General features: G+C 72.9%; 39 protein-coding genes, 6 tRNA genes and 1 riboswitch (1 of these 46 running past the window's edge). Of the genes, 17 read left to right on the forward strand and 28 right to left on the reverse strand.

Features of this window, described 5'->3' with window-relative positions; genetic code table 11:
* Positions 1–627 precede the first annotated feature (627 nt).
* Entirely contained in the window at positions 628–1,194 is a 567-nt protein-coding gene (locus tag AC067A_RS11385; protein ID WP_478617831.1) for a MarR family winged helix-turn-helix transcriptional regulator, read from the reverse strand.
* A 151-nt stretch (positions 1,195–1,345) separates the two neighbouring features.
* On the opposite strand from AC067A_RS11385, the gene AC067A_RS11390 reads away from it, so the two are divergent.
* Positions 1,346–2,632, forward strand: a complete 1,287-nt coding sequence (locus AC067A_RS11390) for an MFS transporter (RefSeq protein WP_478618754.1) — start codon at positions 1,346–1,348, stop codon at positions 2,630–2,632.
* Here the strand turns inward: AC067A_RS11390 and AC067A_RS11395 are convergent.
* Together AC067A_RS11395 and AC067A_RS11400 are read right to left on the reverse strand one after the other, a co-directional pair.
* Positions 2,629–4,302: an ATP-binding SpoIIE family protein phosphatase gene (locus AC067A_RS11395; protein ID WP_478617834.1), complete on the reverse strand. Its 1,674-nt coding sequence runs from the start codon at positions 4,300–4,302 to the stop codon at positions 2,629–2,631. The two genes, AC067A_RS11390 and AC067A_RS11395, sit on opposite strands and share 4 nt — an antisense overlap.
* 106 nt (positions 4,303–4,408) lie before the next feature.
* Complete coding sequence (locus AC067A_RS11400) at positions 4,409–5,773, reverse strand: NAD(P)/FAD-dependent oxidoreductase (protein ID WP_478617837.1); 1,365 nt, start codon at positions 5,771–5,773, stop codon at positions 4,409–4,411.
* Positions 5,774–6,127: 354 nt separating this feature from the next.
* On the opposite strand from AC067A_RS11400, the gene AC067A_RS11405 reads away from it, so the two are divergent.
* Both AC067A_RS11405 and AC067A_RS11410 read left to right on the forward strand, forming a co-directional pair.
* Positions 6,128–6,919, forward strand: coding sequence for a TetR/AcrR family transcriptional regulator (locus tag AC067A_RS11405; RefSeq protein ID WP_478617841.1), 792 nt, complete (start codon positions 6,128–6,130; stop codon positions 6,917–6,919).
* A 490-nt stretch (positions 6,920–7,409) separates the two neighbouring features.
* Complete coding sequence (locus AC067A_RS11410) at positions 7,410–9,659, forward strand: sigma-70 family RNA polymerase sigma factor (protein WP_478617844.1); 2,250 nt, start codon at positions 7,410–7,412, stop codon at positions 9,657–9,659.
* On the opposite strand, the gene AC067A_RS11415 is transcribed toward AC067A_RS11410, so the two are convergent.
* Together AC067A_RS11415 and AC067A_RS11420 are read right to left on the reverse strand one after the other, a co-directional pair.
* Positions 9,646–13,188, reverse strand: a complete 3,543-nt coding sequence (locus tag AC067A_RS11415; protein ID WP_478617847.1) for an AfsR/SARP family transcriptional regulator — start codon at positions 13,186–13,188, stop codon at positions 9,646–9,648. The genes AC067A_RS11410 and AC067A_RS11415 overlap by 14 nt on opposite strands.
* Before the next feature lie 450 nt (positions 13,189–13,638).
* Positions 13,639–15,810 (reverse strand): asparagine synthase-related protein, encoded by a 2,172-nt coding sequence (locus AC067A_RS11420; RefSeq protein WP_478618756.1) that lies wholly within the window; start codon positions 15,808–15,810, stop codon positions 13,639–13,641.
* A 571-nt stretch (positions 15,811–16,381) separates the two neighbouring features.
* Between AC067A_RS11420 and AC067A_RS11425 the strand changes: the two genes are divergently transcribed.
* The 4 genes from AC067A_RS11425 (at position 16,382) to AC067A_RS11440 (ending at position 22,230) form a co-directional block, all read left to right on the forward strand.
* The gene (locus AC067A_RS11425; RefSeq protein WP_478617849.1) at positions 16,382–17,824 is read left to right on the forward strand and encodes an MFS transporter; all 1,443 of its coding nucleotides are present in this window, start codon (positions 16,382–16,384) and stop codon (positions 17,822–17,824) included.
* A gap of 112 nt (positions 17,825–17,936) precedes the next feature.
* On the forward strand, positions 17,937–19,121 hold the full coding sequence (gene lhgO, locus AC067A_RS11430; RefSeq protein WP_478617851.1) for an L-2-hydroxyglutarate oxidase: 1,185 nt from the start codon (positions 17,937–17,939) through the stop codon (positions 19,119–19,121).
* Positions 19,122–20,034: 913 nt separating this feature from the next.
* Positions 20,035–20,763: a tRNA (guanosine(46)-N7)-methyltransferase TrmB gene (gene trmB, locus AC067A_RS11435; RefSeq protein WP_478618759.1), complete on the forward strand. Its 729-nt coding sequence runs from the start codon at positions 20,035–20,037 to the stop codon at positions 20,761–20,763.
* 42 nt (positions 20,764–20,805) lie between these two features.
* On the forward strand, positions 20,806–22,230 hold the full coding sequence (locus AC067A_RS11440) for a PrsW family intramembrane metalloprotease (RefSeq protein WP_478617854.1): 1,425 nt from the start codon (positions 20,806–20,808) through the stop codon (positions 22,228–22,230).
* A 146-nt stretch (positions 22,231–22,376) separates the two neighbouring features.
* Here AC067A_RS11440 and AC067A_RS11445 read toward each other — a convergent pair whose 3' ends face one another.
* The 7 genes from AC067A_RS11445 to AC067A_RS11475 form a co-directional block, all read right to left on the reverse strand.
* Complete coding sequence (locus AC067A_RS11445; protein ID WP_478617857.1) at positions 22,377–23,324, reverse strand: aldo/keto reductase; 948 nt, start codon at positions 23,322–23,324, stop codon at positions 22,377–22,379.
* Positions 23,325–23,487: 163 nt separating this feature from the next.
* On the reverse strand, positions 23,488–24,588 hold the full coding sequence (locus tag AC067A_RS11450; protein WP_478617860.1) for a M23 family metallopeptidase: 1,101 nt from the start codon (positions 24,586–24,588) through the stop codon (positions 23,488–23,490).
* A gap of 11 nt (positions 24,589–24,599) precedes the next feature.
* Positions 24,600–24,746: riboswitch (cyclic di-AMP (ydaO/yuaA leader) on the reverse strand.
* A 201-nt stretch (positions 24,747–24,947) separates the two neighbouring features.
* Positions 24,948–26,180, reverse strand: a complete 1,233-nt coding sequence (locus AC067A_RS11455) for a PP2C family protein-serine/threonine phosphatase (protein WP_478617862.1) — start codon at positions 26,178–26,180, stop codon at positions 24,948–24,950.
* Positions 26,181–26,528: 348 nt separating this feature from the next.
* The gene (locus AC067A_RS11460) at positions 26,529–26,708 is read right to left on the reverse strand and encodes a hypothetical protein (RefSeq protein WP_478617865.1); all 180 of its coding nucleotides are present in this window, start codon (positions 26,706–26,708) and stop codon (positions 26,529–26,531) included.
* A 104-nt stretch (positions 26,709–26,812) separates the two neighbouring features.
* Positions 26,813–27,553: a MerR family transcriptional regulator gene (locus tag AC067A_RS11465; RefSeq protein WP_478617868.1), complete on the reverse strand. Its 741-nt coding sequence runs from the start codon at positions 27,551–27,553 to the stop codon at positions 26,813–26,815.
* Between the two features lie 107 nt (positions 27,554–27,660).
* Positions 27,661–27,734: transfer RNA gene (locus AC067A_RS11470), tRNA-Met, on the reverse strand.
* Positions 27,735–27,787: 53 nt separating this feature from the next.
* The gene (locus AC067A_RS11475; RefSeq protein ID WP_478617871.1) at positions 27,788–28,282 is read right to left on the reverse strand and encodes a rhodanese-like domain-containing protein; all 495 of its coding nucleotides are present in this window, start codon (positions 28,280–28,282) and stop codon (positions 27,788–27,790) included.
* 185 nt (positions 28,283–28,467) lie between these two features.
* On the opposite strand from AC067A_RS11475, the gene sigJ reads away from it, so the two are divergent.
* Positions 28,468–29,439: an RNA polymerase sigma factor SigJ gene (gene sigJ / locus AC067A_RS11480; RefSeq protein ID WP_478617874.1), complete on the forward strand. Its 972-nt coding sequence runs from the start codon at positions 28,468–28,470 to the stop codon at positions 29,437–29,439.
* A 36-nt stretch (positions 29,440–29,475) separates the two neighbouring features.
* Here the strand turns inward: sigJ and AC067A_RS11485 are convergent, their stop codons facing one another.
* Entirely contained in the window at positions 29,476–30,060 is a 585-nt protein-coding gene (locus AC067A_RS11485; RefSeq protein ID WP_478617877.1) for a phosphatase PAP2 family protein, read from the reverse strand.
* Between the two features lie 11 nt (positions 30,061–30,071).
* Positions 30,072–31,595: a diacylglycerol/lipid kinase family protein gene (locus AC067A_RS11490; protein WP_478618762.1), complete on the reverse strand. Its 1,524-nt coding sequence runs from the start codon at positions 31,593–31,595 to the stop codon at positions 30,072–30,074.
* Between the two features lie 226 nt (positions 31,596–31,821).
* Between AC067A_RS11490 and AC067A_RS11495 the strand changes: the two genes are divergently transcribed.
* On the forward strand, positions 31,822–32,412 hold the full coding sequence (locus AC067A_RS11495) for a dihydrofolate reductase family protein (RefSeq protein WP_478617880.1): 591 nt from the start codon (positions 31,822–31,824) through the stop codon (positions 32,410–32,412).
* Positions 32,413–32,634: 222 nt separating this feature from the next.
* Here AC067A_RS11495 and AC067A_RS11500 read toward each other — a convergent pair.
* The 5 genes from AC067A_RS11500 to AC067A_RS11520 all read right to left on the reverse strand — a co-directional run bounded on the left by AC067A_RS11500 (position 32,635) and on the right by AC067A_RS11520 (position 39,813).
* Positions 32,635–32,707: transfer RNA gene (locus AC067A_RS11500), tRNA-Lys, on the reverse strand.
* A 162-nt stretch (positions 32,708–32,869) separates the two neighbouring features.
* Positions 32,870–35,971 carry an FG-GAP-like repeat-containing protein gene (locus tag AC067A_RS11505; protein WP_478617883.1) on the reverse strand — a complete coding sequence of 1,034 codons (3,102 nt, stop codon included), beginning with the start codon at positions 35,969–35,971 and terminating at the stop codon, positions 32,870–32,872.
* A 191-nt stretch (positions 35,972–36,162) separates the two neighbouring features.
* Positions 36,163–38,496 carry a DEAD/DEAH box helicase gene (locus AC067A_RS11510; protein WP_478617886.1) on the reverse strand — a complete coding sequence of 778 codons (2,334 nt, stop codon included), beginning with the start codon at positions 38,494–38,496 and terminating at the stop codon, positions 36,163–36,165.
* A gap of 198 nt (positions 38,497–38,694) precedes the next feature.
* On the reverse strand, positions 38,695–39,363 hold the full coding sequence (locus AC067A_RS11515) for a hypothetical protein (protein ID WP_478617889.1): 669 nt from the start codon (positions 39,361–39,363) through the stop codon (positions 38,695–38,697).
* Positions 39,364–39,462: 99 nt separating this feature from the next.
* Positions 39,463–39,813: a metallopeptidase family protein gene (locus AC067A_RS11520; protein WP_478617892.1), complete on the reverse strand. Its 351-nt coding sequence runs from the start codon at positions 39,811–39,813 to the stop codon at positions 39,463–39,465.
* A gap of 104 nt (positions 39,814–39,917) precedes the next feature.
* On the opposite strand from AC067A_RS11520, the gene AC067A_RS11525 reads away from it, so the two are divergent.
* From AC067A_RS11525 to AC067A_RS11535, 3 genes are all read left to right on the forward strand, one after another.
* A tRNA-Glu gene (locus AC067A_RS11525) sits at positions 39,918–39,990 on the forward strand.
* A gap of 39 nt (positions 39,991–40,029) precedes the next feature.
* Positions 40,030–40,103: transfer RNA gene (locus AC067A_RS11530), tRNA-Asp, on the forward strand.
* A 22-nt stretch (positions 40,104–40,125) separates the two neighbouring features.
* A tRNA-Phe gene (locus tag AC067A_RS11535) sits at positions 40,126–40,199 on the forward strand.
* 129 nt (positions 40,200–40,328) lie between these two features.
* On the opposite strand, the gene AC067A_RS11540 is transcribed toward AC067A_RS11535, so the two are convergent.
* Together AC067A_RS11540 and AC067A_RS11545 are read right to left on the reverse strand one after the other, a co-directional pair.
* The gene (locus AC067A_RS11540; RefSeq protein ID WP_478617895.1) at positions 40,329–41,171 is read right to left on the reverse strand and encodes a cytochrome c biogenesis CcdA family protein; all 843 of its coding nucleotides are present in this window, start codon (positions 41,169–41,171) and stop codon (positions 40,329–40,331) included.
* Positions 41,168–41,932: a DsbA family protein gene (locus AC067A_RS11545; RefSeq protein ID WP_478617898.1), complete on the reverse strand. Its 765-nt coding sequence runs from the start codon at positions 41,930–41,932 to the stop codon at positions 41,168–41,170. Before AC067A_RS11545 ends, AC067A_RS11540 begins: the two co-directional genes overlap by 4 nt.
* A gap of 232 nt (positions 41,933–42,164) precedes the next feature.
* Here AC067A_RS11545 and hrpA point away from each other — a divergent pair, with 232 nt between their 5' ends.
* Entirely contained in the window at positions 42,165–46,139 is a 3,975-nt protein-coding gene (gene hrpA, locus AC067A_RS11550) for an ATP-dependent RNA helicase HrpA (protein WP_478617901.1), read from the forward strand.
* A gap of 111 nt (positions 46,140–46,250) precedes the next feature.
* A tRNA-Asp gene (locus AC067A_RS11555) sits at positions 46,251–46,324 on the forward strand.
* Between the two features lie 543 nt (positions 46,325–46,867).
* Here the strand turns inward: AC067A_RS11555 and bldC are convergent.
* A complete protein-coding gene (bldC, locus tag AC067A_RS11560) occupies positions 46,868–47,074 on the reverse strand; it encodes a developmental transcriptional regulator BldC (protein ID WP_003949541.1) in 207 nt (68 codons plus the stop codon).
* 582 nt (positions 47,075–47,656) lie between these two features.
* A complete protein-coding gene (locus AC067A_RS11565; protein ID WP_478617903.1) occupies positions 47,657–48,508 on the reverse strand; it encodes a DUF8083 family protein in 852 nt (283 codons plus the stop codon).
* 155 nt (positions 48,509–48,663) lie between these two features.
* Here AC067A_RS11565 and AC067A_RS11570 point away from each other — a divergent pair, with 155 nt between their 5' ends.
* Complete coding sequence (locus AC067A_RS11570; RefSeq protein WP_478617906.1) at positions 48,664–49,755, forward strand: Leu/Phe/Val dehydrogenase; 1,092 nt, start codon at positions 48,664–48,666, stop codon at positions 49,753–49,755.
* Positions 49,756–50,057: 302 nt separating this feature from the next.
* Positions 50,058–50,312 carry a DUF3073 domain-containing protein gene (locus AC067A_RS11575; RefSeq protein WP_019887615.1) on the forward strand — a complete coding sequence of 85 codons (255 nt, stop codon included), beginning with the start codon at positions 50,058–50,060 and terminating at the stop codon, positions 50,310–50,312.
* 210 nt (positions 50,313–50,522) lie between these two features.
* Here AC067A_RS11575 and purM read toward each other — a convergent pair whose 3' ends face one another.
* The 4 genes from purM to AC067A_RS11595 all read right to left on the reverse strand — a co-directional run bounded on the left by purM (position 50,523) and on the right by AC067A_RS11595 (position 55,123).
* The gene (gene purM, locus AC067A_RS11580) at positions 50,523–51,590 is read right to left on the reverse strand and encodes a phosphoribosylformylglycinamidine cyclo-ligase (protein ID WP_376485870.1); all 1,068 of its coding nucleotides are present in this window, start codon (positions 51,588–51,590) and stop codon (positions 50,523–50,525) included.
* A gap of 73 nt (positions 51,591–51,663) precedes the next feature.
* Positions 51,664–53,190, reverse strand: a complete 1,527-nt coding sequence (purF, locus tag AC067A_RS11585) for an amidophosphoribosyltransferase (RefSeq protein ID WP_376485868.1) — start codon at positions 53,188–53,190, stop codon at positions 51,664–51,666.
* A 216-nt stretch (positions 53,191–53,406) separates the two neighbouring features.
* Entirely contained in the window at positions 53,407–54,072 is a 666-nt protein-coding gene (locus tag AC067A_RS11590) for an META domain-containing protein (protein WP_478617912.1), read from the reverse strand.
* Positions 54,073–54,334: 262 nt separating this feature from the next.
* Positions 54,335–55,123, reverse strand: coding sequence for a maleylpyruvate isomerase family mycothiol-dependent enzyme (locus AC067A_RS11595; protein ID WP_478617914.1), 789 nt, complete (start codon positions 55,121–55,123; stop codon positions 54,335–54,337).
* A 66-nt stretch (positions 55,124–55,189) separates the two neighbouring features.
* On the opposite strand from AC067A_RS11595, the gene AC067A_RS11600 reads away from it, so the two are divergent.
* On the forward strand, positions 55,190–55,600 hold the full coding sequence (locus AC067A_RS11600; RefSeq protein WP_478617917.1) for a nuclear transport factor 2 family protein: 411 nt from the start codon (positions 55,190–55,192) through the stop codon (positions 55,598–55,600).
* Between the two features lie 55 nt (positions 55,601–55,655).
* On the opposite strand, the gene purL is transcribed toward AC067A_RS11600, so the two are convergent.
* Positions 55,656–57,671: the 3' portion of a phosphoribosylformylglycinamidine synthase subunit PurL gene (purL, locus tag AC067A_RS11605; RefSeq protein ID WP_478617919.1), read on the reverse strand. The gene runs 234 nt beyond the window's last position; only the last 2,016 of its 2,250 coding nucleotides appear in the window; the start codon falls outside the window, past its right edge — the gene reads right to left on this strand; its stop codon occupies positions 55,656–55,658.

A 57,671-nucleotide genomic window follows, 5' to 3' on the forward strand; every position in this document is an offset into this window, starting at 1 on the left:
GGTGTGACACTCGCGTTGAGCGGGACAGTCAGGCCGGAATAGGGCCGACTGTCCACAGCGTCCTCGCTGTGTATGTTGCCCACCAGCCACGAGGGCCGGCGGGACTTTCAAAGGAACCTCGCCATCCGAAGATGGACGGGGTATCAACTAATCTGGCGTTGATTTTTGGCACGCTGTTGAGTTCTCAAGGAACGGACGCTTCCTTCGTACTCACCCTCGCGGGTTTTCCTCCGGGCGCTTCCTTCGTTTCCGACTCTATCAGATCTTTCCGATCCGATTTCCTCGGTGCTTTCCGGTCCCCGTTTCCGCTTTCGCGCCGGGGGCCTTTCGGCGGTTCCGACTCTACCAGATCCTTTCGGTGTCTGATTCCCAGTCAGCGGGTTTTGTCTTTGCGGCTGTTGGGCCGTTCCGACGTCTCAAACTCTAGCGGATTTCCCGGACGGCTCATAATCGAGTCTTTCGAAATGAATTTCGGCATGCCGAAATTCATCCCGGTGGGGAGATCGTGCGGAGTAAGAGGTGCCGCATCAGCGGCGGGAGTGGTTGCCGAAGAACCGTTCCGGCTCGGCGACAACTCGGAGAACACTACGCATCCAGTGGGGGCGTGTCAACCTCCGGTCTGGAGGGTCAGTCGAGGTCCTTCAGGCGGCCGCCGGCGTCGGGCTGGGTGAGCTCCACGCGGCGGAGGAGGCGGATGAGGGCCTCGCCGAGGGCGCCGCGTTCCTCGGTGCCGAGGTCCTGGAGGAGGTCCTCCTCGAAGGCGGTGGCCATGCGCATGGCCTCCAGCCACTTGGAGCGGCCCTCGTCGGTGAGCTCGACGATCACGCGGACGCGGTTGTTCTCGTCGCGGTCGCGGGTGACCAGGCCTTCTCCCGCCATGCGGTCGATGCGGTGGGTCATCGCGGCCGGGGTGAGGCCGAGGCGCTTGGCCAGTTCGCCGGGACCGAGCCGGTAGGGCTCGCCGGCGAGGACGAGGGTCTTGAGGACCTCCCACTCGGCGTTGCTGATGCCGAGGTCCGCCAGCTGGCGGCCGTACGCCACGTTCATGCGGCGGTTCAGTCGGCCGAGGGCCGATACGACCTTCTCGACCTGGGGGTCGAGGTCGCGGAACTCGCGCTGATAGGCGGCGATCTGCTCGTCGAGGCTCGGCTCCTGCGGGGCCTGCTGGCCGGACCGCTCCGTGGTGTCGGACATGCGGCGAGTATCCCACGGGCCTCGTTGGCGTTGAAGTCCTTCGGTGTGTACTGTTAAGCCGTTAACTTTAGTATTGAAGTCTTCAAGGTTCAGGGCTACACCTCTGAACCTGTGACCGAAGTGGGTGAGTGTGACCGAGGCGAGGGGCGCGATGCGCCGGATTCAGGCAGGCAGCGCGCTGAGCGCGTTCGGACTCGGCTTCACGGTGCCGTACCTCTATGTGTACGTCGCCCAGGTGCGGGATCTGGGCGCGGCGACGGCGGGCATCGTCCTGGCGGTCTTCGCCATGGCCGCACTGGTGGTCCTCCCCTTCAGCGGGCGGGCCATCGACCGGCGCGGGCCGGTGCCCGTGCTGATGGTGGCTTCGGTGGTGGCCGCCGTGGGTGCGGTGGGGATGGGCTTCGCGTCGAGCGTGCCGGCGGCCGTGGGTGCCGCGGCGCTGCTGGGCGCCGGTACGGCGGTGCTCCAGCCGGCGCTGGCGACGATGATCGTCTGGTGCTCGACGCCCGTGGGCCGGACCCGGGCCTTCGCCATGCAGTTCTTCCTGCAGAACCTGGGGCTCGGTGTCGGTGGTCTGATCGGCGGCCTGCTGGTCGACACGACCCGTCCGGGCAGCTTCATCCTGCTGTTCTCGATCGAGGCGGCGATGTTCCTCGTCCTGGCGGCGGTCGTCGGGACCGTGCGGATGCCCGGTTCGCCGGCGTTCCAGGGTGCGCGTCCCTCCGAGGGCGGCAAGGGCGGCGGTGTGCGGGCGCTGCTCGGGCACAAGGCGATGGTGCAGCTGTGCGTCCTCGGCTTCGTCCTCTTCTTCGCCTGCTACGGACAGTTCGAGTCGGGTCTCGCCGCGTACGGCACCGAGGCCGCCGGCATCCAGCCGTCGACGCTCGGCATCGCGCTGGCCGCGAACACGGCGGTGATCGTGGCCGCGCAGTTCCTGGTGCTGAAGTTCGTCGAGCGCCGCAGGCGGACCCGGGTGATCGCGGCCGTGGGCCTGATCTGGACCGTGGCATGGCTCATCGCCGGGTACGCGGGGCTCGGGCACGGCAGCCAGGCGATGGCGACGGCGGCGTTCGTCTCCACGTACGCACTGTTCGGGCTCGGTGAGGCGATGCTGTCGCCGACCGTGGCGCCGCTGGTGGCCGATCTGGCGCCGGAGTCGATGGTCGGGCAGTACAACTCGGCCTTCGCGCTGGTCAAGCAGCTGGCGCTGGCCGTCGGTCCGGCCGTGGGCGGGCCCATGGGGGCGGCGCTGCACGGTCCGTACATCGTGACGTTCGTGCTGTTCTCGCTCGGCATCACGTTCCTGGCCGTCCGGCTGGGCAGGCAGCTGACCCCCGAGCAGAACCAGCCCTCGCTCGCCGGCAGGCCCTCGAAGGTCGTGGCCCGGCACCAGCCGGACCCGAAGGCCGAGGCGGCCGTCCGGAGCTCGGCCGTCTAGAGCTCGGCCGCCCGCGTCACCCGGTCGGGCAGGGCGAACTCGCACCAGACCGCTTTGCCGCCGCCCGGTGTGCGGCGGCTTCCCCAGGACGAGGCGATCGTCGCGATGATGGAGATCCCGCGACCCGCCTCGTCCTCCGTTTCCGCCCTGCGGCGGCGCGGGAGGTGGTCGTCCCCGTCGGTGACCTCGATGATCAGCCGGCGGTCGGTGCGGCGCAGCCGCAGCCGCATGGGCGGGGTGCCGTGCTGGAGGGAGTTCGCGACGAGCTCGCTGGTGGCGAGGACGCCGAGGTCCCGCAGTTCGACGGGGAAGCGCCAGCTCGACAGGACGCCGGAGGCGAAGGCACGCGCGCGGGGGGCGGCTTCCACGCCGCCGAGGAGTTCCAGGGCGGCGTTGTGGAAGAGCTCGGCGTCGGATCCGGCGCGGGAGGGGTGCTGGACGACGAGGACGGCCACGTCGTCGTCGTGCTCAGCGGTGACGCCCAGGGAACGCAGGAGCCGGTCGCAGACGACCTGCGGGGTGCCGCTGGCACCGGAGAGGGCGCGGGCCAGGGCGGCGACGCCTTCGTCGATGTCCTCCCGGCGGCGCTCGACCAGGCCGTCGGTGTAGAGGACGGCGGTGGAGCCGGGCGGCAGGGCGATGGACCCCGAGGCGTGCAGCCAGCCTCCGGTGCCGAGCGGCGGGCCCGTCGGGCCCTCGGCGCAGCGGACGGTGCCGTCCTCGTCTCGTACGAGGATCGGGAGGTGGCCTGCGGAGGCGTAGACGAGCTTGCCCTCGCTCGGGTCGTGGATCGCGTAGACACAGGTGGCGATCTGGCTGGCGTCGATCTCGGCGGCGAGGCCGTCGAGGAGCTGGAGCACCTCGTGCGGGGGCAGGTCCAGGCGGGCGTAGGCCCGGACGGCGGTGCGGAGCTGGCCCATGACGGCGGCGGCGCGCACGCCCCGGCCCATCACGTCGCCGATGACGAGGGCGGTGCGGCCGGCGCCGAGGGTGATCACGTCGTACCAGTCGCCGCCGACGGCCGCGTCCGCGACGCCGGGCTGGTAGGTGGCGGCGATCCGGAGGTCGTCGGGCTGCTCGAGCTCCTGCGGGAGCAGGGAGCGCTGGAGGGTGACGGCGGTCTCCCGGTGGCGGCGCTCGCTGGCCCGCAGCCGCTCGGCGGCCTCGGCGTGGTCGGTGACGTCGGCGGCGTGGACGAGGACGCCGCCGCCGTCGAGCCGGGGGCTGTCCACGGGCAGGCAGGTGACCGTGTACGACCCGCCGTCCTGGGTGCGGCGGGCCTTCACCGTGCGGGGCTTGCCGCTGCGCAGGACCTGGTCCATGAGCGGGAGCAGGCCGAGGTCCTCGGCCTCCGGGCAGGTGGCGGCGACGGTCGCTCCGGCGGGGCGGGGGCCGAACGCGGCCGCGTAGGCGTCGTTCACGTACGCGATGCGGTGCTCCGGGCCGTACACGAGCGCGACCAGGCCGGGGAGGCGGCCGAGGAGCTCCCGTACGGAGAAGTCCTCCAGGGCGGGGACGTCGACGGGCTCCGCGGCGTCGGCGGCGGCGTCGGTGAGTTGCTCCAGCTGCTGCCCGTACTCACCGCGGGCTGCGGGCACGGAGCCTTCGGTCCCCCGCGCCGCGCGGCGCTGCGTGCCGGGGAGCCGGGCGCTCCAACGGGTGAAGTTCACGGATTCGTATGCCTCGTGGTGTCGGTGCCGTGCAGAGTCACGCTGTGCAGGTGTGAGCCCACCTATGGTCACACGTCCAGTGTGGACGAGTGCACTGACAGTGATGTCAGGACGACGGCTTGTCGCCGGGGTCGGGTGGTGGGGTGGCGGCGAGTTCGAATTCGGCGCGGGGGTGTTCCAGCGAGCCGAGGGAGACGATCTCCCGTTTGAACAGGCCGGACAGGGTCCATTCGGCGAGGACCCGCGCCTTGCGGTTGAAGGTGGGGACCCTGCTGAGGTGGTAGGCGCGGTGCATGAACCAGGCCGGATATCCCTTGAGCTTGCGGCCGTACACGTGGGCGACGCCTTTGTGGAGGCCGAGGGAGGCGACGGAGCCGGCGTACGCGTGCGCGTACTCCTTGAGCGGTTGTCCCCGCAGGGAGGCGGCGATGTTCTCGGCGAGGACCTTGGCCTGGCGGACGGCGTGCTGGGCGTTCGGCGCGCACTCCCTGCCGGGCTCCTGTGAGGTGACGTCCGGTACGGCGGCGGCGTCGCCGGCGGCCCAGGCGTTCTCGACGCCGTCGACCGTGAGGCGGGCGGTGCAGCGGAGCCGGCCGCGTTCGTTCAGCGGCAGGTCAGTGGCGGCGAGGACGGGGGCGGGTTTGACGCCGGCCGTCCAGACGACGGTGCGGGTGGGCAGGCGGGTGCCGTCGCTGAGGACGGCGACCCGGTCCTCGCAGGAGTCGAGGCGGGTCTCCAGGCGTACGTCGATGTTGCGGCCGCGCAGCTCGCGGACGGCGTACCGGCCCATCTCCGCGCCGACCTCGGGGAGGATCCGGTCCGAGGCCTCGACGAGGACCCAGCGCAGGTCCTCGGGCTTGATGTTGTGGTAGTACCGCGCGGTGTAGCGGGCCATGTCCTCGAGCTCGGCGAGGGCCTCCACGCCCGCGTAGCCGCCGCCGACGAAGACGAAGGTGAGGGCGGCGTCGCGGATCGCGGGGTCGCGGGTGGAGGAGGCAATGTCCATCTGCTCGATGACGTGGTTGCGCAGGCCGATGGCCTCCTCCACGGTCTTGAAGCCGATGCCGTGGTCGGCGAGGCCGGGGACCGGGAGGGTGCGGGAGACGGAGCCCGGCGCGATGACGAGTTCGTCGTAGGAGAGCTCGGTGGCGCCGGTGCCCTCCTCCTCGGTGGCGAGGGTGGAGAGGGTCGCGGTGCGCTTGGCGTGGTCGACGGACCTGACCTCGCCGATGACGATGCGGCACTGGTCCAGGACCCGGCGCAGCGGCACGACGACGTGGCGCGGGGAGATGGAGCCGGCCGCGGCCTCGGGCAGGAACGGCTGGTACGTCATGTACGGCTCGGGGGTGACCACGACGATCTCGGCGGCGCGGGCTCTGAGCTCGGCCCTGAGCTGCCGCTGGAGGCGCAGCGCGGTGTACATGCCGACGTAGCCACCGCCGACCACGAGAATGCGCGCAGGTTCGGTCACTGTCCCATGACGCACCCCCGTCCGTGGTTTGTCCACAGGCTCGGCAAATTGTGTGACCGGAGGGGTACGGAGGCGCGGGGTGGCGCGTGATGCGCGTGCGACGGCATCGACGCAGGTCACAGCGGGTGGAGCAGGTCAGCGAGTGGGTCGGAATCGGGAGTCTTCCGGGCCTTGCTCCGATCGGGGGGCGCACCGTACGGAACTTCCCCTTCTGAATTGACCCCGACTCAACTATGTTCGTACTTCGTCGGGGTGTCGGATCGAAGCGCGTGGACCTGAGCGCTGGTCGACCGGAAACCCCGTGTCAGGGCGGGGAAGTCTCCGGGGGGAGACATCATGAGCGGGGGAACGCTTATGCAGATTCAGGATTCGCGATGGTCGTCGGGCGCCGGGACGGCGATCGTCGAGGACGGCCACGGTTCGGGGGGCGCTGCCTCCGAGTCGCGCAACGGAACGGTGACGCCCGGCGGCAGGTCCGCGCCGCTGCGGGTGGACGCCCAGCGCAATCTGGAGCACGTCCTCCGGGCCGCGCGCGAGGTGTTCGGCGAGCTCGGCTACGGGGCTCCGATGGAGGACGTGGCTCGCCGCGCCCGGGTCGGGGTCGGCACGGTCTACCGCCGTTTCCCCAGCAAGGACGTGCTGGTGCGGCGGATAGCCGAGGAGGAGACCGCCCGGCTGACCGAGCAGGCGCGGGCCGCGCTGGGCCAGGAGGAGGAGCCGTGGTCGGCGCTCTCCCGGTTCCTGCGGACCTCCGTGGCCTCGGGTGCGGGCCGTCTCCTGCCGCCGCAGGTGCTGCGGGTCGGTGTGGACGAGCCCGTGGTGCTGCCCGTCGGCGACGACGGTGACGACGCGGCCCGGGTGCCGTACCAGCGGGGTGTCGCCGAGCAGGCCGACGCGCGCGTGGTCGCGCCGCGCGGTGTGCCGGCGGAGGAGCGGGACGACGCGGGGGCGGCCGAGCTGCTCGAGGTCGTCGGCCGGCTCGTCGACCGGGCGCGTGAGGCGGGTGAGCTGCGGACGGACGTGACCGTGGCGGACGTGCTCCTCGTCATCGCGACGGCCGCCCCGGCGCTCCCGGACGCGGTGCAGCAGGCGGCGGCCTCCGCGCGGCTCCTGGACATCCTGCTCGAGGGCCTGCGCTCCCGGTGACTCCGGGGGGCTCCGCGTAACTCCTGGGGGCTCCCGGCGACTCCGGCGTAACTCCCGGAGATTTTCGGTGACTCCCGGAGATTTTCGGTGACCGTCGTGGGCTCGGGGTGATTCCGGCAGGTTTTCGGTGACTGCCGCGGGCTCCGGGTGATTCCGGCAGGTTTTCGGTGACTGCCGCGGGCTCCGGGTGATTCCGACAGGCTTTCGGTGACCGTCGCGGGCTCCGGTGATCCCGGCAGGCTTTCGGTGACCGCCGCCGACTCCGGGTGGCTCCCGCGGGCTCCTGGTACGTCGTACGTCCAGGCGGGAGACGGCTGTTCCGTGGTCCGGGCGGACCAACGAGCATGACACGAACGTGTGAGCGGTTACGCCCGGATACGGGAAGTCTCCCCGGACGAGTGGTAAGTGGACGCGGCGCTTCGGCGTGCCCGCGCGCTGTGGCAGGCTGGGCCGGTATTCGGGTCTGGGCGTGTGTACGGGGGCTTCCGCGATGAGCGGTGACGGTCGGGACGAACCGCTGGGCGACGGTGGTGGCACGGAGCCCGGAGGCCCGCCCCCGCGACAGGTGCCGAGCCAGGGCGGCCCCGGCGGCCTCTCCGGCGCGCCGGGCGGAGCCCATGCGGTCGGCTCGGCGAGTGTGCCCGGGCAGGGCGGCGCGGTGGCTCCGCCGGGACCTGCCGAACCGTTCGACCGGACCGCGCACGTCGACCACGTTGGCCACGTCGACCACGTCGACCATGCCGCACACCTCGATCACGCGGACCACGTCGAGGACCTTGATCCCGTCGGTCACGTCGGTCCCGTCGGTCCCGTCGGTCCCGTCGGTCCCGTCGGTCACGCCGACGCGAGTGTTCCGCAGCAGCGGGAAGGCAAGTCCTCCGGGGCCGGGGGGTTCGCCGGGCGTGCGGGGGTCGGAGCCGAGTACCCCGACGCTCCTGACGCCGCCCACGCGGACGGCGAGGACGAGTCCGAGGGCGTGCTGCCGCCGCCCGTCGCGCTGCCGCCGTCCGACTCCGAACTCGTCCAGCTCATGCGGGACGGCGACGGTTCGGCGTACGAGGAGCTGTTCCGCCGCCACTCCGACGCCGTGCGGCGGTACGCCAGGACCTGCTGCCGGGACGCGCACACCGCCGACGACCTGACGGCCGAGGTGTTCGCCCGCACCCTGCAGGCCGTCCGCGGCGGGGCCGGACCCGAACAGGCCGTGCGCGCCTACCTCATGACCACCGTCCGGCGGGTCGCGGCGAACTGGGCCAGGACCCAGAAGCGCGAACACCTCGTGGAGGACTTCGCCGTGTTCGCGGCGGAGGCGTCCCGCTCCTCCGACGTCTCCGACCAGGACACGCTGGACCTCGGCGCGGACGTCCGCGCCATGCACGAGGCCGAGCAGTCGCTCGCCATGCAGGCCTTCCGGTCGCTGCCCGAGCGCTGGCAGGCCGTGCTGTGGCACACCACCGTCGAGGAGGAGTCCCCCAGCGACGTCGCCCCGCTGTTCGGCCTCACCGCCAACGCCACGGCCGTCCTCGCCAGCCGGGCCCGCGAGGGGCTCAAGCAGGCGTACCTCCAGGCCCACGTCAGCCAGTCGCTGACCGCCGGCGGCGACTGCGCCCGCTACGCGGACCGGCTCGGCGCCTACGCGCGCGGCGGGCTGCGGATGCGGGCCGAGCGCGGCCTCCGCAAGCACCTGGAGGAATGCGCCAAGTGCCGGCTCGCCGCCGGTGAACTCGCCCACGTCAACGCCGGGATCCCCGCACTGCTGCCGATCGCCGTCATCGGCTGGTTCGCCGCCGGTTACTCCCTCAAGGCGGCCGGGGTCGTCGCCGGTGGCACCGCCGCCGCGGCGGGAGCGGGCGCCGCGGCCGCGGCGGCCGGTTCCTCCGGCGGCGCGGCCTCCGGCGGGGCCGCCGCCGAGGGCCTCGGCGCGCCCGCGAAGGCCGGCATCGCCGCCGCCATAGCGGTGGCCGCGGCCGCCGGCCTCGTCTGGGCCATGGCCGGGGACCCCCAGCCGGTGGCCGCGCCCAAGCCCGCGCCGCCGGCCGTCACCCCGATCGTGCCGTCGGAGCCCGCGCCGCCGCCGAAGCCGACGCCCAAGCCGGTACCGCCGCCTCCGCCCGTACGGTCCGAGCCGCCGGCGCCGGGCCCGACGCCGAGCCCGGCGCCGACTCCCGAGAAGCCCGCGCCGACGCCCACTCCGGCGCCGAAGCCCCCACCGCCCAGCCCGAAGACGACGCCGACGCCGGCGCCGACGCCGACCGCCGAGAAGCCTTCGCCCAAGCCGGCGCCGAAGCCGCCCGCGGCGCCGGCCGTCTACCGGATCAGCGAGCTGCAGTACGGGATCTTCGGCGACGGCACCAAGCCCGAGGTGTCCCTGTCGGACAGCAGCTGGATGTGGCAGCGGAGCAACCTCTTCATCGGCGGCACCCCGTACGCGCACGGCGTCAGCGTCCACGCGCCGTCCTCGCTGCTCGTCGACCTGAACCGGCAGTGCACCGCCTACGACGCGGTCGTCGGCGTCGACGACCTGAGCGCCCTGCTCGGCGTCGGCGGCGTCCGCTTCTCCGTCTACGGCGACGACGAGCGGCTCTGGCGCTCCGACGTCGTCCGGGCGGGCGACCCGCCGCTTCCGGTACACGTGGACATCACCGGCCGCAGCACCCTCCGGCTCGTCGTCGAGGAACACACGCCGTTCGGACGGGCGGCCGTCGCCGACTGGGCGGACTCCCGGATCAGCTGCTCCTGACCCCGTCCTGACCGGCCGCTCCCTCGTCGGCACCCGTCCGGGACCCGACGAGGGACAGGACGGCGTCGACGTCGAGTCCCTCGCCCGCCGCACGGGCGGCGGCGAGGCCGGGCTCGCCGAACGCGGCGAGCGCCTTCGCCGTCACCGCCTCGGCGTCCCGGCGCTGCGGGACCGAGCGAGGTATGTCGCCGCGCCACACGTCGACGGCGGCCAGGACGGTCACGGCGAGGGCCGGTTCGCCCACCTCCGCCAGGATGAGCGCGAGCCCCTCGCCGAGCGCCGCGTGGACGAGGGTCGCGCACTGGCCGTCCCGGGCGGCGCGCAGCGCGGACACCGCGTGGGCCACGGCTTCGGCGCTCTTGCCCTCGTGGGCCTCGACGAGGGCGGTGAGACCGGTCACCGCGGCCGAGAAGTGCGGCGGCGGGGTCCCGGCGGTGACGAGCCGGCCGGCCTCCTCCAGCAGGACCCGGGCCGTCGCCACGTCGCCCTCGTGGAGTGCGATGGCCGCGCGCAGGAAGCCGACGAACGTCCGGGTGTCGTGCACGTGGTAGCGCTCGGCCTCCGCCTCGGCCTCCGCGAGGCCCTTCAGCGCGGCCTCCATGTCACCGCGGTGGTAGAAGAGTTCGGCGAGGCGGGCGAGGAGGAAGGGGCTCTCGGCGTGGGCACCGACCTCGCGGGCGAGACCGAGGGCCTCCTCGTACGCCGCTCCCGCCTCCTCGTGGCGGCCGCGCATCATGTGCGCCTCGGCCGCGGCGCTCGCGATCTGCGCCCCCATCCAGCGGTCGCCGACCCGGCGGGCCAGGTCCCGGAGCTCGGCCAGGTCCTCGTCGACGCCGGGCATGTCGCCGGGCATGTCGACGACCATGTGCGTGCGGAACATCAGGGTGACGCCGACCTCCCAGTCGCCGCCGTGCCGACGGCAGTTGTCGACGGCGGCGTCGAGCATGGCGCGGATCGTCGCCGGATCCTCGGTGAGGTACGCGGTGAACGGCCAGAGCAGACCGGGGAAGCGGGCGCTCTGCGGGCCGAGGTCCGTGCCGAACGCGGACCGCACCCGCCGCACCAGGTCGAACACCTCCGGGTCGTCGCGGAACTCGGCGGCGGCGTGGTTCTCGACGGCGAGGAAGAAGTGCAGCATCCGCAGGTGCATGCGCGGCCAGTACCGGGGGTCGGCCGGGTCCTCCGGGTCCTCGCCGAGCGCGACCGCGCGCTCGACCCAGGACAGCCCTTCGGGCCGGTAGTTGCGCAACCACCAGAACCAGCCCATGGCGAAGACGAGGCGGTGGGCCGCGGCCTCGTCGGGGGCGGTGACGAGGACCCGGTGGAACGCGGCCCTGATGTTGTCGAGGTCCCGCTCGATCCGCTCGATCCAGGGCAGCTGCTCCCCGGAACGCAGCCTGGGCTCGGCGGTCTCGGCGAACGCCGTGAAATGGGCGGTGTGGACGGCCTCGGCCTCGGCGAGGAGGCCGGGGGTCTCGGCGGCGCGCTCGGAGGCGTACTCGTGGATGGTCTCCAGGAGGCGGTAGCGCATCTCACCGCCGTCGACGGGCGTGGCGACGACCAGCGACTTGTCGACGAGCGCGCCCAGCGAGTCGGCGGCGCTCGGCGACAGCGCCTCCGCGGCGGCCAGGTCCCAGCCGCCGACGAAGACCGAGAGCCGGCGGAGCAGGGTGCGCTCGTCCGGGTCGAGCAGGTCCCAGGACCAGTCGACGACGGCGCGGAGGGTCTGCTGGCGGGGCAGGACGGTGCGGGAGCCGGAGGTGAGCAGGCGGAACCGGTCGTCGAGGCGCTCGGCGATCTGGCGCGGGGTGAGCAGCCTGAGGCGGGCGGCGGCCAGTTCGATGGCGAGCGGCAGGCCGTCGAGGCGGCGGCAGATCTCGTCCACCGCGCCGCCGTCCCGGGCCGGGTCGAAGGACGGGCGCACCGCGCGGGCCCGCTCGGCGAACAGCCGGTGGGCCGGGTCGGGCGGCAGCGGCTCGACCGGGCGGACCGACTCGCCGGGCACCCCGAGCGGTTCGCGGCTGGTGGCCAGGATCCGGAGCCGGGGGCAGTGCGTGAGCAGGGTCTCGGCGAGGGCGGCGGCCGCGTCGATGACGTGCTCGCAGTTGTCGAGGACGAGGAGCAGGGGGCGGCGGGCCAGGTGCTCCACCAGGTGGGCGGCCGGATCGTCCTGGAGCGGCACGCCGTCGCGCGTCAGGTTGATCTCCCGCAGCCGCAGCGCGGAGAGCACCGCGCCGGGCAGTGCCTCCGGATCGTCCAGCGGAGCCAGTTCCGCGATCCACGCCTCGGGCCCCGCGGCCCGCAGCGCGGCCTCCTCCGCGAGCCGCGTCTTGCCCGACCCGCCGGGCCCGGTGAGGGTCACCAGTCGTGAGCGGCCCAGGTCCGCGTCGAGGGCGGCCAGTTCGGGCTCGCGCCCGACGAAGGAGGTGAGGCGGGGGCGGATGTTGCCCTGAGCGTGGGGGGCGGGGGCGGCCGGGACGGGGGCGAGTGGGGCAGTGGCGGGTGGGGCAGTGGCGGGTGGAGCGGGGGCGGGGGCGGGTGGGGCGGTGGGGGTCTGGTTCGGGGCCGGAGCCGAGAAGGCCGGGTCCGAGACGGCGGGATCCGAGACGGCGGGATCCGAGACGGGTGTGACGACCGGGTCCGAGGTGGCGGTGGCGGCTGGGTCCGAGGTGGCGGTGGCGGTCGGGTCCGAGGCGGCTGTGACGACCGGGTTCCTAGGGGCCGCGGTGGAGGGCGTACGAGCCGGGGCAGAGGCCGTACGGGCCGGGCCGGGGGCGTGGGGCGTCGGGTCGGGGGCCGTACGGGTCGGGGCCGTGCCGGTGAGGAGTTCGTGGTGGAGGGCGGTGAGTTCGGGGCCGGGGTCGGTTCCGAGGGCGTCGGCGAGGGTGCGACGGGCCGACTCGTACGCGGTGAGGGCGTCGGCGTGGCGGCCCTCGGCGCGCAGGGCGCGGATGAGGTGGGCGCGGAAGGCCTCGTCGTACGGGTACGTGGTGGTCAGCTCGGACAGTTCCGGGACGAGTCCGTCGGTCGCGCCCCGGCGGAGGTCGGCCTCGACGCGTCGGCGCAGGGCCGCGAGCCGCTGGGCGTCGGGGCGGACGCCCGCCGGGTCGGGCAGGTCGGCGAGTGCGGGACCCCGGAAGAGGCCGAGGGCCTCCCGGAGGAGGGCGGCCGCGGTGTCGGGGTCGCCCGCGTCGAGGTGTGCGCCCGCGTCCCTGACCCGGCGCTCGAACACGTACAGGTCGATGTCGTCGGGGCCGGCGACGAGCCGGTAGCCGGGGCCCGGGGTGGAGGCGACGGCCTCCCTGCCGAGGATCCTGCGGAGGCGGCCGACCAGGGCCTGGAGCGCGGCGGGGGTGTCCTGCGGCGGGTCGTCCCCGTAGACGTCGTCGGCGAGCTCGGTGACGGACGCGGCCCGTCCGCCGCGCAGCGCGAGGGCCGCGAGGAGCGCGCGCAGCCGGGCGCCGCCGAGGGGGAGGGGGGTGCCGTCGGGCCGGAGGGCCTCGGTGGTGCCGAGGATGAGATACCGCACCGGCTCATTGTGGCCGGTGGCACCCGCGGGTGCCTCGGGGTTTGTCCGGGCGCCGTCAGAACGCCGAGCTGTCGGGTCCGGAGCCGAGGGGTGGGGAAGCGGGACGACCGTCCCCGGCTTGTGGACGGACTCGTGGTCGTGGTCGCCGGGGCCGGGGCCGGGGCCGGAACAGACGACGGGCTCGCCGGCCTCGCGGTCGAGGAGGAGGCCCTCGTGGTCGATGGGGAGGCCCGCGCGCGTAGGCCCGGATCTTCTCGACGCGGTCACGGCTCGCGGTGGCGGAGGAGGAGAAAGGTCACTTCGGCACGAGGAGGACGGCGTCGGCGGCGGGCCGCTCCTGCCGGTCGTCGAAGCCGCGACGCTCTCGGCTTGGGACGGGCGTCGCGACGGGGGCCGGAGCCCGTTCACTCGAACGAGCGTGCTGTGACGTCCCGGCCGCCCGGCGGAGCCTCACGCCGGGAGGGAGCGGGAGGCCGGGACCAGTGGGCCCTGGACGGCACGGTGGGCGCGGGGCTCGGTGGTGCTGGTCCAGCAGGAGCCGCGGCGGGCGAGGAGGCGGCGGAGCCAGAGTTCGGTGGAGACGAGGTCGGCGAGGCCGTCGAGGGGGACGGGGGCGCCGTCGGCGGCGGAGCCGAGGGCGCGGCGGACGACGCGGGCGTCGATGAGGCCGGCGTCGGCGAGGAGGGGGGCGTCGAAGAGGGCGAGGAGCTCGGGGAGCGCGGCGCGCAGGCCCGCGCGGGTGGCCGCGGCGGGCACGGCGGGATGCGGGGCGCCCCAGCCGGCGGGCAGGTCGTGGACGCCGGCGCCGGACAGGACCGTGCGCAGGACGCCGGCGCGGGCGTCCGGCTGGACCCGGAGCGATTCGGGGAGCACGCGGCAGGCCCGGACGACCTGGTTGTCGAGGAAGGGCGCGTGCAGCCGCTGGCCGCGGATCTCCGCGGCCTGTTCGAGGACCCGGTGGTCGGCCGCGGCGCGGACGAGGGCGGCACGCGCGCGTGCCTCGCCCGGGCGCTGGACGGAGGCGGGGAGGGTCGCCGCCCGGTTCAGGCGAACCGATACTTCGGCCAGTGCCTCCCCCGTCAGCCAGCGCGCCGCGGGCCCCGGCCGCGACCAGGCCAGGGCGGACAGCGAGGCCTCCAGGGGGCCGAAGCCGTCGGGAGCCGTGCGGTTCGCCTCCAGGACGCGCCGGGCCGCCGTCTCCAGACCCGTGCGGTACGGGGTACGGGCCAGCTTCCGCGCCGCCCGGTAGACGGTCAGCGGCACCAGGAACGCGCCCGCGGACGGGCCCGAGGCCTTGGCGAGCGCCGTCACGGGACGCACCAGGGAGCGGCGCCTGCGGTCCATCAGGAGGTCGGCGAGGCGCGCCGGGTGCGCGTCGAGGACCTGCTTGGCGCCCATCCCGGTGAAGTGGTCGGCGCTGCCGCCCGCGAGCCGCCGCCGGTGCCGCTCTGCCGTGACGAGGGCGGGCCCTGGCTCGTCGGTGAGCGGCCCGTCCAGGGCGGCGTACGGGAGCGCCTCCTCGCCGGCCGCGACGACCACGTGGTGCAGGCGCGGGTCGGCCGCGAGCTCCCTGGCCCGCTTCAGCTCCTCCTCGCGGCCCGAACCCGCGCGCGTGGCCAGGTCGTTGAAGGTGACCGCGAGCAGCCGCTCCCCCGCCCCCGCGCCGTGCCCGATGACCGTGCCCGGCACCCCGGGGAGGCCGGCCGCGAGGAGGGCGAGGGTGCCGGACGCGCTGCCGCCGGAGAGGTCGGCGCCGATGCCGGGGGCCGGTCCCGCGCCCCGGGCCGCGCGCCGGTCGGCGGGCCCCATGCCAGGGACCGGGCCGGGGTCGGGGAGCGGGACCTCGGGTGCGTGGCGGGGTGCGGTGAGCCGGGCGCGTACGGCCTCGACGAGGGCGTCCCGCACCCCTTCGACGGCCTGCCGGGGGTCGGACTCGGGCGCCGCGACCGCGAGCGAGGCGACCTGCTCGTACCCGGTGATCTCCCGTGACCCCTCCCGCAGGATCAGCGCGTGGCCGGGCGGCACCCGCCGTACCCCCTCGTACGGGGTGGAGTCGCGCAACGCCTCCGGGGTCTCGGGGCAGGCCAGGAGGGCGGCCAGGTGGCCGATGTCGAGCTGGGCCTCGACGAGGTCGGCGAGCGGCAGGGCGGCCGTGGCGAAGGCGGTGCCGCCCGCCCACGGGGTGTGGAACACCGGCCGGGCGCCCGCCAGGTCACCGGTCACGGTGACGCGGCGGCCGGCCCTGACCACGGCCGTGTAGCTGCCGGACCATGCGGTGAGGTGCCTCAGCGCGCCCCCGCGCGCGGTGAGCAGGCCGAGGCGGAGCTCCTCGTCGCTCGCGGCGCAACAGCCGAGCACGGCGAGGCGGGTGTGGTCGTCGACGGCCACCACGCGCACCTCGTCGGGCCGCCAGTCGCCGACCGCCCACAGCGGGTCGGGCCCGTTCCACAGGAGTTGTGCGCCCACCGGCTGCACCGTGCGCCCCTCGGCCGCCCGGTCGGAGCCGTATCCGGCGGAGGAGGGGAGGTCGGAGTCGTACCGGCCGTGCACCGCCCCCGATCGCGCTCCGGCGGTCGGTGCGAGGTGCGCGGCGACACTGCTCCAGCCCACCAGCCATCGCATCGGCGCCTCCACATCCGTTTCGGTGGGAGACATGCTGCCACGACAACGGCGCACGGGGCGGAGTCCGGGCGCACGCGCGCGAAAGCCGAATGCGCCCCTGGCATGGGCCAGTTGGCTGCCGAGGGGCCACCGGCGTCATTCGGCCAAATATCGACCGTCCCCGGCGGGTTTGGAACGCGACGGGGCCGTCAAGGGCCCGCTCGGGCATCCGGCAGCCCGGGAGGCGCTCCCGCCTCCCGGCGCCGTCCGCCGCCCGCGGGGAATGGGGCGGCGGTGTCCCCCAGCCCACTGGTCCGGGACACCGTTCCCGGCCGAGCGGGCCGACCCACGCATTCCTCATGGAAGCGCTCCCCCTCCGGCCGGACGAGAGCGCACGGCCGGGCGCACGGCCACACGGCCGGAGCACGAACCGGACCGCCGAGACGACCCGACGGCCGGTCACACAACAATCTCGCCATACGGAACACCGCCCCTTAACGGTAGGGATGCGGCGAACTACGCTGTGTTTACGAATGCCGCCCGCCTATGCCCGGCGTCGTGGCGGCCGTCTGGGTTGTCGAGGGGTGGCGTCATGTCCAGGGAGCAACGCGGGCCGAACGAAAAGCTCGGCACGGTTCTCGCCCTCGCGGGAATCAGCAACGCCGGGCTCGCCCGGCGCGTCAACGACCTCGGTTCACAACGGGGACTGACGCTTCGATACGACAAGACCTCGGTCGCCCGATGGGTGTCGAAGGGCATGGTGCCGCAGGGCGCCGCCCCGCACCTGATCGCCGCGGCGATCGGCCAGAAGCTCGGCCGGCCCGTGCCGCTGCACGAGATCGGCCTCGCGGACGCCGACCCGGCGCCCGAGGTGGGGCTCGCCTTCCCGCGCGACGTGGGCGAGGCGGTGCGCTCCGCCACCGACCTGTACCGGCTGGACCTCGCGGGGCGGCGGGCCGGCGGAGGCGGCATCTGGCAGTCGCTGGCGGGCTCCTTCGCGGTCAGCGCGTACGCGACCCCGACCTCGCGCTGGCTGATCACCCCCGCCGACCCCTCGGTCGAGCGCGAGGCACCGCGCCCCGGCACGGGCGCCGCCGGCACCACGGCCGCGGAGCACCCGCGGGTGGGGCACAGCGACGTCGCCAAGCTCCGCGAGGCCGCCGAGGACGCCCGCCGCTGGGACTCCAAGTACGGCGGCGGCGACTGGCGTTCCTCCATGGTCCCGGAGTGCTTACGCGTGGACGCGGCGCCCCTGCTGCTCGGCTCGTACTCGGACGAGGTCGGCCGGGCCCTGTTCGGCGCGACCGCCGAGCTGACCCGGCTGGCCGGCTGGATGGCCTTCGACACCGGGCAGCAGGAGGCCGCCCAGCGCTACTACATCCAGGCGCTGCGGCTCGCCCGCGCCGCCGCCGACGTGCCGCTCGGCGGATACGTCCTCGCCTCCATGTCCCTCCAGGCCACCTACCGGGGCTTCGCCGACGAGGGCGTCGACCTCGCCCAGGCCGCCCTCGAACGCAACCGGGGCCTCGCCACCGCCCGCACCATGTCCTTCTTCCGGCTCGTCGAGGCACGCGCGCACGCCAAGGCCGGCGACGGGCTCGCCGCCGGCGGCGCGCTCAAGTCCGCCGAGGGGTGGCTGGAGCGGTCCCGGGCGGGCGACGCCGACCCGACCTGGCTCGGCTTCTACTCGTACGACCGGTTCTGCGCCGACGCGGCCGAGTGCTACCGGGACCTGAAGGCGCCCCGCGAGGTGCGCCGCTTCACCGAGCAGGCGCTGTCCCGGCCCACCGAGGAGTTCGTCCGCTCGCACGGGCTGCGGCTCGTGGTCTCCGCCGTCGCCGAACTGGAGTCCGGCAACCTCGACGCGGCCTGCGCGGCGGGCACGCTCGCCGTGGAGGTGGCGGGGCGGATCTCGTCGGCGCGGACCACGGAGTACGTACGGGACCTGCTGCACCGGCTCGAACCGTACGGGGACGAGCCGCGGGTCGTGGAGCTGCGGGAGCTGGCCCGGCCCCTCCTCGTCTCCCCGGCGTGACGCGCCGGTCGGGCACGCCGGTCCGCCCGGGCGTGACGCGCATCCCACGACGTGGGCGTTTAGCGACGTTGTCAGTGGGCCAGTGCACTATCGGGGGTGGGAGGTGGCGCTGGTGTTTGACTGCGACGTACTGGTGATCGGCGGCGGAATCGTCGGTCTCTCGACGGCGTACGCGCTGACGCGTGCCGCGCCCGGCACCCGCGTCACGGTCCTGGAGAAGGAGCAGGACCTCGCCCGCCACCAGACCGGGCGCAACAGCGGGGTGATCCACAGCGGGATCTACTACCGGCCGGGGTCGCTCAAGGCCCGCTTCGCGGTCTCGGGCGCGGCCGAAATGGTCAAGTTCTGCGCCGAATGGGGCATTTCGCACGAGGTGACCGGGAAGCTCATCGTCGCCACCACACGCGACGAGCTGCCCCGACTGCACGCGCTCGTCCAGCGCGGCCGGGAGAACGGCATCCCGGTCCGCGAGCTCGGCCCCACCCAGATCAGCGAGTACGAGCCGCGGGTCCGCGGCCTCGCCGCGATCCACGTCGGCACGACCGGAATCTGCGACTACGGCGCGGTGTCGGCCCGCCTCGCCGAAGCCTCCGGAGCCCGCGTCCTGCGCGGCGCGGAGGTCACCGCGATCGACCGGCGCCCCTGGGGCGTCGCCGTCCGCACGGCGGACGGCCGGATCGTGCGGGCGCGGGTCCTCGTCAACTGCGCCGGGCTCCACTGCGACCGGATCGCGCGCCTCGCGGGCGACGACCCCGGCATGCGGATCGTCCCCTTCCGGGGGGAGTACTACGAGCTCGCCGACCCCTCCCTCGTCCGGGGCCTGGTCTATCCCGTCCCCGACCCCGCCTTCCCCTTCCTCGGCGTCCACCTCACCCGGGGCATCGACGGCGGCGTCCACATCGGGCCCAACGCGGTACCGGCACTCGCCCGCGAGGGATACGGCTGGTCCGTCGTCCACCCCCGCGAGCTGGCCGGCACCCTGGCCTGGCCCGGCTCCTGGTCCATCGCCCGCGCCCACTGGCGTTACGGCGCCGGCGAACTCCGCCGCTCGCTCTCCAAGCGGGCCTTCACCGAGGCCGTGCGGCGGCTGCTGCCGGTCGTCGAGGAGTCCGACCTGCGGCGCGCGGCGCCGGGCGTACGGGCGCAGGCGGTACTGCGGGACGGGACGCTCGTCGACGACTTCCTCATCCGCGAGGAGGCGCGCACGGTGCACGTCCTGAACGCGCCCTCGCCCGCGGCGACGGCCTCCCTCCCGATCGGCCGCGAGGTCGCCGGGCTCGCCCTCGCCCAGCTCTAGCCGCCGGACCACCCCCTCGGCAGGACCCCGCCGTGAGCCCCGCCCTCCCCGCGCCCGGGTCGCGGGACCACGTCCTTGGGAGGGCCGCGGGTGGGGGCCGCGGCCTTGGGAGGGCCCGGTTGAGGGCCGCGGCCTTGGCAGGCTCCGGTTGCGGGGCGCGGCCTTGGCAGGCTCCGGTTGAGGGCCGCGCCCGCTCCCATGCCCCCGGTTGCGGGCCGCGCCCTCGGCGGGACCCCGGGTGGGGCCGCGCCCGCTCCCATGCCCCCGGTTGCGGGCCGCGCCCTCGGCAGGACCCCGGGTGGGGCCGCATCTTGGCAGGCCCCGGTTGAGGACCGCGCCCTCGGCAGGACCCCGGTTGTGGGCAACTGTTCCGCAAGGGCGGAACGGGTGGGCACAACCCACCACGGCGCCGCACCTGTGGTCCGGGCTCAGGCGCGGAAGCCTGGGCCCGGCAGAGGGCGCCGTCCTGTGTGCCCACCCGTCCCGCCCAGCGGGACGATTGCCCACACGGCGGGTGGGCGAGGGCGAAGCACTCGGCGCGGGGCGCGGGCACCGCGCGGCGGGGGCGGGCGCAGCCGGCGCGGTGGGAGGCGCAGCCCAACCGTGGGGCGCAGCCGGCGCGGTGGGGGCAGGGGCGCAGCCCACCACCCCGTGGGGGCGGGGCAGCCCGCATCGTGGAGGTGGGCGCAGCCCACATCTTGGGGCGCGAGGGGCGCAGCCCGCATCGTGGGGCGCGAGGGGCGCAGCCCGCATCGTGGGGCGTGGGCGCGGACCGCATCGTGGGGCGTGGGCGCGGACCGCATCGTGGGGGTGGGGGCGCCGTAGGATTGGGGGCATTGTGTCTGAGCAGAGTGAGAACGAATCGCAGCCCGTCGCCGAGGCCGGCCGGACCGCCGCACGGCGGGGAAGCCGGATGTTCGCGCCCGGGGAAGGGCCGATGCCCGACCCGGCCGGGGCGCACCACGAGCGGCGGATCCGGAGTTTCCAGCCGCGCCGCAGCCGCGTCACGTACGGGCAGGCGGAGGCGATGCTGAAGAGGTGGCCCGACTGGGGCCTGGACATCGACGGCAAGAGCGTCCTCGACCTCGGCGAGATGTTCGGCGGGCTGCCGGTCGTCCTGGAGATCGGCTTCGGGATGGGCGAGGCGACCGCGCAGATGGCGGCGGCCGACCCGGGCACCGGAATCCTGGCCGTGGACGTGCACACGCCCGGCCAGGGCAATCTGCTCGGGCTCGCCGACCGCAACGGCCTGACCAACGTGCGGGTCGCCAACGGCGACGCGATCATCCTGCTCCGCGAGATGCTCGCGACGGACTCCCTCGACGGCTGCCGGGTCTACTTCCCTGACCCGTGGCCCAAGGCGCGGCACCACAAGCGGCGGCTCATCCAGCCCGAGTTCCTCAGCCTCCTCGCCACCCGGCTCAGGCCCGGCGGCGTGCTGCACTGCGCCACCGACTGGGAGTCGTACGCCGAGCAGATGCTGGAGGTCCTCTCCGCGCACCCCGACTTCGAGAACACCCAGCCGGACGGCGGCTACGCCCCCCGGCCCGACTTCCGGCCGGTCACCCGCTTCGAGGGCCAGGGTCTGGACAAGGGTCACGTCGTGCACGACCTGCTGTTCCGGCGGGTCCCGCGGGGATAACCCCGTCGCCTGGTGTCGGTGGGGGTCGTTAGGGTCGCTCACGTGTCGAATCCCGCCCCCGCCGACCGGTCTCCCGAGGACACCGCGCCCGTCGGCCGCACCCCCCAGGACCCTGCGCCCGCCGGCCGGCTCCGCGGAGTCGCGGCCCCCGCCGGCCTGTCCCCCGAGAACGCCGCGCCCGTCCCCCACCGGGACACCGACGAGCCGGCCTTTCCGGCCGCGGCGGACCGGTCGCAGTGGCGCTACCGGCCCCGCCGCGCGTTCTGGCGCAGCCGCGTGCTCCGGGCCGTCGCCGTCGTGGTGCTGCTCGCGCTCTGCGCCCTGGTGATCCTGGCCCTGGTCCGCGAGCAGACCGGCACCCAGGGCTTCCTCGTCGGCCTGGGCCTCGCCGTGCTGCCCGTACCGCTGCTGATGGCCGCGTTCCGCTGGCTCGACCGGGTCGAGCCTGGCCCCTGGAAGAACCTGCTCTTCGCCTTCGCCTGGGGCGCCTTCGCCGCCGCGCTCGTCGCGATCCTGGCGAACTCCTTCGCGGTCCGCTGGATCGCGACGGCCACGGCCGACCCGGACTCGGCCGACAACCTCGGGGCCACCGTCATCGCGCCGGTGGTGGAGGAGAGCGCGAAGGCCGCCGCGATCCTGCTGCTCTTCCTCTTCCGCCGGCGGCACTTCGGCGGGCTCGTCGACGGCGTCGTCTTCGCCGGCTTCACCGCGACCGGCTTCGCCTTCACCGAGAACATCCTCTACCTCGGCAACGCCTTCGGCGAGGACCAGGAGTTCGGCTCCGGCATCGGCATGGTGACCGCCGGCACCTTCTTCGTACGGGTCGTGATGTCGCCGTTCGCGCATCCGCTCTTCACCGTGCTCACCGGCATCGGCTTCGGCTTCGCCGCGCTCGCCCCGCGCGGCAAGCGGCTCCGGAAGGTGCTGCTGCCGCTCGCCGGGCTGCTGCTCGCCATGGGCCTGCACGCCGCCTGGAACGGCTCGGCCACCTTCGGCGGCCCCTGGGCCTTCTACGCGGTGTACGGGGCGATCATGGTCCCGGCCTTCGGCCTGCTGACCTGGCTCGCGGTGTGGAGCCGGCAGCGCGAGCTGCGCACGATATCCGGCGAGCTCCCGGCGTACGCGGCGGCCGGCTGGCTGTCCCCCGCCGAGCCGCTCGCGCTCTCCTCGATGCGCGCCCGCCAGATGGCCCGCTCGTTCGCCGCCCGGACGTACGGCCCGGCGGCCGCGCGGACCGTCGGCGAGTACGAGTCCTTCGCGACGACCCTGGCGTTCCTCCGGGACCGGGCCCGGCGCGGCACGGCAGGACCCGACTTCCCGGCCCGCGAGCAGGAGCTGCTCCACCACCTGTGGCAGCGCCGCGAGGTCGCCTCCCCGGCGCTGACGTACGCGGCGCGGGCCACGGGCCGGGTGTGGGCGCCGCCGCAGTACCTGGACTACGGCGGCTACAACCCGTACCGCAGTTAGCCGCAGCCGCCCCGTTCGGAGCCGGCCGACTCCGAACGGGGCCACCTGACCGGACGGGCCGGACGGGAACGTCAGCCGGACAGGCCGGGCGGGAACGTCCGACGGACGAGCCGGGCGGGAACGTCCGACGGACGGCGCAGACGGCGTCAGGCGGCGGACGCCTCGGTGAGCAGGGCCAGCTCGGCGTCGGTGAGCGTGAGGTCGGCGGACGCGACCAGCGCCGGGAGCTGCTCCACCGTGCGGGCCGAGGCGATCGGCGCGACGACGGTGGGCCGGGAGGCGAGCCAGGCGAGGGCGACGGTGGCGAGCTCCGCCTCGTGGGCCTCCGCGACGGAGTCGAGCGCCGAGAGGACGGCCCGGCCGCGCTCGGTGTCGAGGTGGCCGCCGGCTCCCGCCGCGCGGACGCTGTCGACGGTGGCGCCGGGACGGTACTTGCCGGTGAGGAAGCCGGAGGCGAGGCCGTAGTAGGGGACGGCGGCGAGCCCGGCCCGCTCGGCGGTCTCCAGGAGCGGGCCCTCGTAGGTGGCGCGGGACACCAGGTTGTAGTGCGGCTGGAGGGCCACGTAACGGGTCAGGCCCTCGGCCTCGGCGAAGTCGAGGGACGCGCGCAGCCGCTCCGGGGAGATGTTGGAGGCGGCGACGGCGCGCACCTTGCCGTCCTTCACCAGCTGGTCGAGGGCGGTGACGATCTCCTCGACCGGAACGGTCTCGTCGTCGAAGTGCGTGTAGTAGAGGTCGATGTGGTCGGTGCCGAGGCGGCGCAGCGACTCCTCCGCGGCGCCCTTGATGGTGGTGCCGGAGAGCCCCTTGAAGTGCGGGTGGGCACCGACCTTGGTGGCGACGACGACGTCGGCGCGGTTGCCGCGGGAGGCGAGCCAGCGGCCGATGACGGTCTCGGACTCGCCGCCCTCGTTGCCCTCGGCCCACGCGGAGTACATGTCGGCGGAGTCGACGAAGTTGCCGCCGGCGGCGGCATAGGCGTCGAGGACGGCGAAGGACTGGGCCTCGTCGGCGGTCCAGCCGAAGACGTTGCCGCCCAGGGCGAGGGGGAAGACGTGCAGGTCGGAGCTGCCCAGCGGGCGGAGTGAGGTCATGCGGGGGTCAACCCCGCCCGCCGCCGGGCCTATTCCTTGCGGAGGGCCCGGGCTCTCGGAGGCCCGGTCACCGGAGGTCCGGCCGTCGGAAGCCCGGCCGTCGGAAGCTCAGGCCCCCAGGGGCCGGCCCCCACAGGCTCAGGCCCCCAGGGGCCTCAGATCCTCAGAGGCTCAGGCCCTTGGAGCGGAGCCAGGCCGCCGGGTCGATGCCGTCGCCGCCGGAGGTGTGGACCTCCATGTGGAGGTGGGCGCCGGTGACGTTGCCGGTGGCGCCGACGCGGCCGATGGTCTCGCCGGTGCCCACGGTCTGGCCGACGGAGACCGTCATGGACGAGAGGTGGCAGTACCAGACCTCGGTGCCGTCCTCCAGCTCCAGGACGATCCGGTAGCCGTAGGAGCCGGACCAGCCGGCGGACTTCACGGTGGCGCCGTGGACCGCCTTGAGCGGGGTGCCGGTGGGCGCCGCGAAGTCGAGGCCGGTGTGGTAGCCGGAGGACCACATCGAGCCGGACTGCATGTAGGTGGCGGTGAGGGTGTACGAGGAGATCGGCAGCGAGTAGCTGGCCGCGAGCTGGGCGAGGCGCTCGGCCTCCGCCTTCGCGGCGGCTTCCGCCTCCGCCTTGGCCTTGGCTTCCGCCTCGGCCTTCGCCTTGGCATCGGCGGCCGCCTTCTCCGCGGCGGCCTCCTTGGCCAGGGCCTCGGCGGCGGCCTTCTCGGCCGCCAGCTTCTCCGCCGCGGCCTTGTCGGCGGCGTCGGCGGAGGCCTGCTGCTGCTCGGCCTGCTGGAGGATGCGGGCGCGCAGGGCCTCGCCCGCGTCGGCGGCGCCGGTCGCGGTCCGGGTGGCCGTGTCGGCCCGCTCGTCCGAGGCCGTGGTGTAGGTGGCTGCGGTGAGCGGGTTCGGGTTGGCGCGGGCCGCGCTGACGGGCTCGCTGTCCTCGCCGAGGAGGTCGCCGACGCCGGGCAGGTCGTGGGCGTCCGGGAGGCCGAGGTCGGGGAGGTCCGGGAGCGATATCGCGACCGGCGGCTTCTCCTGCGCGGTGGCGAGGCCGCCCGCGCCGACGGCGGCGATCACGCCGACGCCGAGGACGGTGGAGGAGCGGGCGAAGTTGGAGCGCTGCTTGACGACGCGGTGGCGGCCGCCGGAGCGGCTCTGCGCGCGGAGGGAGTCCTCGGTGGGATTCCACTCGGTGTCCGGAGCTGCGGGACCCGCACCACCGCCGAAGGCATCGAAGGGGACTTCGGGTGCGGGGGGATTGGACGCCACGGAGGCGCGCTCCTTTCCTTCCTTCTCGCCTACCGGGTTAGCTGACGGGTTCGGAGCAGGAAGGTCTCCTACGGGCACGGTCGCACGGGTGCGAAAGGCCCGATTCACCCCAAGTAGTGGTTCCCCGGTTCCTTTTCAGGATTCGGCGCGTGCGCACGGTGCCGCCTCTTGCGACGGGTGTGACGACCGCGCTGCGTTATCGAACGTTAATAGACAGGGGGTCCCGATTCCAAGCTGTCCCCCTTGATCGTTCATTGAATTGGGGCGGAATAGTCCGAGTTGACCACCCTTCAGAATGCAAACCCCAAACCCCCAAGATCTGACGTTATGTCAATTGTTATCGCAGTGACACCCCTCGACTACGCCTGGTGACCGGAGCTGCGGTCGTCGCGCCCACCCGGCGGCACCACCGGCATGGTCCGGCGCCGCTCCGGCTGCCCCGCGGCCGGCCGGCTCACCGCGAGCAGTGCCATGTCGTCCGTCGACCCGCCGCCCGTATGGAGGCGTACGTCGTCCACGAGCGCGTCGAGGAGCTCCTCGGGTCCCGGGAAGATCCGGCCGGCGAGCCGCGCGGCCGGGTCGTAGAAGACGCCCTGCGCGTTCCGCGCCTCCGAGAGGCCGTCGGTGTAGAAGAGCAGGGTCGCGCCCGGCGGATACGGCTTCGCCTCGGCCCGGTCCGGCCACGCCGCCAGGTCCCCCATGCCGAGGGGCAGCGCCGCCTCGGCCGGCTCCATCAGGTCGAGGCGCCCGTCCGCGTACAGCATCAGCGGGGGCGGGTGCCCGCGGTTCACCACCCGTACGAACCCGCCGAACGCGCCGCCGGTGTCGCCGGCGTCGGCGCGCGGGATCTCGGCGAGCACGGCGGTGGTGAACCCCTCGAAGGCGTCGAAGCCGTGCCGGCGGGTGCCCTCCCGGGCCAGCGCCCGTTCGAGGCGCTGGGCCACGCCCTCCAGGGTCCGTTCCTGCTCGGCCGCCTCCCGGAAGGCCCCGATGACGACCGCGACGGCCTCCACCGCGTCCAACCCCTTGCCCCGGACGTCCCCGACCACGAGCCGCACCCCGTGCGGGGTGTCCTGGACGGCGAACAGGTCGCCGCCGATGAACGCGTCCGCCTGCGCCGCCTCGTACCGCGCAGCGCACTGGAGGCCGCCGATCCGCTCGGCGGGCATCGGCAGGACCGCCTTCTGCGCGGTCTCCGCGATGACCCGCGCCGAGGCGAGCCGCTCGCCGCTGCGGCGCACGACCCGGTTGATGAGGAGGGCGAGCGCGGAGACGGTGAGGACGGTCAGGGTCTCGGTGAGGGCCGGGATCTCGCCGGCGGTGCCGTTGTAGAGGTGCAGCCCGACGGAGGCGAGGACGGCGCCGATCCCGGTGAGCAGGGTGGTGAGCAGGGAGAAGAAGGGCGCGGCGATCAACGGGGCTGCGGAGAAGAGCGGCGCCGCCGTGTAGGCGGGCGGCGTCGACACGTCGAAGACGACACCGCCCGCGATGACCAGCGGGGGCAGCGCGCGGATGAAGCGCCCGGCGCCGCCGTACGCGCGCCGCGGCTCACGCCGCCGTACGCCGCCCGCCGCCTCCTGGGGGTGCCCCACCTGTGCTCTCCTGCCCGGTCCGACCGGCCGCGGTCCGCACCGCGCCCTCCCAGGGTGGCCGCCGCCGCACGGGGCGGCGACTCCCGCGGGGCCGAGTGGCGTAGCCCCCGGCCCCCTGGCCCCGCCGGACCCCGGACCCCTCCGGCCGCCTCCCCCGTACGGCCGTCGTCGGTCCCCCTTCGCCGCCTCCCCCGGACGTCCGCCCCTGGAGAGCAGGGCCGTGGCCGTCGCGCAGACCGTGATCCGCAGCAGCCCGGACAGCCCGGCCGCCCGGCTGGCGTACGCGTCGGGAGGGTCGGGGTTTCCGTACGGGTCGGGCCACCGGGCACCAGGCGCCGGGCAGGCTCGTCAGCAGCTCGGCGACCCGGTCCATCCGGGCCTGCTGCCGGCCGCCCGCGGGCTCGGCTCGGGCACGACGTGCACCCGGGCGCCATGGGCGACGAGGAGCGCGAGGAGCGCCAGGAGCGCGAGCACGGCGGGCGCCCGCCGGCTCAGTTCGTTCCTGCCGCTCACACGCGCGTCACTCATGACGCGCGCGGCATTACGGTGGGGCACCTCGCACCCGCAAAGGGGCGGGCCCGGTGTCGGCCACCGTCTGCTTCCGCCGGAATCCACCGCGGGCCAGACAGGCCCTAGAGGTTGCGCTCCGCGTAGATCCGCATGGCGTCGCGGACGAGGACCGCGGTGCCCTCGCCGTGCTTGTCGTAGTTCGCAGTGAAGCGCGGGTCGTCGACGTACATCCGGCCGAGGCCGATCACGTACTCCTTGGTGGGGGTCGTGGTGGCCGAGAGCCAGGTGATCTGGCGCCGCGTGATGGCCTGCACCTCGTCGCTGTCGGCGGCCAGGCCGTCCCGGGCCGCCTGCCCGAAGTCGCGGGCGATACCGGCCTGTTCCTCCATGAAGGCCTTCTTCCGGTCGGCGTCGAGCGAGCGCCACCAGCGGTCGCCCTTCTCGTACGCCTCGCGGCCCCAGCGCTCGGTCACCTCCTTCTCGTGCACCGTGTGGTCGAAGCCGTCGAACACTTCATCGGCCATGAGCTCTTCTCCGTTCTCGGTCTTGTGGAGAGTGGTCCGCACCGACGCGATCCGGCGTCCGATGCGCTCGCGCTCCTGCTCCAGGAGCGCGAGATGGGTCCGCAGCGCGGCGGACGTGTCCCGCTGACCTTCGAGGACCTCGGCGATCGCGGACAGGGAGAGCCCCAGCTCGCGCAGCAGCAGGATGCGCTGGAGCCGTACCAGCGCCGCCTGGTCGTAGTACCGGTAACCGTTCGCGCCGATCCGGCTCGGCTCCAGCAGTCCGCGCTCCCCGTAGTGGCGGAGGGTGCGGCTGGTGGTGCCGGCCTTCTTGGCGACCTCTTGGATCGACCACTCCATGCCGAGAACGCTAGATCTTGACGTCGCGTAAAGGTCAAGCGGAGAGCGCCGGAGAACGACGAAGGCCCGGATCCAGTGAATGGATCCGGGCCTTCGTTGCTACTGAGTAGCGGGGACAGGATTTGAACCTGCGACCTCTGGGTTATGAGCCCAGCGAGCTACCGAGCTGCTCCACCCCGCGTCGGTAAACACGACTCTACGCCATGACCGGGGCGATCACGAAATCGGTTTACGTCAGCACCCGCAGTCGTCGGAGTCGACCGGTGCCGTCAGGGGGTCCGCGGCCTTCTCCGCGGGCCCCTCCCAGGTCTCGTACGCGAAGCCCTCACGCACCCAGTACTCGAAGCCGCCGAGCATCTCCTTGACCTGGAAGCCCCGCTCGGCGAGGGCCAGCGCGGCGCGCGTGGCGCCGTTGCAGCCGGGGCCCCAGCAGTAGGTGACGACCGGCACCGACCGGTCGAGCAGCTGCTCGGCCTGCTCGGGGATGAGCGCGGTCGGCAGGTGGATCGCGCCGGGGACGTGCCCCTGGTCCCAGGAGGCCGTCGAGCGCGAGTCGATCACCGCGAAGCCGGGGTCGGTGCCCTCGGCCGCCGCGGTGGCCAGCGCGGAGGCCACGTCCGAGACGTCGGCGTGGAAGGCCAGGCTCGCGGAGAAGTAGGCGGCCGCCGCGGCGGGAGAAGCCGGCGGGGTCCGGAGAACGGGGTTGACCTGCGTCTCTGTCGTCGTCATGGTGATCAATCTACGGATGATGATCATCGAGCTGAAGGGGGGATCCACGGTGCTCGACGACTTACGCCGGGGAATCCCGGGCCTTCTCCGGCGGACAGCGGGGATCTCACGTGCCGATACGGCACGGCCCACCCGGAGCCCCTCGGTTCGTGTCACATAGGCAGCGTTTCCTCCGTCATGACGACATGACGGGACGCGAAGGGGGAGATCGACGAGTGGACGCCGAGAAGGAACGTGCCGACGGGGAGTTCACGGCCGGGGACGCCGACAAGGAACTCCTGGCCCGGCGCTTCGAGGCCGACCGGAACCATCTGCGGGCGGTGGCCTACCGGATGCTGGGATCGCTCAGCGAGGCCGAGGACGCCGTCCAGGAAGCCTGGATCAAGCTGAGCCGCGCCGACGTCAGCGGGGTGGAGAACCTCAGCGGCTGGCTGACCACGGTCGTCGGCCGCGTCTGTCTGGACATGCTGCGCTCGCGCTCCTCGCGCCGCGAGGACCCACTGGAGTACTACGTCCCCGACCCGGTGGTCCGGGTCGCGGACACCACCGACCCGGAGCACGCCGCCGAACTCACCGAGACGGTCGGCCTCGCGCTCCTCGTCGTCCTGGAGACCCTCTCGCCGGCCGAACGGCTCGCGTTCGTGCTGCACGACATGTTCGCCGTCTCCTTCGACGAGATCGCGCAGATCGTGGACCGCACGCCGGCCGCCACCCGGCAGCTCGCCAGCCGCGCCCGCCGCCGGGTGCAGGACGCCACCCCCGCCCCGGGCCCCGACGCCCGGCGCCAGCGGGAGATCGCCGACGCCTTCCTCGCCGCCGCGAACGGCGGCGACTTCGAGGGCCTCCTCGCCGTCCTCGACCCGGACGTGGTGCTGCGCGCGGACGGCGGCCGCGTCCTCGCGGGCGCGTCCAAGCTGGTGCGGGGCGCCGAGGCCGTCATCTCGCAGGCCCTCATGTACGCCAAGTTCCGCCAGGCGGCACTGCCGGTCGTGGTCAACGGCGCGCCCGCGTTCCTCTCCGTCGCCAAGGGACGCCCGGTCTCGCTCCTGTCCTTCACCATCTCCGGAGACCGGATCGTCGCGCTCCAGGTCCTCGCCGACCCGGACCGCCTGGCCGGCCTCGGCCTCACGGAGGAGGAGCTGGCCCGGGCCGCGTAGCGGACACGCCGTGCGGTACGGCCTCGTGACGGCGGCTCACCTCCGCCTGGCGGCCGCCCAGGACGCCTCGACCGTCAGGGCGACGGCCGCGCTCACGACGCCGAGGACCGCGCCCGCGGCGACGTCGCCGGGGTAGTGCACCCCGGTGTGCACCCGGGAGTAGCCCACGGCCCCCGCGAGGACCCCGAGGGGCGCCGCAGCGCCCGGCAGGACCATGCCGACGGCGGTGGCGAAGGCCACCGCCGACGCGGTGTGCCCGGACGGGAACGACGCCGAGTCGGGCATGGGGACGTGGCGGGCCACCTCCACCCGGGCCGCCTCCCGGTCCGGCCTCGCCCTGCGGACCAGCCGCTTGCCCAGCAGGTTGGCCGAGGCCGAGGCCACCGCGATCGCCCCGAGCCCGGCCAGCGCCGCACGGCGCGGCCGGCCCGGCACCAGGGCGAGCGCGGCCGCCACCCCGAACGAGATCTTCGAGTGGTCGGCCGTCCTGGACAGCCGGCGCAGCCCCGCGTCGAGCGCGGGCGTGGGAGTCGCCGCCACGGCGGCGTACACGGCGCCGTCGACCGCGCGGAGGTCCCGGAGGATGTCCCGGATCGGACCGGTCATCGTCGTCGTGGTCATGTGCTGTTCCTTCACGTGGTGCCGGATGAACTGTGGAGCGCGAGCGCGGTGATCCGCCGCCAGTCGAGGGGCGGCCTGGGCAGGACGGAGCCCGGCCGGTCCCGCGGCACCAGGACCCGCAGGGCGCGCGGGCGGAGGGTGCAGACGACCGGGGTGGGCAGGACGAGCGCCTCGCCGTCGACGGCTACGGGGATGGTGCCGGGGTCGTATCCGCCAACGCCGTTGCCGGTCCCGTTCCCATTCCCGTTCCCGTTCCTTTCACCGGTCCCATTCCCGTTCCCGTTCCTTTCACCGGTCCCGTTCCCGGTCCCGTTCCTTTCACCGGTCCCATTCCCGGCCCCGTTCCTTTCACCGGTCCCGCCGCCGGTCCCGTTGCCGTTCCCGGGGCTTCCCGAGGTGCCGACGACCTCGACCCGTTCGGCGGTCAGGACGTTCAGGGCGGTCGCCTGCGTGCCCCAGACCGCCAGACCGGCGGCCTCCGCGGCGCTCGTCACCCGGACGCCGATGACGCCGAGTTCGCCGCCGTCGAGGCGGGGTCTGCGGGCGGCGGCGGCGCTGAAGGGGTCGGGGGCCGCGTACGGGTTGTTGCTGACGAGGATCGCCTGCTGCGCGACCAGCCGGTTGCCGCCGGCGGTCGCGTCGAGACCGGGCCCCTGACCGCCCTGGAGCAGATCGGGCAGGGCGTCGAGGGCGGTGCCCGCCTTCGCGTCGCGGTACTCGGGGCGCTGGACGACGTCCGCGTACACGCCGAAGGAGACGGTGTTCACGAAGGCCCGGCCGGAGACCGAGCCCAGGTCGACCCGGAGCTCCTCGCCGTCGACGAGGGCGTCCAGGCACTTCGACGGGTCGTCGCGGTCGAGACCGAGGTCGAGGGCGAAGTGGTTCCGGGTGCCGGCCGAGATGACGAGGAACGGCAGGTCGTGCTCGGCGGCCACCGCGGCCACCAGGGCCTGGGTCCCGTCGCCGCCGGCCACCCCCAGCAGGTCGGCGCCGTCGGCGACGGCCTCCCGGGCGAGCGCGGCGACGTCGGTCTCGACGGACGGGTCGATCAGGATCACCCGCGCGCCCAGCTTCTCCGCGTGCTCGACCAGTCCGAAGTGGCCGACCTTCCCGCCCCCTGACTTCGGGTTCATGATCAGGACCGGCCGGCGGGGCCGCGGCCGGCGCACGCCGCGCGCCCGGTCCGTCGTCGTACCGGGCCCGCGCCGCTCCTGGGGGCGGCGCAGGGCGGCCCGCGCGCACAGCAGCGCCACCGCCCACAGGCCGAGGGAGAGGAGCGCGGTCAGCCACAGGCCCCCGACGGTGTAGAGGACCAGGGTCGCGACGGGCGCGCCGACGGCCACCAGCGCGCCGAGGAACCGCAGCGGCCCGCGGTGGGCGAGGAACCACCAGATGCCCACGGCCGACGCGACGAGTCCGGCGAGCCCGATCACGAGGATCAGCAGCCCGCCGGCGCCGAGTCCCGTCAGCAGCAGGACCACCGCCGCCGCCGCGGCGAGGAGTGCGCACCGGGCCAGCCGCCGGGCCGTGGCCATCGGGTCCCCTGACCCGTTCTCCGTCGCCGTCACCGGCCCCACCTCCACGCTCCGCGCCCCAGCGCTCCACGGTCCAGACTCACCCACGCTGCCCCACCTCGCGCTCCGGAAGGACCCGTTCGCGGGAAAAAGATCTTCGAGAGGGCGATGATTCCCGGGCGTCGCCGCCGTCTCAACCTGCGTACCCCACATCGAAGCGACCGAACGAGCACACAGGAGCGGGTCCATGCGCATCGTCATCACCGAGTTCATGAGTCTCGACGGCGTCGTCCAGGCCCCCGGGGGCCCCAAGGAGGACACCGACGGCGGATTCGCCAACGGCGGCTGGACCGGCCCCTTCTTCGACCCGGAGGTCGTCGGCGGCGCCTTCGCCGAGGCCACCGAGCGGGCCGAGGCGCTGCTCTTCGGCCGCCGCACCTGGCAGACGATGGCCGGCGCGTGGCCGGCGCGGGCCGGCGACCCCTTCGCCGACCGCATGAACGCGATCCCGAAGTACGTCGTCTCGAAGACCCTCGGCGAGGCCGACCTCAGCTGGAACAACACCACGCTCATCCCCGGCGACAAGACCCTCGCCCGCCTCCGCGAACTCCACCGGGCCCCCGGCGGCGACCTCCTCGTCATGGGCAGCCCGTCCCTGGTCCGCACGCTGCTCACCGAGGACCTCGCCGACGAACTCCGCCTCATCGTCATGCCGGTGCTCCTCGGCGGCGGCAAGTCGCTCTTCCCCACGGACGGCACCATGCGCACCCTCGAACTGGTCTCCACCGTCACCAGCCCCCTGGGCGTCAACGTCTGCACCTACCGCCGCCCGGAGTGAGCCCCGCCCCGCCCCGCGTACTCGGAACGACCTGGGCGCCGGTGACGGCTTCGGCACCGGCACCGTCGTCGGCGAGGGCTCGGCCGACTTCCTGGGCGACTCCGGCCGGGGACGCCCGCCCTTCGACCGAGCCACGCCCCGAACGACGGAGCGCCCCGACCAGTTGAAACCGGTCGGGGCGCTCCGTGGCAGGTCAGAGGGTCACCCCTCGCCTGTGCTCGGTAGGCCGTGTGGGACTCGAACCCACAACCAATGGATTAAAAGTCCACTGCTCTGCCAATTGAGCTAACGGCCCGTGGACAAGCACACCCGTGCAGCATAGCCCGAGAGATCCCCGGAACCGATCGGGTATCCGACACCGGCCGCGCCGTGCGTCGGACCGGTCGCCGGGCCGGTGCCCCGGCCGGGGCGGCCGGGGCGTCGGGGGCGTACGGGGAGCGGGCGGGGTGGGTGGGCGTCAGAAGAGGCCCTTGTAGGTGTTCCAGCCGCCGGTGCCGATAAGCAGGCGGGGGCGCCAGGAACCGGCGCAGGTGCCGTCGTAGGAGTAGAGCCGGCCCGCCGTGTCGCGGGCGGTGAGGTCGGCGCAGCCGTCGCCGGAGATGTCGCCGGTGCCCACCACGGAGCTGTAGGCACCCCAGCCGGTACCGGCCTGGACGCGGGGGCTGAAACCGCCGGTCGCGGTGGCGTAGTAGCGCCACAGGACGCCGGAGGCGTCGATGCCGATCAGGTCGCCGCGCCCGTCGCGGTTGAGGTCGCCGGCGCCGATGACCTTCTTGTACAGCTTCCAGTTGGTGCCGGTCCGGACCCGGGGCTTCATGCGGTGGTCGGCCGTTCCGGCGTAGAAGTACATGTCGCCGGTCGTCGTCTGGCGGGCGATCAGGTCGGTGAAGCCGTCGCCGTTCGCGTCGCCGGGGGACGTCAGGATGTCGTACTGCCCCCAGCCGGAGCCGAGCAGCGTGTACGGCGAGGAGGCCGAGACGACCTTCCCGCAGCCGGGCCGGTACGCCCGCAGCTGGTCACCGACCCGGGCGAGGACGTCCGCGCAGCCGTCGGCGTTCACGTCGCCGAACGGCACGAGGACGGAGGTGGCGGGGAACTTGGTGCCCGTCGCGGTGACGCGCGCGGACAGTCCGCCGTACCCGTCGCCGCGGTACAGCGACACCAGGCCGGTCGTGTCCATCGCGAGCAGGTCGCCCTGGCCGTCGTTCCCGGCCATGTCACGCCAGGCCGGCTGGCCGCCGGAGACCGTGACCGTGCCGGTCAGGGACAGGTCGCTGCCCTGCCCGTCCGCCGTGTTCGCCTGCAGGTGCCAGGTGTACCGGGCGTTCGGCACGGGCTTCCCCGCCGCCGTCCTGCCGTCCCAGGAGACGTCGATACGGCTCCGGGTCTCGCCGCCGCCGTAGGTGCGGACCGGGTTCCCGAACAGGTCGCGCAGCGTCAGCTGCCAGAACGACGAGGGCTTGGACAGGGCCCAGGACGCCTTCCAGCCGTCCTGCAGCCGCATGGTCGTCGGCGCCTTCGCCGAGGCGGCGGTGAGGTCGGAGGTGGGAACGCCGGGCCACACGACGTGGACGAGGTTCTCGGCGTCCTTGTAGGCGACGGCCCCGCCGAAGCGGTCCACGGTCCAGGACTCGCGGCGGGCGCCGCGCACGGGAGCGGAGTCGACGAGCCTGCGCACCGCCGGCTTGCCGTTGGAGACCTGCGTCAGGTCGGTGAGCCGGAGATACTCGCCGGCGTCCCGGTCGACGACGTAGCCGTCGCCCAGCAGGGCGCCGCCGGCCGCTCCCGTGGACAGCTGGAGCCGTGTGTTCGTCCGGAGGTCCACCACGCCCTGCTGGGCCGAGCCGCACCCCCAGTACAGCCAGCGGCCGGCGGACGCCTGAAGCTCCGTCGGAACGCACGCCGCACCGGTCGTGACCTTGCCGAGGTCCTTGCCGGTGGCCAGGTCGGTACGCGTCACCTCGCCCGCGGCGGTCGAGCCCGCGTACAGGGTGTCGCCCCAGAGGGCCGCCGGTGCGGACGGCGTCTCGCGGACGACGCTCTGCCCGTCGAGGTCCACGACGAGCGTCCGGGCGCCGCCCTGGAAGACCGCACGCCGGCCGAAGACGTCGGTGATCCGGCCGTTCGCCTCTCCGGTGTACACCCGGCTCACCTGACCGGCGGAGGTGCGGGCGGTGACCTCGAGCGGCCGGGAGGCCTCACGGGCCAGATAGACCGTACGGCCGTCCCCGCTGTCGAACAGCGGCGTGCCGCTCTCCAGCTGCCTGGTCTCCGCGCCCGCCCACACCGGCTGCGGATGCCCCGTGTGCACCGGCCCGACCGGAAGCGGCGTACGGCCGTAGAAGCCGCTGCCCTGAAGGGTGTCCAGCTCCAGGGAGGAGAGCCGGCCCGCGCCGAGGGCGAGCGACCGCACCTCGGCCGGCAGCGGGTCGAGGCGGCGCAGCTTCTCCAGGACCGGAGCGCCGCCGTCCTTCACCGGGACGGCCTTGAAGAGGGACCAGTCGGAGGAAGACGTGCCGCCGACGACGGCCGTCCCGTCCGCGCCGGAGAGCTGGGTGAGTTCGCCCTCGGCCTTCTCCAGGAGCTGCTGCGTGCGGCCGTCGGGGTGCAGCGCGACGAGCGGCCGGTGCAGTGCGGCGTCCGTGCCCGAGGCGTCGCCGACCGCGAGGATCCAGTCGCCGACCAGGCCGATGCGGGCGGTGCCCAGGCCCTCGGGGAGTACGCGGGTCTGCTCGGGCCCGTTCAGCGCGGAGCGCTGCCGCACGTGGACCGTGCGGTTCCTGTCCACCCAGGCGATCCGCTCGGGGCCGACCGCCACCGGCGCGACGAGCGCGCTGTCGGTCGGGGTCGGGGCGGCCAGCACGGTCATCTGTCCGGTGCCCAGGTCGACGACGCCCAGGTCGGTGTAGTCGTACGGCTGTGCGGCGCCCGTACGGCCGAAGCGGATCACGGCGACGGAGCCGTCACCGGCCGCGAGGCGCGCGTGGTGCAGGTCCGCGTCGGCGGGCCAGCCGGTCACCGGCACGGGAGCCGCCGCCGGGTTCCCGGCGCTGCGCAGGTGGTAGCCGGTGGTCGAGGAGAGGTCCTCGGACGCGTACTGCTGGAAGAGCAGCGTGTCGCCGAGCAGCCCCCGGTAGCCCGTGTCGCGCGGCATGTCGAGCACCCGCTCGGTGCCGGTCGTCAGGTCGCGCAGGTAGTGGCTGCCGATGCCCCGCTGCACGTACAGCCATCGCCCGCCCGTGCCGGACTCCGCGAAGGGCAGGAACCCCTTGTCGTAGCCCAGCGGAACGCTCTTCGCCGGGTCGGCGAAGTCCGTCCACTCCAGCTGCCCGCCGTCCCCCTCCGTCTCGTGCGCGTAGCCCGTCGGTCCGACCGCCGTGACGGTCTCCTGTCGTGGCACGACCCGCCAGTTCGGCGCGACGTCCAGCTGGTCGATCCCCACGATCGGCGACGCCTGCGCCGCCAGGACGGGCGACAGCACGACGCCCGACGCGAGCATCGCGGTGGCCAGGACGGCGATACGCGCGCGGGGACGCCGCGCGCGTGCGAAACGAGACAAAGAGAGGTCCCTCCCCAGGGCAACCTGATGTTCCGAGATCGGGCGGAAGTTCCCGCCGGCCCCCCTGGCCGGCACTCCCCGCCCCCATCGATCGCCTGAGCGTATCCCGTCGGACGCCCCGACGACTCAGGGCCCGCCCCGCACGGAAGTGCGGGGCGGGCCCTGAGGTTCGTTCAGCGGTTCACGGCAGGTCAGCCGTTGCGCTTCCAGCGGGGCTTGTCGTCGCGGCGACCGAAGGAGCCGCCGGTGGAGCCGGTGGAGCCGGTGCCGCGGTGGTCGTCGCGGCGGCCGAAGGGACGGTCGCCGCCGCCGGAGCGGAAGCCGCCGGAGGGACGGTCGTCACGACGGTCGCGGTTGAAGGGACGGTCGCTGCCGCGGTGGCCGCCGGTGGGGCGGTCGTTGTCGCGGCGCTCGAACGGGCGGCCGCCGCGGTCGTCGCGGTTGAAGCCACCGGAGGGACGGTCGTCGCGGCGGAAGCCGCCACGGTCGCCACCGCGGTCGTCACGGTTGAAACCACCCGAGGGACGGTCGTCACGACGGAAGCCGCCACGGTCGCCACCGCGGTCGTCACGGTTGAAACCACCCGAGGGACGGTCGTCACGACGGAAGCCACCCGAGGGGCGGCCGCCACGGTCGTCACGGTTGAAGCCACCGGAGGGACGGTCGTCGCGACGGAAGCCGCCACGGTCGTCACGGTTGAAACCACCCGAGGGACGGTCGTCACGGCGGAAGCCACCGGACGGACGGTCGTTGTCGCGGCGGAAGCCGCCCGACGGACGGTCGTTGTCGCGGCGGAAGCCGCCACGGTCGCCACCACGGTCGTCACGGTTGAAACCGCCCGAGGGACGGTCGTCACGGCGGAAGCCGCCACGGTCGCCACCACGGTCACGGCGCTCGTAGTTGCCGCGCTCGTCGCGGGCGGGGCGCTCCTCGCGGCGCTGCTCCTCGATGCGCGCGACACGCTCGGCCTCGACGGCCGCGGCGGCGACCTCGGCCTCGGCGGCCTCCGTCACCTCGGCCACGGCGGCCTCGGGGTCCTCGCCACGCTCGCGGGCGGCGCGGGCCACCAGACGGTCGGCCTCCTCGCGGAGCTCGACGGCACGGCGCTGGAGGCGCTCCAGCTGCTTGGTCAGGTCGACGACCTCGCGCTCGGCCTGCTTGGCCGAGTTGTTCGCGGAGTCGGCCTGGACCTCGGTCAGCGAACGGGCGCCGGTGATCTCGGCGACCTCCGGGTCGAACGCGCCGGCGCCGCCGACGATGTGGCGCGAGGCGTCGACGCCCGCGTCCTCCATCAGGCGGAAGATCTGGCGGCGCTGGTGCGGCAGGGCCAGGGAGACCACGACACCGGAGCGGCCGGCACGGGCGGTACGGCCCGAGCGGTGCAGGTAGTCCTTGTGGTCGCCGGCCGGGTCCACGTTCAGGACCAGGTCGATGCCGTCGACGTGGATGCCTCGGGCGGCGACGTCGGTCGCGACGAGCGCGTTGACGTAGCCCTTCTTGAAGTCGTCGAGGACGCGCGTACGGGCGCCCTGCGTCATGCCGCCGTGCAGCGCGTCGGCCTTGACGCCGGTCTCCTGCAGCTGCTCGGCGATGCGGTCGGCGCCCAGCTGGGTGCGGACGAAGATGATCGTGCGGCCCTTGCGGGCGGCGATCGCGGCGGTGACCGGGGCCTTGTCCTTCGGCTTCACGACGAGGACGTGGTGGGTCATGGTGGTGACGGCACCGGCGGACGGGTCGACCTCGTGCGTGATCGGGTCCACCAGGTAGCGCTTGACCAGGCTGTCGATCTCGTTCTCCAGCGTGGCGGAGAAGAGGAGGCGCTGGCCGCCGACCGGGACCTGGTCGAGCAGCTCGGTGACCTCGGGCAGGAAGCCCAGGTCGGCCATCTGGTCGGCCTCGTCGAGGACGGCGATCTGGACGTTCTCGAGGGAGCAGGCGCCGCGGTTGATGATGTCGCGCAGACGGCCCGGGGTGGCGACGAGGATGTCGACGCCGCGCTCCAGGGCGTAGATCTGGTTGCCCATGGACGTACCGCCGCAGACGACCTTCATCTTGAGGCCGAGCACGTCGCCGTACGGCTGGAGGGCGTCCGCGACCTGCATCGCGAGCTCACGGGTCGGGGTGAGGATGACGCCGCGGGGCTTCTTCTTGTCGGTGTGGCCGCCGGCCAGGGTGGCGAGCAGCGGCAGACCGAAGGAGAGGGTCTTGCCGGAGCCGGTGCGGCCGCGGCCCAGGATGTCCTTGCCGGCCAGGGCGTCCGGGATGGTCGCGGCCTGGATCGGGAAGGGGGTGGTGACGCCGTTCTGGGCGAGCTTGCGCACGACGCCCTCGGGCAGACCGAGGTCGCCGAAGGTGAGGGTGGGCTCGTCGGACTCCGCGGACTCCTCGAAGGAGTCGGAGTCGGCGTCGATGATCTCGTCGAGGGCGATGTCGGCCTCGAGCTCGGCGATCTCGGTGGCCTCTACGGCCTCGACGATCTCGTCGTTCTCGGGCAGGACGGCGTGGTCAGAACTGAAAATGGACATGCGAAATGCGAAACCTTCCGGAGTCTCGGCACGCGCCCGTCAACTCCGTGAATTCGCAAATCGACCGCCTCAATGCGGTCAGCCACGGCTAGGGAGAGTACGCGCCACACGGCGCTCTTCTGTGTCGGCGCCGGGCAATGGGATCAAACGATCTACCACCATACGCACCCTCCCCCACCTATGGCAAATCGGACTCCGTCACACCGGTCCGACCTGCGGCGACGCCGCCGGCTCCGAGGGTGCTCCCGGCCCGTCCGCCGCCCGCATCGCACCCAGCTGGGTGTCGGTGCCCGACGGCGGCGGATCGGTGGGGTTCGAGGTCGGTTCCGGTGTCGGCTCGGGCGTCGGATCCGTCGGCTCGGGCGTCGGTTCCGGGGTCGGCTCGGTCGGCTCCTGCGTCGGCGGGGTCCCGCCGCCGCCCGGACCGCCGGTCCCGCCGCCGTTCGCGCCGCCGTTGCCGTTGTCCCCGTTCCCGCCGCCGTTCGCGCCGCCCGGCCCCTGGTGGCCGCCCGTCGGCTGCGGCTTCGGCGAACCGTCGGGGCCGCCCGGGCCCTCGACCGGCAGCACCGCGCCCGCGGAGGGCTTCGCCGTGCCCGAGGGGGAGTCGCTCGGCACCGGGGACTCCGTACCCGCGCCGGCCGCCTCGGGCCCGGTCCTGCCCGGCCGGCCGTTCCAGGAGCCGCCGCCCCCGGACGCGCCCCCGTCACCGCCGCCGGACTCCGCCGTCACGCCCTGCTTCCCCCCGGACGCGCCGGGCGCCGGCTTCGCCCCCTCGTCACCGACACTCATACAGCCGCTGAGACCGGCGCAGGCCGCGACGGCCAGCGCGGTGGCGGCCCATCTCACCGGGGTGGGCAAATGGCGCACGAGGGCACCTCCAGGACACAACAGGCAGGAAAGGAACGCGTCAGCCTGCCCAACTCCCTTTGCGCCACAAGGGACACGCCCGGATGCCGCCCGGCCGGCTCAGCCGTAGCCCAGCGCGTGCAGCCGCTCGTCGTCGATGCCGAAGTGGTGGGCGATCTCGTGGACCACGGTGATCTCGGTCTCCGCGACCACGTCCTCGCGCGACTCGCACATCCGCAGCGTCGGGCCCCGGTAGATCGTGATCCGGTCCGGCAGCACCCCGGCGTACCACTCGCCCCGCTCGGTGAGCGGCGTCCCCTCGTAGAGCCCGAGCAGCTCCGGATCGTCCGGGGCGGGCTCGTCCTCCACGAACACGGCGACGTTGTCCATCAGCCGCATCAGCTCCGGCGGAATCCGGTCCAGGGCCTCGGCGACAAGCTCCTCGAACTCCTCGCGCGTCATCTCCAGCACCCGCCCATTCTCCCCCTCGGGGAAACCGTTTTGGCGATAGCGGCCGCCATCCCATATGCTTCAGACGTCCCCGACGCGCTGAGAAGCGCGCAGGTGGGCCCTTAGCCCTCATCGTCTAGTGGCCCAGGACGCCGCCCTTTCAAGGCGGTAGCACGGGTTCGAATCCCGTTGGGGGTACGCATTACCGTGTGCGAGACTAGTGCTCGCACATAGCAAGGACCTGTGGAGCAGTTGGTTAGCTCGCCACCCTGTCAAGGTGGAGGTCGCGGGTTCAAGTCCCGTCAGGTTCGCGGAGACTGGAAACAGTCTCTCGGCTGGGTAGCTCAGTTGGTACGAGCGATCGCCTGAAAAGCGATAGGTCGCCGGTTCGACCCCGGCCCCAGCCACAGAGAGAAGGCCCCGTTCGAAAGAACGGGGCCTTCCGCGTTCCCCGGAGACCCCAAACGGCCGCGCGCCGGAAAGCCGCCCCGGAACCACCCGTACGGGGAAGGGGCCCGCGCCCCTCCCCCGTACCGTCACGTCTCCTCGGGTTCCCGCGTCCGGCCCGCCCGCCGGCCCCGCACCGCGAGCACGACCGCGGCGACGGCCACGACGGCGACGAGCAGCGCCCAGTCCGGCACGGCGCGGCCGAGCGAGGCGACCCGCTCCTCCACCGCGAACGACTCGTCCACGGACAGCGGGCCCGGCAGCGCCGTCGTCCCGTCGAAGACCAGGAACAGCGTGCCGAGGGTCACGAAGAAGAGGCCCGAGAGCAGCGAGGCGGAGTGGACCTCGAACCGGCCGAGCCGGATCGGCCGGCCGCGCAGCCAGCGCCGGCGGCCCAGGTCGTACCGCTCCCAGAGCAGGGCGAGGACGAACAGCGGGACCGCCATGCCGAGCGCGTACACCGCGAGGAGCAGTCCGCCGTACGCCGGGCTGCCGCTGAGCGCCGCCACCGTCAGGACGCTGCCGAGGATCGGGCCGGCGCAGAAGCCCGCGAGGCCGTAGACCAGGCCGAGGGCGTAGACGGAGAGCGCCGAGGTGGGCCGGATCCGGCCGCTCGCCTCGGCGGCCCGGCGCGAGGTGAAGCCGAGGCCGAGGACCTGGAGGACGCCGAGCCCGATGATCAGCCAGCCGCCGGCCGCGACGAGGAGGTCCCGGTGGCCGTAGAAGAACCGGCCCGCGAGGGAACCGGCCGCGCCGAGCGGGACGAGGGTCGTCGCCAGGCCGGCGTAGAGGATGCCGGTCCTGGCCACCAGCTTCGCGCGCGTGTCGATGGAGTACGCGAAGAAGGCGGGCAGGAGCAGGGCGCTGCAGGGGCTGAGGAGGGCGAGCAGGCCGCCGAGGAACGCGGCGAGGTACCCGATGCCGGAGGTCACCGGCCGGCCTTCGACGGGGCCGCCTTCGCGGCCGCCTCGATCGCCTCCGTGAAGGTCTCCAGGGGCTGGGCTCCGGCGATCGGCCGGCCGTTGACCAGGAACGACGGGGTGGACGTGGCGCCGAGCTCGTACCCCTGCTCCTGGTCCTTCCGCACGGCCTCCCGGGCCGCCTCGCTGTCGATGTCCTTCGCGAACCGGGCCGCGTCGGGGACGCCCGCCTCCTTCGCGAGGACGGCGAGCCGGTCCTTGCCGAAGCCCTTCTCCTTGGCGCCCTCGGCGTAGGCGGCCTTGTGGAACTCCCAGAACCTGCCCTGCTGCCCCGCGGCCCAGGAGGCGCGGGCGACGGCCTCCGACTCCTCGCCGAAGATCGGGAAGTTCCGCCACTCGATGCGCAGGGTGCCGTTCTCGACGTACTTCCGCACCAGGACGGGCTCGGTGTCCCGGGCGAACTTCCCGCAGTAGCCGCACTTGAAGTCGGCGTACTCGATGAGCACGACGGGCGCGTCGGCCCGGCCCAGGGCGAGCTTGTCGGCCGCGTCGCGGCGGGCGTACGCCTCCAGCCGGGGGTAGACGCCCGCGGCCGGGTCGGCGGAGACCTCGGCGACCGGCGAGGAGCCGGCGGCGCCGGGCGACGAGGGCTTGGTCGCGGTGTACGAGACGACGCCGAGCAGCACGGCGGCGGCCGCCACCGCGGACACGATCAGGACCGGCCTGGACTTGGACGCGGACGGGGACGAGGGCTTGGTCGTGGGGTTGGACATGCGATCACGATAGATACGGCCCCGGTCGTGACTCCGCATACGGCCCCACACCGGGAGGGAACGAGGTGAACCCGGCACGGGCGGACGCGCACGGTGACGGCTCGCGCACGCGCGAGGGGGCACCCGGCGGCCCCGCCGTCGGCGGCGCGCCCGGTGCGCCCGGCGGCGGCCCGGCGGACGGTCGTAAATGGGTTCGCCGCTTCTCGGCCGCAGGTGCGATCCTGGATCCCGTATGTCTACTTCCTTCGCCGCCCTCCAGTCCGTCCTGGCCGAGGTCTCGCTGCGGGACTCCCACCGGCTCGGCCGCCGTCTCGAAGGCGCCCGCCGCATCCGCAAGCCCGAGGCCCGCGCGGCCGTCCTGGACGAGATCGCCGCCGAGGCGGCCAAGGCCAAGGAGCGCGTCGACGGGCGCGCCTCCCGCGTGCCCGCGGTCACGTATCCCGAACAGCTGCCCGTCTCGCAGAAGAAGGACGAGATCCTGGAGGCGATACGCGACCACCAGGTCGTGATCGTCGCCGGTGAGACGGGTTCCGGAAAGACGACCCAGATCCCGAAGATCTGCCTGGAGCTCGGCCGGGGCGTCCGGGGCATGATCGGGCACACCCAGCCGCGCCGGATCGCGGCCCGCACGGTCGCGGAGCGCGTCGCCGAGGAGCTGAGGACCCCGCTGGGCGAGGCCGTCGGCTGGAAGGTCCGCTTCACGGACCAGGTGAACCCCGACGCGACCTTCGTGAAGCTGATGACCGACGGCATCCTGCTCGCCGAGATCCAGACGGACCGCGAGCTGCGGGCCTACGACACGATCATCATCGACGAGGCCCACGAGCGGTCCCTCAACATCGACTTCCTGCTCGGCTACCTGGCCCAGCTGCTCCCGAAGCGCCCCGACCTCAAGGTCGTGATCACCTCCGCGACGATCGACCCCGAGCGTTTCTCCCGCCACTTCGGCGACGCCCCGATCGTCGAGGTCAGCGGCCGCACGTACCCGGTCGAGGTCCGCTACCGGCCCCTCCTGGAGGAGGACTCCGAGGAGTCGGACCGGGACCAGATCACCGCGATCTGCGACGCCGTCGACGAGCTGCAGGCCGAGGGCCCCGGCGACGTCCTGGTCTTCCTCTCCGGCGAGCGCGAGATCCGCGACACCGCGGACGCCCTCCTCAAGCGGCAGCTGCGGAACACCGAGGTCCTCCCGCTCTACGCCCGCCTGTCCCACGCCGAGCAGCACCGCGTCTTCCAGGCCCACTCCGGCCGCCGGATCGTCCTCGCCACGAACGTCGCCGAGACCTCGCTGACCGTCCCCGGCATCAAGTACGTGATCGACCCGGGCACCGCCCGCATCTCGCGCTACTCGCACCGCACGAAGGTCCAGCGCCTGCCGATCGAGCCGGTCAGCCAGGCCAGCGCCAACCAGCGCAAGGGCCGTTGCGGCCGTACGTCCGACGGCATCTGCATCCGGCTGTACTCGGAGGACGACTTCCTGACCCGTCCGGAGTTCACGGACGCCGAGATCCTCCGTACGAACCTGGCGTCCGTCATCCTCCAGATGACCGCCGCCGGCCTCGGCGACATCGAGAAGTTCCCCTTCATCGACCCGCCGGACCACCGCAACATCCGCGACGGCGTGCAGCTCCTCCAGGAGCTCGGGGCGATCGACCCGGCGGAGAAGGACCCGAAGAAGCGGCTGACGCAGCAGGGCCGCAAGCTGTCCCAGCTGCCCGTGGACCCCCGGCTCGCCCGGATGGTCCTGGAGGCCGACAAGAACGGCTGCGTCCGCGAGGTCATGGTCATCGCGGCGGCGCTCTCCATCCAGGACCCGCGCGAGCGGCCGTCCGAGAAGCAGGCGCAGGCCGACCAGCAGCACGCCCGCTTCAAGGACGAGACGAGCGACTTCCTCGCCTTCCTCAACCTGTGGCGGTACGTCCGCGAGCAGCAGAAGGAGCGCGGCTCCAGCTCCTTCCGCCGGATGTGCAAGCAGGAGTACCTGAACTTCCTGCGCATCCGCGAGTGGCAGGACATCTACAGCCAGCTGCGCACGGTCGCCAAGCAGATGGGCATCCACCTCAACGAGGAGGACGCGCCGGAGCAGTCCGTGCACGTCTCCCTCCTCTCGGGCCTCCTGAGCCACATCGGCCTGAAGGACGTGAAGGAGTCCAAGGACGGGGCGAAGGACGGCTCGCGCCGCGACGGCGGCCGGGGCGAGTACCTGGGCGCCCGGAACGCCAAGTTCGCGATCTTCCCCGGGTCCGCGCTCTTCAAGAAGCCCCCGCGCTTCGTCATGTCGGCCGAGCTGGTGGAGACCTCGCGGCTCTGGGCCCGGGTCAACGCCCGGATCGAGCCCGAGTGGATCGAGCCGCTGGCCCAGCACCTGGTGAAGAAGACGTACAGCGAGCCGCACTGGGAGAAGGACCAGGCGGCCGTGATGGCCTTCGAGAAGGTGACGCTGTACGGCGTCCCGATCGTCGCCGACCGCAAGGTGAACTACGGCCGGATCGACCCGGAGGTCTCCCGCGACCTGTTCATCCGGAACGCGCTCGTCGAGGGCGACTGGCGCACCCACCACAAGTTCTTCGCCGACAACCGCAAGCTCCTCACCGAGGTCGAGGAGCTCGAACACCGCGCCCGGCGCCGGGACATCCTCGTCGACGACGAGACGCTCTTCGACTTCTACGACAAGCGCGTCCCCGAACACGTGGTGTCCGGAGCCCACTTCGACTCCTGGTGGAAGCACAAGCGCCACGAGGAGCCGGAGTTCCTCGACTTCGAGCGCGAGATGCTCATCAACGAGAAGGCGGGGGCCGTCACCAAGGACGACTACCCGGACTCGTGGCGGCAGGGCCCGCTGAAGTTCCGGGTGACGTACCAGTTCGAGCCGGGCGCGGACGCGGACGGCGTGACCGTCCACGTGCCGCTCCAGGTGCTGAACCAGGTGACGGACGACGGCTTCGAGTGGCAGATCCCGGGCCTGCGCGCGGAGGTCGTCACGGAGCTGATCCGTTCCCTGCCGAAGCCGATCCGCCGTCACTACGTGCCCGCGCCGAACTTCGCGGGCCGCTTCCTGGACGCGGTGGTGCCCGTGCAGGAGCCGCTGACGGGTGCGCTCGCCCGCGAGCTCCAGCGGATGGTCGGCGTCCCGGTCACGCCCGAGGACTTCGACTGGGCGAAGGTCCCCGAGCACCTCAAGGTGACCTTCCGGATCGTCGACGAGCGGCGCCGGAAGCTCGCCGAGGACAAGGACCTGGAGACGCTGCGGCTGCAGCTGCGCCCCAAGGCCCGCAAGGCCCTCTCCCAGGCCGCCGCGGCGGCCACGGGCGGCCCGGACGGCTCCGGGCCCTCCCTGGAGCGCACGGGGCTCACGGACTGGACGATCGGCGGCCTCACGAAGGTCTTCGAGACCCGTCGCGCCGGGCAGCCGGTCAAGGCGTACCCGGCGCTGGTGGACGAGGGCGCGACCGTCGCCGTCCGGCTCTTCGACACGGAGGCCGAGCAGGCGCAGGCGATGTGGCGGGGCACCCGGAAGCTGATCATGCTGAACATCCCGGTGAACCCGGCGAAGTTCGCCTCGGACAAGCTCACCAACCAGCAGAAGCTGGCCCTGTCCGCGAACCCGCACGGCTCGATCCAGGCGCTCTTCGACGACTGCGCCACCGCCGCCGCCGACAAGCTGATCGCGGACCACGGCGGCCCGGCCTGGGACGAGGAGTCCTTCCGGAAGCTGTACGACAAGGTCCGCGCGGACCTCGTCGACACGACCGTGCGGACGGTGGGCCAGGTCCAGCAGATCCTGGCCGCCTGGCAGGCGTGCGAGCGCCGGCTGAAGGCGACGAACAGCCTGGCCCTGATCGACAACCTGACCGACGTGCGGGCGCAGCTGGCCTGGCTGATGCCGGCCGGCTTCGTCACCCGTACGGGCCTCAAGCGGCTGCCCGACCTGATGCGCTACCTGGTGGCGGTGGACCGGCGGCTCCAGCAGATGCCGACCGGCGTCCAGCGGGACACCACCCGGATGGAGAAGGTCCGGGAGATGCAGGACGAGTACGCCTGGCTGCTGGAGCAGCTCCCGAAGGGCCGTCCCGTGCCGACCGAGGTCACGGACATCCGCTGGATGATCGAGGAGCTGCGGGTGAGCTACTTCGCGCACGCCCTGGGCACCGCGTACCCGATCTCGGACAAGCGGATCGTGAAGGCGATCGACGCGGCGGCGCCCTGACCGGCCCCGCCTCCGGGCCCCTCCGCGGGTCCGGTCGGCGCTCGGTTCGACCAGACCGCTGACCTGCTGTACAGTCTTCCTCGCAGCCACTTCGCAGCGGTTGCGAAACAAGGTCCTGTGGAGCAGTTGGTTAGCTCGCCACCCTGTCAAGGTGGAGGTCGCGGGTTCAAGTCCCGTCAGGATCGCTTTCACGAAGGCCCGCATCACACGATGCGGGCCTTCGTCGTGTACCCGTGCCGCTCGCCACGGGTGCGGCGGGCTGTGCGCCCTCCTGGCGGCCTCGTCGCACCCGGCCGCCCTCCCGGACCCTCCGGTCTCCCGAAGCGGCCGTCACGAGGCCCTACGGGCTCGGGGCCGGGTCGCCGGCCGCGCGGGGCGAAAGTCCCACCGACCCATGACCAACGGCGGGTTGGGGGCGATCCGGGAGGTGGCAGGCTGTTCCTTGGCAAGACTTGGCCAGTGTGACGGGTGTCACTGAAAGAGTTTCAGAAACCGCTTCACTTACACCCTTCCTACATGGGTCCGATTTAATATGTGCAATTGCACCACCCTTCGAGGAGTGGCACCGGACACAAAAAAGATCGCGCTGGACCCGGCGGAGTCCAGCGCGATCGTTGACGGAGGCCTGTTGGGGCAGGACGCCGTCGGCAGTACTAGGGGTGGGCGACCGGATTGGGGGACCCGGACGTGCCCGGTGTTACGGGGTGCTGCGGGGTGTTGAGCGAGCCTCAGGCTTCGCTGCGCTGCTGCGGAATACCCGCCAGCAGAGCGCGAACCTCGGCCTCGCGATAACGGCGATGCCCACCCAGGGTGCGGATGGACGTGAGCTTGCCCGCCTTGGCCCAACGGGTCACCGTCTTCGGGTCGACACGGAACATCGTGGCAACCTCGGCAGGGGTCAGCAGCGGCTCGGCATCAGGGGTGCGAGCGGTCATGAGCGGCCTCCTCGGGAGAACCGAACCATCTCGGTTCTTTCCTCTAAATTCTGCACCTTGACCCGCGTTGCCCGAAATGGCAGAAGCGGGCCGAGTCGGTTATAGGACGAACGGCTTGTCCTCGGCACTACAACTACACCATCCGTCCAGCCACGTCGGCCAAACCGATGGAATTGCCCTCGCAGGTGTTCATCAGCGGCGGAAGTCGATGGACCATGCCATAACGGACAGTCACACCGCTGTGACGATCAGTCACAGGGTGATCAGGAGTCCTCAGACCCCCCATAGAGTGCAATGCTGAGCGTTCCGCCCGTACTTGGGCGGAAGGAACCCTCCCCGGACTCCTTGTCCTATTTTGGCACGAGGGTGGGTGATGGGCGCAAGGGTGCGGTAAGTGCTGTCCGTCACGCTTGAGCCAAAGGCCCGGATCGGGACCAACGTCCCCACCCCACGACTGCCGAAGGACCCGGACGCCGGCCGGAAAAGACACCGGAGCCCCGGAATCCGGAAAGCGTTGAAGATCATTTACACCGGCCGGACATGTCTTGTCGATACCGACCTGACGAAGATGCCCGACTGATGTCAGTTCGCGAACCGCAGGTCCCTGACCACCCGCCACCGCTCCGCGAGCCGCCCGTACGCCTCGCCCGCCGCCTCCCCGTCCCCCGCCCGCAGCGCGGCGAACCCCTCCGCCAGCTGCGCCGCCGACCGGTCCTCCGCCAGCCACTCCGCCGTCACCGCGTGCACGAGACCGCCGAAGTCCAGCTCCACGAGCGCCCGCGGATGGAACTCCTCCAGCCAGCGCCCCACGTCGACCAGACCCTCCGTCATCGGCCCCTCGTCGGCGGAGTCGCGCAGCACCCGCAGCGCCCGCGCCAGCCGGCGACGGGCCTGCGCCATCGACGTCCGGTAGCGCAGCACCGGCGCCCGGCCCGCCGCCGCGTCCCCCGGCTCGTACGACCTCTCCTCGTCCCCGAAGAGTGCGAACCACCGCAACGGCACCTGCCACAGCCCCGTACGGATCCACGGCCGCGCGTCCGGATTCCGGCCCAGCCACCGCTCGAAGTCCCCGGCCACCTGCCCCCGCACCACCGGCGGCAGCATCGCGTCGAGGACCGCCGCCGGATACCCCTCCGCCACCAGCTCCCGGATCGCCAGCCACCCCCGCAGCCGGGTCCGCCACGGACAGATCACCACCACCCCGTCCACGTGTGCGACGAAGGCCTCGCCGCTCTCGTGGACCGGCACCGGCACCGGCGGCGTCGGCAGCAGGTCGGCGAGCGACCGCCGCAGCTCCTCCTGCGCCCCCGGGGTGCCGGGCCGGCGGGCGTACCGGGCCCAGTGGCTGCGCTCCGGCTCGGGGAACGCGGCCAGCGGCTCGTACACCCGCAGGTAGGACGCGTAGGGAACGGGGACCGGGGAGGCGACCGACATGTCGTGAATCCTTCCACGGAGGTACTCCGGGAGGGGGTGATCCTGAGCACTGCGGCCGATCTACGCCCAGGTAGGACTTAACCTCTTGCCGAACTGGTCCTCCCCCACCCACAGGGAGGGCCGAAACCGCCGCTTCGTACTTGGGAGTCACCACCGTGACCGATGTGACCGGCGTTCCTGTCGACGTACTGAACACTCTGTTCCACTCGGAGCAGGGTGGCCACGAGCAGGTCGTCCTCTGTCAGGACCGCGCATCCGGCCTCAAGGCCGTCATCGCCCTCCACTCCACCGCCCTGGGCCCCGCCCTCGGCGGCACCCGCTTCTACCCGTACGCCACCGAGGCCGAGGCGATCGCCGACGCGCTCAACCTCTCCCGCGGCATGTCGTACAAGAACGCCATGGCCGGCCTCGACCACGGCGGCGGCAAGGCCGTCATCATCGGCGACCCGGAGAAGATCAAGACCGAGGAGCTGCTGCTCGCCTACGGCCGCATGGTGGCCTCGCTCGGCGGCCGCTACGTCACGGCCTGCGACGTCGGCACCTACGTCGCCGACATGGACGTCGTCGCCCGCGAGAACCAGTGGACCACCGGCCGCTCCCCCGAGAACGGCGGCGCCGGCGACTCCTCCGTCCTCACCGCCTTCGGCGTCTTCCAGGGCATGCGCGCCTCCGCGCAGTCCCTGTGGGGCGACCCGACCCTCCGCGGCCGCAAGGTCGGCGTCGCGGGCGTCGGCAAGGTCGGCCACTACCTCGTCGAGCACCTCCTGGAGGACGGCGCCGAGGTCGTGATCACCGACGTGCGCGAGGAGTCGGTGCGCCGGATCACCGACAAGCACCCCCAGGTCACCGTCGTCGCCGACACCGACGAGCTGATCCGCGTCGAGGGCCTCGACATCTACGCGCCCTGCGCGCTGGGCGGCGCCCTGAACAGCCAGACCGTGCCGTTCCTCACCGCGAGCATCGTCTGCGGCGCGGCCAACAACCAGCTCGCGCACGCCGGCATCGAGAAGGACCTCGCCGAGCGCGGGATCCTCTACGCGCCCGACTACGTGGTCAACGCCGGCGGCGTGATCCAGGTGGCCGACGAGCTGCACGGCTTCGACTTCGACCGCTGCAAGAAGAAGGCGACGAAGATCTTCGACACCACCCTGGAGATCTTCGCACGTGCGAAGGCGGACGGCATTCCGCCGGCCGCGGCGGCCGACAGGATCGCCGAGCAGCGCATGGCGGAGGCCCGGCGCGGCTGAGCCGTGACGGTGCCGCGCGCCGCGCCGCACCCGGGGCCGGCCCGCCGTCGGGGAGACTTCACTCACGCCCCTCGGCGGGTCGGCCCTCCGGAAGAGGTTAAAATCGCGATTGACCAGCGAGGAAAGGGCACCTCGAAGGTTCTGTACCGGGGTATGTGATGCGTGCGGCGTACCGTAGACCCGCGGAAACAGGTACCGTTGAAGCCCTACGGACCGGTCTCTCTTTCGAGAGTCCGTTCCGAATCATGAACGCGTGTCAAGACTCTGGGGCCATCGAGCCCCGTCACCGAGGGGGTCGAGCCATGGGGCGCGGCCGGGCAAAGGCCAAGCAGACCAAGGTCGCCCGCCAGCTGAAGTACAGCAGCGGCGGGACGGACCTGACGCGTCTGGCCAATGAGCTGGGCGCATCGACTTCGAGTCAGCCGCCGAATGGCGAGCCGTTCGAGGACGACGACGAGGAAGACGACCCGTACGCCCAGTACGCGGATCTCTACAACACGGACGACGAGGACGAGGACGACGAGTCCGGTCCTGCTGCGTCGCCGCGTCGCGCTTGACCTTCTGAATCACCGAAACCCGGTCCGGGGAATCCCCGGCCGGGTTTCAGTGCTGTCCGCGCCCGGAACACGGGGCAGGTACGGAACACGGGGGCGGGTACGGAACGCGCACGGCACGTGCGGCACGCGAACCCGGCACGCGCGGCACGTGCGGCACGCGAACGGGGCGCCCCTCAGGAGCGCCCCGTCACGTCATGCCCTGTGCCCGTCCTACTTCGCGTAGTCCCCGACCAGCTCCGCGCCCGTGGTGTGCGCCCCGCGCTCGGTGATCTCACCGGCGACCCAGGACTCGACACCGCGGTCCGCGAGCGTCGTCAGCGCCGCGTCCACGGACTCCGCCGGCACGACGGCCATCATGCCGACGCCCATGTTCAGGGTCTTCTCCAGCTCCAGCCGCTCCACCTGACCGGCCTTGCCGACCAGGTCGAAGATCGCGCCCGGGGTCCAGGTCGAGCGGTCCACCGTGGCGTGCAGACCGTCCGGGATCACCCGGGCCAGGTTGGCGGCGAGACCGCCGCCCGTGATGTGGCTGTACGCGTGGACGTCCGTGGTCCGGGTGAGGGCCAGGCAGTCCAGCGAGTAGATCTTCGTCGGCTCCAGGAGCTCCTCGCCGAGCGTCCGGCCGAGCTCCTCGACCTGCTGGTCGAGGGTCATGCCGGCGCGGTCGAAGACCACGTGCCGGACGAGCGAGTACCCGTTGGAGTGAAGACCCGACGAAGCCATGGCGATGACCGCGTCACCCGAACGGATCCGGTCGGCGCCGAGCAGCCGGTCGTACTCCACGACACCCGTGCCGGCGCCGGCCACGTCGAAGTCGTCCGGGCCGAGGAGGCCCGGGTGCTCCGCAGTCTCGCCGCCGACCAGGGCGCAGCCGGCCAGGACGCAGCCCTCGGCGATGCCCTTGACGATGGCGGCGACCCGCTCCGGGTGGACCTTGCCCACGCAGATGTAGTCGGTCATGAAGAGCGGCTCGGCGCCGCAGACGACGATGTCGTCCATGACCATGGCGACGAGGTCGTGGCCGATGGTGTCGTACACGCCCATCTGGCGGGCGATGTCGACCTTCGTGCCGACGCCGTCGGTCGCGGAGGCGAGCAGCGGACGCTCGTAGCGCTTGAGGGCGGAGGCGTCGAAGAGGCCGGCGAAACCGCCGAGGCCGCCGAGGACCTCGGGGCGCTGCGTCTTCTTCACCCACTCCTTCATGAGCTCGACGGCGCGGTCGCCCGCTTCGATGTCGACGCCCGCGGAGGCGTAGCTGGCACCGGTGGTCTGAGACATGGGTTCAGAGCTTTCGTGTCGTCGTGCTGCTCGTACCGCCCGCGCCGCGGGAGCGGCGCGGGCGGCGGGGGTCTTACGGGCGACGGAGCGCGTCGGAGGCCGCGGTGGCGGCCGGCCCGGCGGCCAGCTCGGTCTCCAGGAGCTGCTTGCCGAGCAGCTCGGGATCCGGAAGCTCCATGGGGTACTCGCCGTCGAAGCAGGCACGGCAGAGGTTGGGCTTCTGGATCGTGGTCGCCTCGATCATCCCGTCGATGGAGATGTACGAGAGCGAGTCCGCGCCCAGCGACTTGCCGATCTCCTCGATCGACATGCCGTTGGCGATCAGCTCCGCGCGGGTGGCGAAGTCGATGCCGAAGAAGCAGGGCCACTTCACCGGCGGCGAGGAGATCCGGATGTGGATCTCGGCCGCGCCGGCCTCGCGGAGCATCTTGACCAGGGCGCGCTGGGTGTTGCCGCGGACGATCGAGTCGTCGACGACCACCAGGCGCTTGCCCTTGATGACGTCCTTGAGGGGGTTCAGCTTCAGCCGGATGCCGAGCTGGCGGATGGTCTGCGAGGGCTGGATGAAGGTGCGCCCGACGTAGGCGTTCTTCACCAGGCCGGCGCCGAAGGGGATGCCCGAGGCCTCGGCGTAACCGATCGCGGCCGGGGTGCCGGACTCCGGCGTCGCTATCACCAGGTCGGCCTCGACCGGCGCCTCCTTGGCGAGGCGGCGGCCCATCTCCACGCGGGAGAGGTAGACGTTCCGGCCGGCGATGTCCGTGTCCGGGCGGGCCAGGTACACGTACTCGAAGACACAGCCCTTGGGCTTCGCTTCCGCGAATCGCGAGGTGCGGATGCCGTTCTCGTCGATCGCGATCATCTCGCCCGGCTCGACCTCGCGGACGTAGGTGGCGCCGCAGATGTCGAGGGCGGCGGACTCGGAGGCCACCACCCAGCCGCGCTCCAGGCGACCGAGGACCAGCGGGCGGATGCCCTGCGGGTCACGGGCCGCGTAGAGCGTGTGCTCGTCCATGAAGACGAGGGAGAAGGCACCCCGGACATCGGGGAGGATCTTCGCGGCGGCCTGCTCGATGGTGAGCGGCTCGCCGTTCTCGTCGACCTGGGCGGCGAGGAGCGCCGTGAGGAGGTCGGTGTCGTTGGTGGCCGCCACACGGGTGGAGCGGCCTTCCTTCTTGGGCAGGTCCGCGACCATCTCGGCGAGCTGCGCCGTGTTCACCAGGTTGCCGTTGTGGCCGAGCGCGATCGAGCCGTGGGCGGTTGCCCTGAACGTCGGCTGCGCGTTCTCCCACACGGACGCCCCGGTGGTCGAGTAGCGGGCGTGACCGACCGCGATATGACCTTGGAGGGAACCGAGAGAGGTCTCGTCGAAGACCTGGGACACGAGGCCCATGTCCTTGAAGACGAGGATCTGGGAGCCGTTGCTGACCGCGATTCCCGCGGATTCCTGGCCCCGATGCTGGAGGGCGTAGAGCCCGAAGTACGTGAGCTTTGCGACCTCTTCACCCGGAGCCCAGACACCGAAGACGCCACAAGCGTCCTGGGGGCCTTTTTCTCCGGGAAGCAGGTCGTGATTGAGTCGACCGTCACCACGTGGCACGTTTCCGAGTGTAGACGGGCTCGACCACTGGTCCGAATTGAGGAAAACCAGGGCCCCCTCGACTCGTGCGATCGCACGAAATGATCGTTTCCGGCTTGGAGAGGCCTACGACTCAAGCGCGCGAAGGGATTCCGGCCCCGAGGCGCCCGCGAGCGGACGCTCGTACCAGGCCCGGAGCCCGCTCGCGATGTGACGGAGTTCGCAATCGGCGCCCGCTCAGCCGGTGCTCGCCGTCGCCGTGAGGCCCTCGCCGGAGGAGTCGGTGAGCGTCAGCGTTCGGTGGTTCAGCCGATAGGTGAGCGGGCCGTCGAGGAGCTCGTACAGCTTCGTCTCCAGCGCCATCTGCGGGCTCGTGCACATCATCCGGGTGGTCGCCGCAGGGCCCTCGACCGTGAGCGTCCGCGCCTGCTCGTCGACGCGGGCCGTCGCGGAGAAGCCGTTGCAGCCGAGGTTGCCGGTGACCCGGCCGTCCGCGCCGATGACCATCCGCGCCTTGCCCTCGCTGCCGGCGGGCAGCGAGGCCGCGTTCTCCCCCGACACCAGCCCCTCGACCTTCCAGGTGGTGCCGCGCAGCGGGACGGCCCGCTCGGCGGTCAGCTCCAGGCCGTTCCGGCCGTCCGCCGACGCCAGCCGCAGGGCATCGCCCTTCAGCGTCCCCTCGAGCGCCCCGGAGAAGGCCTTCAGCAACTCCGCCTCGAAGCGCTGCGCGTCGCCGGGACAGCCGATCTCGGTCACCTCGGCCGGCGAGACGGTCAGGGTGTCGCCCTTCACCGTGACGGCGGCGCCGAACGTGTTGCAGCCGCTGTTCCCCCGGGCCCGGCCCTCCTCGAAGTCGACGCGCGCGCCGTCGGGAGCGGCCGACCTGCGCCCGTCGACCGTCACGGACTCCACCGTCCAGTGCGTCCCCGCCACCGGCAGGTCCGGCTGGACCGTGCCCGCACCGGGACCGGCACCCCCCCCCCTCCGTACCGCAGGCGGTGAGCAGCAGGAGCGGGACCAGGACGGCGACTGCGCGTGATTTCGGCATGCCGGTGAGACGGAACGACCCGCCGCACGGTTCCGGTACCCGGCGCGCGGCTGGGGGTGTCCTGCCGGTCGCGCCGGGCCCGCGGGGCCTGATCCGGCCGGATCGACAGGAGAGCCCCTAACCCATGAGCGGCAGCAGGTCCTTCAGGTCGGCCCGTTCGCCGCTGGCGCTGACGTGGGCCTCGTGCAGCTCCGTCGCCCAGTCCGTCCGGCCGGTGGCGAGCCTCGTCCAGGTCAGCGGATCCGTCTCGACCACGTTGGGCGGGGTGCCCCGGGTGTGCCGGGGGCCCTCCACGCACTGCACCACCGCGTACGGCGGGACACGGACCTCCACCGCCCCGCCCGGCGCCCGCACGGCGAGCGTGTCCGCGAGGAGCCGCGTACAGGCGGCGAGGGCCTGGCGGTCGTACGGGATGCCGGCGCCGGTCGCCGCGTTCAGGTCGTCGGTGTGGACGACGAGCTCGACGGTCCGGGTGACCAGGAAGTCCCCGAGCGTCATCGCGCCGAAGCTCACCGGCAGCAACCGCGCGTCCGCCGCCCCGGCGACCGCCCTCTCGTACTCCTCCGCCACGCGCGCGCACAGCCCCACCGGATCCGCCGCGTCGATCCCCCGGGTGTGCTCGTCGATCCGTTCCGCCCCCGCCGCCGTCACCGACGGCCAGTCGAGCAGGGCCAGTTCCCGCACCGCCGGCTCGGGCGCGGCGAGCAGCAGCGGGACGGAGTCCACCATCCACGCGAGGTGAGCCACCAGGTCCCGTACCGTCCACTCCCCCAACCGCGTCGGCCCGTCGAGCTGCTCGGGCGTGAACGCGGCCACCGCCTCCCGCACGTTCCCGAACTGGGCGCTCACGGCGGCCCTGATCCTGGCGGAGTCGTAACTGCGGGTGCGCTTCTTGGCGGGTGGCATGGGCAGAGGCTAGCCCCGAAACTGAAGGAGAGGGGGCGGCCCTTCGCGAAAGGCAGTGACGGGACCATGACCTATCACGAGCACCCCGACGCCGCCCTGGTGCGCCAGGGCTACGCCGCGTTCGAAAAGGGTGACATGCAGGCGCTGGGCGACCTCCTGACCGGCGACTGCACCCACCACTCGCCCGGCAACACCCGGTTCGGCGGGCACTTCAAGGGCCGGGACAACGTCCTCGCGCACTACGGGGACATCTTCCGGTACACCGGCGGCACCATGCGCATCGAGCTCGACGGCGTCTTCGTCGACGGGCGGGGCCACGTCCTCACGAGCCACAGGTGGCACGCCGACCACGGCGACCGGGGAATCTCGATGAGGGGCGGCCTCTTCTTCACCCTCATCGGCGGGAAGGCCTCCGACATCGACGAGTGCGTCGAGGACATCGAGGAGGCGGACGCCTTCCTGTCCCTCGACGACTGACGGCACGGAGCCCCCGCCCTTACCCGGGCGGGGGCTCCGTTCCGTACGGGACCGATCAGGCCAGCAGGGCCGGGATCGTCGCCTCGTGCGCCTCGCGCAGCTCCGCGAGGGGCAGCGCGAACTCGCCCTGCACGTCCACCGCGTCGCCGTCGACGACACCGATGCGGGTCGCCGGCAGACCCCGCGCACCGCACATGTCGGTGAAGCGGAGCTCCTCGCTGCGCGGGACGGCGACGACCGCACGGCCCGCCGACTCGCTGAAGAGGAACGTGAAGGCGTCCAGGCCCTCCGGGACGACCAGACGCGCACCGTTCCCGCCGCGCAGGCAGGACTCGACGACCGCCTGGACGAGACCGCCGTCGGACAGGTCGTGCGCCGCGTCGATCATGCCGTCGCGGGACGCCGAGATCAGGATCTCGCCGAGCAGCTTCTCCCGGTCGAGGTCCACGGCCGGCGGCATGCCGCCGAGGTGCTGGTGGATCACCTCGGACCAGGCCGAGCCGCCGAACTCCTCGCGCGTGTCACCGAGCAGGTAGAGGAGCTGGCCCTCTTCCGCGAAGGCGATCGGCGTACGGCGGTTCACGTCGTCGATCACACCGAGCACGGCCACGACCGGCGTCGGGTGGATCGCGGTCTCACCCGTCTGGTTGTACAGGGAGACGTTGCCGCCGGTGACCGGGGTGCCCAGCTGCAGGCAGCCGTCCGCGAGACCACGGGTGGCCTCGGCGAACTGCCACATCACGGCCGGGTCCTCGGGCGAACCGAAGTTCAGGCAGTCCGAGATCGCCAGCGGCTTCGCACCGGAGGCGGCGACGTTGCGGTACGCCTCCGCCAGCGCGAGCTGCGCACCCGTGTACGGGTCGAGCTTGGCGTACCGGCCGTTGCCGTCGGTCGCCATCGCCACGCCGAGGTTGGTCTCCTCGTCGATGCGGACCATGCCGGCGTCCTCGGGCTGCGCCAGGACCGTGTTGCCCTGCACGAACCGGTCGTACTGGTCCGTGATCCAGGACTTCGAGGCCTGGTTCGGCGAGGAGACGAGCTTGAGGACCTGGTCCTTCAGCTCGGCGCCGTCCTGCGGCCGGGGCAGCTTGCCGGCGTCGTCGGCCTGGAGCGCGTCCTGCCACTCCGGGCGCGCGAACGGCCGGTGGTAGGTCGGGCCCTCGTGGGCGACGGAACGCGGTGGCACGTCGACGATCTGCTCGCCGTGCCAGAAGATCTCCAGCCGCTCGCCCTCGGTCACCTCACCGATGACGACGGCGATGACGTCCCACTTCTCGCAGATCTCCAGGAAGCGGTCGACGTGCTGGGGCTCGACGATCGCGCACATGCGCTCCTGCGACTCGCTCATGAGGATCTCCTCGGGCGAGAGCGTCGCGTCGCGCAGGTGCACCTTCTCCAGGTCGACCCGCATGCCGCCGGAACCGGCGGAGGCCAGCTCGGACGTGGCGCAGGAGAGCCCGGCGCCGCCGAGGTCCTGGATGCCCGCGACCAGCTTCTCCTTGAAGATCTCCAGGGTGCACTCGATGAGGAGCTTCTCCTGGAACGGGTCGCCGACCTGGACGGCGGGGCGCTTGGTGGGCTTGGTGTCGTCGAAGGTCTCGGACGCGAGGACCGAGACGCCGCCGATGCCGTCGCCACCCGTGCGGGCGCCGTACAGGATGACCTTGTTGCCGGGGCCGGAGGCCTTGGCGAGGTGGATGTCCTCGTGCTTCATCACGCCGATGCAGCCGGCGTTGACGAGCGGGTTGCCCTGGTAGCAGGAGTCGAAGACGACCTCGCCACCGATGTTGGGCAGGCCGAGGCAGTTGCCGTAGCCGCCGATGCCGGCGACGACACCGGGCAGCACGCGCTTGGTGTCGGGGTGGTCGGCCGCGCCGAAGCGCAGCGGGTCGACGACCGCGACCGGACGGGCACCCATGGCGAGGATGTCGCGGACGATGCCGCCGACGCCGGTGGCCGCGCCCTGGTAGGGCTCGATGTACGAGGGGTGGTTGTGCGACTCGACCTTGAAGGTGACCGCGTACCCCTGGCCGACGTCGACGACGCCGGCGTTCTCGCCGATGCCGACGAG

Source organism: Streptomyces sp. NPDC043176 (assembly GCF_056436715.1).

Coding starts and splice junctions, on each gene's coding strand:
- AC067A_RS11445 (WP_478617857.1), bottom strand. CDS start 23,324: ATGACCTCACTCCGCCCGCTGGGCAGCTCCGACCTGCACGTCTTCCCC.
- AC067A_RS11495 (WP_478617880.1), top strand. CDS start 31,822: ATGCGCATCGTCATCACCGAGTTCATGAGTCTCGACGGCGTCGTCCAG.
- AC067A_RS11420 (WP_478618756.1), bottom strand. CDS start 15,810: ATGCGATGGCTGGTGGGCTGGAGCAGTGTCGCCGCGCACCTCGCACCG.
- AC067A_RS11460 (WP_478617865.1), bottom strand. CDS start 26,708: ATGAGTGACGCGCGTGTGAGCGGCAGGAACGAACTGAGCCGGCGGGCG.
- AC067A_RS11390 (WP_478618754.1), top strand. CDS start 1,346: ATGCGCCGGATTCAGGCAGGCAGCGCGCTGAGCGCGTTCGGACTCGGC.
- AC067A_RS11595 (WP_478617914.1), bottom strand. CDS start 55,123: ATGCCACCCGCCAAGAAGCGCACCCGCAGTTACGACTCCGCCAGGATC.
- bldC (WP_003949541.1), bottom strand. CDS start 47,074: ATGACCGCTCGCACCCCTGATGCCGAGCCGCTGCTGACCCCTGCCGAG.
- sigJ (WP_478617874.1), top strand. CDS start 28,468: ATGACGGGACGCGAAGGGGGAGATCGACGAGTGGACGCCGAGAAGGAA.
- AC067A_RS11385 (WP_478617831.1), bottom strand. CDS start 1,194: ATGTCCGACACCACGGAGCGGTCCGGCCAGCAGGCCCCGCAGGAGCCG.
- AC067A_RS11465 (WP_478617868.1), bottom strand. CDS start 27,553: ATGGAGTGGTCGATCCAAGAGGTCGCCAAGAAGGCCGGCACCACCAGC.
- AC067A_RS11545 (WP_478617898.1), bottom strand. CDS start 41,932: ATGTCCAACCCCACGACCAAGCCCTCGTCCCCGTCCGCGTCCAAGTCC.
- trmB (WP_478618759.1), top strand. CDS start 20,035: ATGTTCGCGCCCGGGGAAGGGCCGATGCCCGACCCGGCCGGGGCGCAC.
- AC067A_RS11510 (WP_478617886.1), bottom strand. CDS start 38,496: ATGTCCATTTTCAGTTCTGACCACGCCGTCCTGCCCGAGAACGACGAG.
- AC067A_RS11565 (WP_478617903.1), bottom strand. CDS start 48,508: ATGTCGGTCGCCTCCCCGGTCCCCGTTCCCTACGCGTCCTACCTGCGG.
- AC067A_RS11475 (WP_478617871.1), bottom strand. CDS start 28,282: ATGACGACGACAGAGACGCAGGTCAACCCCGTTCTCCGGACCCCGCCG.
- AC067A_RS11490 (WP_478618762.1), bottom strand. CDS start 31,595: ATGGCCACGGCCCGGCGGCTGGCCCGGTGCGCACTCCTCGCCGCGGCG.
- purM (WP_376485870.1), bottom strand. CDS start 51,590: ATGTCTCAGACCACCGGTGCCAGCTACGCCTCCGCGGGCGTCGACATC.
- AC067A_RS11425 (WP_478617849.1), top strand. CDS start 16,382: ATGTCCAGGGAGCAACGCGGGCCGAACGAAAAGCTCGGCACGGTTCTC.
- AC067A_RS11600 (WP_478617917.1), top strand. CDS start 55,190: ATGACCTATCACGAGCACCCCGACGCCGCCCTGGTGCGCCAGGGCTAC.
- AC067A_RS11405 (WP_478617841.1), top strand. CDS start 6,128: ATGCAGATTCAGGATTCGCGATGGTCGTCGGGCGCCGGGACGGCGATC.
- AC067A_RS11485 (WP_478617877.1), bottom strand. CDS start 30,060: ATGACCACGACGACGATGACCGGTCCGATCCGGGACATCCTCCGGGAC.
- AC067A_RS11575 (WP_019887615.1), top strand. CDS start 50,058: ATGGGGCGCGGCCGGGCAAAGGCCAAGCAGACCAAGGTCGCCCGCCAG.
- AC067A_RS11410 (WP_478617844.1), top strand. CDS start 7,410: ATGAGCGGTGACGGTCGGGACGAACCGCTGGGCGACGGTGGTGGCACG.
- hrpA (WP_478617901.1), top strand. CDS start 42,165: ATGTCTACTTCCTTCGCCGCCCTCCAGTCCGTCCTGGCCGAGGTCTCG.